Consider the following 55,716-nt stretch of genomic DNA (forward strand, 5'->3'; position numbering starts at 1 on the left):
GATCGACTTCGACAGCCGCGGCATGGCCTCGCGCGACGCCGCGCGCAACGTGGTCAAGCAGTTGTTCGACTCGGGCATGCTCGGCGCCGGCGAGCGGGTGATCTTCACCAGCGGCGACACGATGGAGCAGCACGGCGCGACCAACACCCTGCGTTTGTTGCAGGTGGGCGACGGCGGCAGCGCCGAGGGGTTGGGCGAGTTGTAACCTCCGCTGCGGCAACGTGGCCGAATCGAAAAGCCCCGGCATTCGCCGGGGCTTTTTTATGCGTTGCGACGGTAGCCCCCTGTAGGAGCGGCGCGAGCCGCGACCGCGCGAATGAAACGCCTGCGGACCTTGCGGCGTAGTTGCGTTGTCGCGGTCGCGACTCGCGTCGCTCCTATAGGGAGATCGCGCGACGCTCAGACGCCGACGTAGCCGCCCTGGTAGACCTTCTTCCACTGCCCGCTCTTGCGCGACCAGATCTGATAGTCGACGCCTTCGTACTGCCCGACCTGGAAGATCAGTTCCGGCACGCTGTCGCCGTCGAGGTCGAGGCGTTCGAAGTAGCGCGGCGATTCCAGCGCGTCGCCGGCCGAGGAGGCGCTCTGGCTGCCGGCCACGCGGTAGCCGCCCTTGCCGTCGCTTTCCAGGATCGCCGAGGCGGCGACGCTGGTGTCGCTCTGGTCCGGGCCGGCCGGCGGCAGGCTCCAGATCACCGTGGCCACGGTCACCGCGCCGGCGCTGCCGGCGTCGAAGGCGTGCAGCTCCATGCCGGTGTCGCGCTGGTGGTCGGGCGTGGCCTTGAGCGCGCGCTCGATCTGCGCGCGGTCGACCTTCTGCTGGCGCAGGCCGGCGCGCAGCGCGTCCTCGGCGGCCTTGCGCGCGGCGGCGGGGATCGCGGCGACGGCGGCCGGTTTGGCCGCGGTGGCGGCGAAGTTGGTCGCCAGGCCGCGGCTGTCTTCGCTGTGCGCGGTCGCCGGCGCGATCCGCACCTTCGCCTCGCCGGTGACGTCCGACAGCGCTTCGTCGAGCACCTGGGCGACGCCGTCGGCGCCGCCGCGGCGGAAGAAGTGCAGGCCGCGCAGCGGCGGGAAATAGCGCGCGCCGTCGCCGGCGTCCTGGTAGCGGCCGTCGTCGCCGATGCGCGCCAGCGGCGCGACGTAGCCGCGTTCGACCACGAACAGCAGCTTCGGCTCGCCGCCCAGGCGTTCGGGCTTGGGATCGAGCAGGCGATCGCGCGTGGCGGCGGCCTTGCGCGCGCCCTCGGCGTCGCCGGCGGCGGTCAGCGCGTCGATCAGCAGTTGGTGCCCGCGCGCCTGGTACGGCGCCAGCGCGACGATGCGCTCGGCCACGGTCTTGCGCTGGTCCGGCGCGGCTGCGGCGTAATCGGCGTTGAGCGTGGCCAGGGTCGGCGCCTTGGCTTGCAGCAGGTCGGCGCGGATCCAGCCGACCGAGGGCTGCGGCAGTTCGGAGGTGGCGCGCACCCAGCCGTCGCGCTCGCATTCGATCTTCACCGCCGCGGCGATCGGAATGCGTGCGATCAGCCCGCCGTCGGCGCGCGGCACCGGGCGCATGAAGGCGCCAGTGACGGCGACATAGCGGGTGCCGGATTTCGGCGCGGCCTTGCACGCGGCCAGCGCGGCGTCGTATTCGGCATTGCCGTCGGCGTGGGCCAGGCCCGCGGCCGCCAGCAGCAGCGTCGCCGCCAGCGCGATGCGGCGCGGCGCGGCGGAAGAAGGCGCGGCGGAAAAAGGCGCGGATGAGGAGAAATGCAGTCGTGGCACGGTCGCTGTCCTTTGCGGTGATTACCGGCGGGCAGGCTAGTGCCTGACGATGGCGCGCGCAATCGCGGCGTCGGACCGCGCGGCGCGCGCGGCTTGGCTACACTGGGACCTCGCACGACGACATCGGGGGGATGTCATGTCCGCATGGATCAAGCAGGCGCGCCGCGCCGTGGCAGGCGCGCTGGTGTTCGCGGCATCGCTGAACGCGCTGGCCGGGTTCCAGCCTCCTGCCTTGCCGCCGGAGTCCAAAGACGCCGATATCGCGGTCGAAATCGCCGCGCAGCCGGTGGTCGCCAAGCAGGTTTTCTATGGCGACATGGCCCAGATGGGCAACGCATCGACCTACTACTACCAGGCCGGCGGCGGTTCGCTGCTGGCGGGCCTGCTGCTGGGGCCGGCCGCGGTCGCGGTCAACGCGCACAACGTCAAGGAACGGACCCAGCGCGAAGCGGCCGGCGCCAGCGGCGCCGACGCGCTCGACCCGCGCGGCTTCTTCGTCGAACCCTTCGCCCGTTACAACGCCGGGCTCGGCGCGGTCGCTGCGGCCAAGGCGCAGGTGACGCCGTACCTGATCTATTCGAGGCCGAAGAACAGCGAGGTGGTGTACCGGCTGCTCGGCTTCGACATCGCCTACGCCGGCTGGAGCGGGCGCTACACCTATCACTACGCGCCGGTCGCGTTCGAGAGTTTGCAGGCGCCGCCGTCGCCCGAGCAGGCGCAGGCCTTCGCCGCCGAAACCGAGCGCGCCGGCGCGCTGCTGCTGGCGTTGTTCAACGCCGAGGCGCGCCGCCAGGTCGGGCCGGTCGAGCAGGCCCAGGTCGTGTCGATGCGGCTGACGCCGCTGGCCAAGGGCGCGAAGATGCCGATGGGCTTGCGCGGCGAGATCCAGGGCCATCCGGTGGTGCTCGGCGAAGGCGCGCCGGGCGACGGCAAACGGCGGCTGATGTTCACCGTCGGCGCGCACGTCTTCGCCGACCAGGGCTTCGAGATCGCCAAGCGCATGGGCGAAGTGCCGCAGCGCTGAGCCGTCGGCGCGGCCCGCGCCGTGGCTGTATCGCAGCCCGTCCGACGACATCGATGTCCGCGCGCGGCCGGCGCCGACCGCCGCCGCGCTTGTAACCGGTTACGTCCGGGCCTGGGTCGCAATCCCGGCTAAGTGGCTGATTGAACAGGCCGCAGCCAGCGGCAAGGTTCACGGTCAGCGGCTATAATCGCCGGCTTCCCACCGCTGCCGCAGGATCTCCATGAGCATCGAACAGCTTGCCGAAACCGCCCAGGCCATGGTCGCCGCGGGCAAGGGCATCATCGCGATCGACGAGTCGACGACCACCATCGCCAAGCGCTTCGCCGGGGTGGGCATCGAGAACACCGAGGAGAATCGCCGCGCCTACCGCGAGCTGCTGCTGGCCACGCCGAAGCTCAACGAATACATCTCCGGCGCGATCCTGTTCGACGAAACCCTGCGCCAGTCGACCAAGGCCGGCGTGCCGTTCGCCAAGCACATGGCCGACCACGGCATCATCCCGGGCATCAAGGTCGACAAGGGCCCGCAGCCGCTGGCCGGCTTCCCGGGCGAAGTGGTCACCGAAGGCCTCGACGGCCTGCGCGCGCGCCTGGAGGAGTACTACAAGCTCGGCGCCCGCTTCGCCAAGTGGCGCGCGGTCATCAACATCAGCGACGACATCCCGTCGGGCACCTGCATCGAAGCCAACAGCCACGCGCTGGCGCGCTACGCCGCGCTGTGCCAGGAGCAGGGCCTGGTGCCGATGGTCGAGCCGGAAGTCATCATGGACGGCAGCCACGACATCGACACCTGCTTTGAGGTCACCGAAGTGACCCTGCGCTCGCTGTTCGGCGCGCTGTACGAGCACAGCGTTTTGCTCGAGGGCACCATCCTGAAGGCCTCGATGGTCGTGCCGGGCACCACCGCGGCCGAGCAGGCCAGCGTCGAGGACGTCGCCGCGGCGACCCTGCAGTGCCTGAAGTCGACCGTGCCGGCGACCCTGCCGGGCATCGTGTTCCTGTCCGGCGGCCAGTCCGACGAGGCCGCCACCGCGCACCTCAACGCGATGAACCAGATGGGCCCGAACCCGTGGCCGCTGTCGTTCTCGTACGGCCGCGCGATGCAGTCGGCGGCGCTGAAGCTGTGGTCGCAGGACCTGGTCAACAACTACGCCAAGGCGCAGCAGACCGTGTACGAGCGCGCCAAGGCCAACGGCCTGGCCGCGCTGGGCCAGTGGAAGTCGGCGGCGTAAGCTGCGGCTGCACGGACCTGAAGAACGCCGGCCTCGCGCCGGCGTTTTTCTTTGTCTGGCGGCCGGTGCCGCGGCGCAGCCTGTCGGAGCGCCGGCGCGGAGTTTGGCGTTAACGTTTCTCCAGGCCGGGCCGGCGCTGTCGGCCCTGGCCGGCCGGCCGCGCGCCGGCATCGCGAACATCAGCTGAGTTGTCCGTTTCCCACCCGCTTCCGGACCCGCTTATGGAAACCCAGTGGCTCGCTTTCTCCGTCGCCGCGCTGATGCTCACGCTGATGCCCGGCCCCGACACGTTTCTGGTCATCGGCAATTCGCTCGCCGGCGGTGCGCGGCGCGGGTTGGCCGCGGCGGCCGGCACCACCAGCGGCGGCCTGTTCCATGTCGCCTTGTTCGCGTTCGGCGTGACCCAGTTGCTGATGTATTCCGAGCGCGCGTTCTGGACGGTGAAGATGCTCGGCGCGTTGTATCTGGCCTATCTCGGGGTCAAGGCGCTGCGCTCGGCGTTGGCGCCGCGCGCGCAGGCGCCCGCGTTCGCGGCGGCGGCGGTCGAGCCCGCGTCCGGGCTGTGGCGCGCGTTCGCGCAGGGCGCGCTGACCAATGCGCTCAATCCCAAGATCGCGATGTTCTATCTGGCCTTCCTGCCGCAGTTCCTGGCGCCGGGCCCGCACATGGCGCGCGATTCGATGCTGATGATCGGCCTGCACTACGCGATCGGCGCGGTGTGGCTGACGATCCTGGCGGTGGCGTCGGCGCGGATGGCCGGGACGATGCGCAGCACCCGGGTCGCGCGCGCGCTGGACGGCGCGATCGGCACGATGATGCTCGGCTTCAGCGCACGGCTGGCGTGGTCGTCGCGCTGAGCGTGGCGCCGGCGACCGCGCGCGGCTAGTCTGGAGCGGTCGCCGCGAGCGCAGGAGTGCCGCCATGCCGTCCGAGTTGTTCGTCCCGCCGCCCGCCGATGCGCTGATCCGCGGCGGACACAAGATCCAGGCGATCAAGGCGGTGATCGACGCCAATCCCGGCGCGTCGCTGCGAGCGGCCAAGGACGCGGTCGAGGCCTACGAACGACGGCTGCTCCCGGGCGAATCGGCGGCTGCGCACGATCAGGAACGCCGGCAACCGGACACCGGCGGGCTGCCGGAGGCCGCGCGCCAGGCGCTGATGGCCGGCGACCGCATCGCCGCGATCAAGATCGTGCGCGCCGCCTATGGTTTGGACCTGCGTTCGGCGCTGCAACGGGTCGACGATCATGCCCGGGGACGTCCGCGCGCGACCGCCGGCGGCGGGCTCGCAAAGGGGCGCGCGAAGCCGCCGGGCGGCGACAGCGTCCGCGGCGGCGACGACAATGTGCGGATCGTGCTGATCGCCTTCGCGATCGCCGTGGTGGTGGTCGCCGTCGGCTACTGGGTGCTGTGATGAGCCTGAATTTCCATATCTATTTCGGACACGGCGCCGCCGATCTGGCGCGGGCCGAACGCGCGCTGGACGAGGCCGGGCTGGACGTGGAGCGAAGCGGCGACCGTTTGCGCATCGGCGGCGGCGAGCGCCCCGAGTTCGGGTTGGTCGTGTGGAGCGGCCCGTCGGTGGCCGCGGAAGCGCGGGAGATCGCCGCGCGTCATGCGCCGGACAGCGCCGAAGCCAGCGCGTTGTTGCAGTGCGCGGCGCGTTTCGAGGTGTGGTTCGAGGATGCCGAGGAAGTCTTCGACGAGATCAATACCTTGATCGAAATCCAGACCGCGCTGCAGGACGAAACCGCAGGCGTGGTGTTCATGCCCTGGAACGGGAACGTCTCCCTGCCCGAAACGAACTGAGCGGCGCACGCACCGCTCATGCCGGCAAGCCGGAGGGTTCGGTTCGTCCGGGTCGTTCAATCCAACGACGCCAGCCACTCCTCATCGCTGCCCTCGTTGACGCCCTCGAACAGGAACGTGCTGAGGTAACGCTCGCCGGTATCCGGCAGCATCGCCAGGATCGTCGCGCCCGGCTCGGCCGACTGCGCCACTTGCAGCGCCGCCGCCATCGTCGCGCCGGCGGAAATGCCGACGAAGAGGCCTTCCTCGGCCGCCAGCCGGCGCGCGGTGTCGCGCGCGAGCACGTCGTCGACCGGCACGATCGCGTGCGCGGCCTCGCGGTCGAGCACGGCGGGGACGAAGTCCGGGGTCCAGCCCTGGATCTTGTGCGGCGCCCAGTCCTTGCCGGACAGCAAGGCCGCGCCGGCCGGTTCGCTGGCGGTGACACGCACTTCGGGCCGCGCCACGCGCAGCATCTGCGCCACGCCGGTCAGGGTACCGCCGGTGCCCCAGCCGGTCACGAAGTGGTCGAGCCGGCGGCCGGCGAAGTCCTGCAGGATCTCGGCGGCGGTGGTGTTGCGGTGGTAGGCCGGATTGGCCGGGTTTTCGAACTGGCGGGCCAGGAACCAGCCGTGTTTCTCGGCCAGCTCGGCGGCGCGCCGGACCATGCCGCTGCCGCGCTCGGCGGCCGGGGTCAGGATCACCTTGGCGCCGTAGGCGCGCATCAGCTTGCGCCGCTCGATCGAGAAGGTCTCGCTCATCGTCGCCACGAACTTGTAGCCGCGCGCCGCGCAGACCATCGCCAAGGCGACGCCGGTGTTGCCCGAGGTCGCCTCGACCACGGTATCGCCGGGCTTGAGCAGGCCGCGCGCCTCGGCGTCGAGGATGATCGCCAGCGCCAGCCGGTCCTTGACCGAACCGCCGGGGTTGAAGGCTTCGACCTTGGCGAACAGGCTGACGTGGCCCGGCGCCAGCCGGTGCAGGCGCACCACCGGGGTGCGGCCGATGGTCTGCAGGATGCTGTCGTAGATCATGGGACGGCTCCGTGGGGGAAAGTCTGGAGTATGCCCCCGGCTTGGCGGCGCGGCCGTGTCGCCGCGACGAGGCGCGCCCAGGGGCGCCGGGCTTTGCCGAATCGGGGTGACGACGGTCAACCAATGGCCCACGCGAACGTTCATACCCGACCGCTAGAATCCGCGCTCGCCAAGGGGCGCGGCGTCGCCGTCCCCCCGGACGGTTCGTGCGGCCCCCTGGGGAGAGGGGCGTCGCTTCGCCAGCCGATCCGCGCCATCGCCCTTCGGGGCCGCCCTGTTCAGAGATCCGCATGCGCCCACGTTCTGCCCTTCGTAACGGCTGTCTCCTCGCGCTCGCCCTGGTGTTGGGCGCGTGCGGCAAGGGCGGCAAGCCCCAGAACAGCGCCGGCGGGCCCGGCGGGCAGGCCGACCGGCCGACCCCGGTGACGACCGAACAGGTGCGCCTGCGCGCCTGGAACGACACCGTGCAGGCGCTCGGCAACGTCAAGGCGCGCGAGTCGATCACGGTCACCGCCAAGGTCAGCGAGATCGTCCAGAGCGTGCATTTCGAAAGCGGCGACCACGTCGCCGCCGGGCAGTCGCTGGTCACCCTCAGCGGCAAGGCCCAGCACGCCGCGCTGGCCCAGGCCGAGGCCACCGCCAAGGAAGCCGAGCAGCTCTACCAGCGCCAGACCGAACTGGCCGCGCAGCAACTGATCGCGCGCTCGGCCCTGGACACCCAGCGCGCCACCCGCGACGCCACCCGCGCCCGGGTCGAGCAGATGAAGGCCGACATCGGCGACCGCCAGGTGCGCGCGCCGTTCGCCGGCGTGCTCGGCATCCGCCAGATCAGCCCCGGCTCGCTGGTGACCCCGGGCACGGCGATCGCCACGCTCGACGACACCGAGCGCGTCTACATCGATTTCCCGGTGCCCGAGACCCTGCTCGCGCGCGTGGCCAAGGGCCAGCGCGTGGAAGGCACCAGCGCGGCCTACGCCGGCCAGCGTTTCGAAGGCGCGGTCGCCACCGTCGACGCGCGCATCGACCCGGCCACGCGCGCGGTCACCGTGCGCGCCGACTTCGCCAACCCGGGCCATCTGCTGCGCCCGGGCATGCTGGTGCAGGTGACCTTGTCGCAGCCGCCAAGGCAGGCGCTGCTGGTGCCGGAAATCTCGGTGGTGCAGGTCGGCAACGATTCCTACGTGTACCGGCTCAAGCCCGACGCCACGGTCGAACGCGCCGACGTGCAGATCGGCGCGCGCCGCGAAGGGCTCGCGGAGATCGTCGACGGCTTGAAGATCGGCGACACCATCGTCGTCGACGGCACCGGCAAGCTGCGCGCCGGCAGCAAGGTGCAGGCGGCCGGCGCGCAGACGCGCGAAGCCGGCGCGCCGGCCGGCGCCGCGCGGGACGGCCGCAATGGTTGAGGCGGCGCGGATCCTGCGCTGGCTGCGCGCGAAGCTGCCTGCATCCAAGTCGGCTGAACCCGACCAGGCCCGCGCCGAACGCGACGGCCGCGCGCCGGTCTACGTGCCGGCCAAGCGCGGCAACCCGCCGCGCCGCGGCGGCGGCGACGGGAGCGCGCGCGGATGAAGCTGTCCGACCTGTCCATCCGCCGGCCGGTGTTCGCCACGGTCATGAGCCTGCTGCTGATCGTGCTCGGCATCATGGCGTTCTCGCGCCTGACCCTGCGCGAGCTGCCGGCGATCGACCCGCCGATCGTCTCGGTCGACGTGACCTACCCCGGCGCGTCCGCGGCGGTGGTGGAAACCCGCATCACCCAGGTGCTGGAAGACGCGCTGGCCGGCATCGAAGGCATCGAGACCATCGAATCGCGCAGCGTCAACGGCCGCGCCTCGGTCAGCATCGAATTCACCTTGCAGCGCGACATCGAAGCCGCCGCCAACGACGTGCGCGACGCGGTCAGCCGGGTCATGGACCGCATGCCCGACGAGGCCGATCCGCCGGAAGTCGAGAAGGTCGAGAGCGACGCCGACCCCGTCCTGTGGCTCAACATGAGCTCGAAGAAGATGGACACGCTGCAGCTGTCGGACTACGCCGACCGCTACGTCGTGGATCGCCTGTCGTCGGTCGACGGCGTCGCCCAGGTCCGCATCGGCGGCCAGCAGCGCTACGCCATGCGCATCTGGCTCGACCAGGACGCGCTGGCCGCGCGCGACATCACCGTCAACGAAGTCGAGAACGCGCTGCGCTCGGAGAACGTCGAGCTGCCGGCCGGGCGGATCGAATCGCAGTCGCGCGACTTCACCCTGCGCGTCGCGCGCAGCTACCAGAAGCCGGCCGACTTCGCCCAGATCCCGCTGAAGAAGGGCGCCGACGGCTATGTGGTGCGGCTCGGCGACGTGGCCAAGATCGAGCTGCAATCGGCCGAGCGCCGCGCCTACTACCGCAGCAACGGCGAACCGAACATCGGCCTGGGCATCGTCAAGACCTCGACCGCCAACAGCCTCGACGTCGCCCGCGCGGTGCGCGCGGAGGCCGACAAGATCCGTCCGACCCTGCCCGAAGGCACCGACATCTTCGTCGCCTTCGACACCACGATCTTCATCGAATCGGCGGTCGAGCGGGTCTATCACACCCTGGTCGAGGCCATCGTCCTGGTGCTGATCGTGATCTGGCTGTTCCTCGGCAGCTTCCGCGCCGCGCTGATTCCGGCGGTGACGGTGCCGGTGTGCCTGATCGCCGCGTTCATCCCGCTGTACGCGTTCGGCTTCTCGATCAACCTGCTGACCCTGCTGGCGCTGGTGCTGTGCATCGGCCTGGTGGTCGACGACGCGATCGTGGTCATGGAGAACATCCAGCGCCGCGCCGACCTCGGCGAGCCGGCGCTGGTCGCGGCCGCGCGCGGCACCAAGCAGGTCGCGTTCGCGGTCATCGCCACCACCGCGGTGCTGGTCGCGGTGTTCCTGCCGGTCGGGTTCATGGAAGGCAACACCGGGCGCTTGTTCCGCGAATTGTCGGTGGCGCTGGCCGGCGCGGTCGCGCTGTCGGCGTTCGTCGCGCTGACCCTGACGCCGATGATGTCGTCGAAGTTCGTGCGGCCGCACACGCAAGAAAAATCCAACCCGGTCAACCGCTGGGTCAACGCGCGCCTGGACGGCTTGAGCGCGGGCTACAAGCGCCTGCTCGACCGCACGGTCGAACGGCCGTGGCTGTTCGGCGCGATGATGCTGGCCGCGCTGGCGCTGAGCTTCGGCCTGTTCAAGCTGGTGCCGTCGGAACTGGCGCCGCAGGAAGACCGCGGCTCGTTCCAGATCTCGATCCTCGGCCCGGAAGGCGCCGGCTTCGACTACACGGTCAAGCAGGTGCAGGAAGTCGAGAAGATCGTCGCCGCGCACACCGGGCCGGACCAGACCATCCAGCGCTACAACCCGCGCGTGCCCGGCGGCTTCGGCGCCAGCGAGGAGATGCACACCGGCCGCATCGCGGTGTTCCTGCAGGATTGGGACCAGCGCGAGAAAAGCACCGCCCAGGTCGCCGACAGCCTGCGCGGCGAACTCGGCCGGATCGCCAGCGTGCGCGCGATGCCGCAGGTCGGCGGCGGCCTGGTGCGCACCCGCGGCCAGCCGATCCAGATCGTGCTCGGCGGCCCCGAATACGCCGAGCTGGCGCAGTGGCGCGACCGCATCCTGGCCCGGATCGAGCAGAACAAAGGCCTGTTCTCGGCCGACTCGGACTACAAGGAAACCCGGCCGCAGATGCGGGTCGAGATCGACCGCCAGCGCGCCGCCGACCTCGGCGTCAGCGTCACCGACATCGGCCACGCGCTGGAAACCCTGATGGGCTCGCGCCGCGTCACCACCTTCGTGCAGAACGGCGAGGAATACGACGTGATGGTCCAGGCCGACCGCGGCCTGCGCGCCTCGCCGGCGGATCTGGCCGCGATCCAGGTGCGCGCGCGCGACGGCGCGCTGGTGCCGCTGTCGAATCTGGTCACGCTCAAGGAACTGGCCGAGGCCGGCAGCCTCAACCGCTTCAACCGCCTGCGTTCGATCACCGTCAGCGCCGGCCTCGCGCCGGGCTACACGATGGGCGAGGCGGTGGCCTGGCTCAATCAAGTCGTGGCCGAGGAACTGCCCGACCATGCCCAGATCGACTGGAAGGGCGAATCGCGCGAATACCAGAAAGCCGGCGGCGCGGTGCTGATGACCTTCACCCTGGCGCTGCTGGTGGTGTACCTGGTGCTGGCGGCGCAGTTCGAAAGCTTCATCCACCCGTTCGTGATCATGCTGACCGTGCCGCTCGGCGTGCTCGGCGCCTTGCTCGGGCTGTGGATGACCGGCGGTACGCTGAATCTGTTCAGTCAGATCGGCATCGTCATGCTGGTCGGGCTGGCGGCGAAGAACGGCATCCTGATCGTCGAGTTCGCCAATCAGTTGCGCGACGAAGGCCGCAGCATCCATCAGGCCATCGTCGAGTCCTCGGCGGTGCGCCTGCGCCCGATCCTGATGACCTCGATCGCGACCGTGGTCGGCGCGGTGCCGCTGGTGCTGGCCGGCGGCCCGGGTTCGGCCAGCCGCGCGACCATCGGCATCGTGGTGATCTTCGGCGTGTCGTTCTCGACCTTGCTGTCGCTGTTCATCGTGCCGGCGTTCTATGTGCTGCTCGCGCGTTTCACCAAGTCGCCCGAAGCGGTGGCGCACGAGCTGGAGCGGCTGGAAACCGAGACGCCGCAAGCCGGCGGCCACGCGTAACAAGATGGCCTTCCTGTAGGAGCGGCGCGAGCCGCGACTGCGACAACGCAACTACGCCGCAGGTTTCATCGCAGTTGCGTTGTCGCAGTCGCGGCTCGCGCCGCTCCTACAGGGGGCCACCCACGCTTCACGCGTCTTTGTACAAGCGCAGGAACTTGAACATCTTCGGCCACTCCTCGCGCGGCCTGAACGCGATGGCGACTTCGCGCCCGTCCAGCGCCGATTCGGTCAGCACCACGTGGTCCTCGACCTGCTTGGCGTTCTCGAATTCCTTGGCGTTGGCCTTGCACACGGCCTTGAAGAACGGGCCGTCGAGCCAGCGCTGCGTGTCCGGGGCGTCGCGGAACTTCAGGTAAGCGGCGAGCGAGGCGTGGGCGACGGCGACCATGGCGAAGCCCAGGGGGATGTCGTCGCGGACCAGGATGTACATCTTCATAAAGCGGGCGTTCCATGCGTTGAGGGCGGGAGAGGGGCGGTTCGCGGCCCGAACGGTCGGGCGCCGCGCAGCGTCCGCGGCCGCGACGGCGGGGCGCGCGCTCGTCGTACGCAGGGCGGCGGCGGCGCGGAACCCGCGCGCCGTCGCGGCCGGCCCGGACGGCGGCGCCGGGGCCTGCACCGCAAGCCGACCGATCCGGCGTTTGCAGCGCGGCGGCGGCGAAATTAGGCTACCCGCATGAACGCCGACCCCGCCACCCCCGTGTTGCCGCAAGGCGCGGGCTTCGCGCTGCGCCCGTGGCGCGGCGACGACCTCGACAGCCTGGTCGAATACGCCGACAACGCCGAGGTGTCGCGCGGGCTCAGCGATCGCTTCCCGTACCCGTACACGCGCCAGGACGGCGAGCGTTTCCTGCAGGGCCAGGTGGTCGATTTCGCCCATCCGGTGTTCGCGATCGAAGTCGGCGGCCGCGCGGTCGGCGGCATCGGCGCGCATCCGGGGCGCGGCGAACGCGTCCACGGCGCCGAGTTCGGTTACTGGCTCGGCCGCCCGCTGTGGGGCGCCGGCCTGATGACCCGGGTGGTCGCCGCGTTCGCGCCGTGGGCGATGCGGCAGTTGGCGTTGTACCGGTTGCACGCGACGGTGCTGGACGAGAATCCGGCGTCGGCGCGGGTGTTGTTGAAGAACGGTTTCGAAGAAGAGGGCGTGCAGCGCTGCGCCGTGTACAAGCACGGCCGCGTCCACGACCTGCGTGTGTTCGCGAAGGTGAGAAGGAGCCTGCAAGATGCGACGTGACGATCCTCCGCGCGGTCCGCGCAAGCCGCAGGGCGGCGCCGGCGGTCCGGGCGGCCCCTACGGTTCCGGCGGCCGCGGCCATGCCGGCGGCGCGGGCGGTCCTTATGGTGCCGGCGGCCGCAGCGGTTCGGGCGAACCGCGTGGGCCCGGCGGCTCGGGCGGTTCGGGCGATCCCGCCGGCCGCGGCGAAGGCCCGGGCCCGTGGCGCGAACGCGGCGGTTCGCATCACCCGCACTCGCGCGACGAGCGCCGGGTCCAGCGTTCGCGCCACGACGAGGACGCGCACGAGCAGCGCTTTCGCGACGGCCGCCACGAGCGTCACGAGCGCGGCCACCGCCGCGCCGACGAAGACGACGACCAGGGCGACCGAGGTCCGGGCGCGCCGCATCCGCAGCGCGCCCGTCGCGACGCCGAGCTTCGCCTGTACGGATTGAACGCGGTGCGCGCGGTGTTCGCGCGGCGGCCGCAGGCGCTGCGCAAGCTGTACCTGGACGCGCCGCGGATTCCGCAACTGCAGCCGATGCTGGCCTGGTGCGTCGCCAACCGGGTCGGTTACCGCGTGGTCGAGACGTCCGACCTGGACAAGCTCGCCGCCAGCGGCCACCACGAAGGCGTGGTGGCCGAGGTGCTGCGCGACGAGCCCGCGCCGCTGTCGACCTGGCTGCGCGACCTGCCGCCCGGCCCGCAGCTGGCGCTGTGGCTCGACGGCGTCGGCAACCCGCACAACCTCGGCGCGATCCTGCGCTCGGCCGCGCACTTCGGCGTGGCCGCGGTGCTGTTGCCGAAGGACTCGACCCTGGCCTTGTCCGGCGCCGCCGCGCGCGTCGCCGAAGGCGGCGCCGAAGCGGTGCCGATGGTGCGGCTGGGCCGCAGCGACAACGCCATCGCGCAATTGCGCGGCGCCGGCTTCGAACTGGCCGCGACGGTCGTCGCCGGCGGCGAAGACGTATTCGCCGCACCGTTGCCGCCGCGCCTGATCTACGTGCTCGGCGCCGAAGGCGAGGGCATGGACCGCGAACTGGCGGGGGCCTGCGACCGGCGTTTGTCGATTCCGGGCACCGGGCAAGTCGAGAGCCTCAACGTCGCGGCGGCGACGGCGGTGCTGTTGGCGGCGTGGCGCGCGCGGCGTTGAGTGCGGGCCTACCGTCGGTTGCGCGAATGCGGGAACTCCAGGGCTTTATCGAGGCATGGCTCTGAAGTCTCTGGATCCCCGCTTTCGCGGGGATGACGGCTGGAACAGACGCAACGTAACCCACCTGATGTCATGCCCGCGAACGCGGGAATCCAGGGCTCTACCCAGGCATGACTCTGAAGTCTCTGGATCCCCGCCTTCGCGGGGATGAAGGCTCGAACAGACGCGACGTAACCCACCTGATGTCATTCCCGCGAACGCGGGAATCCAAGGCTTTACCCAGGCATGACTCTGAAGTCTCTGAACCCCTGCCTTCGCGGGGATGACGGCTCGAACAGACGCGACGTAACCCACCTGATGTCATTCCCGCGAACGCGGGAATCCAGGGCTTTACCCAGGCATGACTCTGAAGTCTCTGGATCCCCGCCTTCGCGGGGATGACGGCTCGAACAGACGCGACGCAACTCACCTGATGTCATTCCCGCGAACGCGGGAATCCAGGGCTTTACCCAGGCATGGCTCTGAAAGCTCTGGATCCCCGCCTTCGCGGGGATGACGGCTTGTGGAGCGGAACTCGCGTCCTATCCATTCCCTGTTCCCGCTTTCGCGATTCACACGATGTGCTTGATCGCCTCAAGCAACCCCGCGTACTCGTCGGCCTGATCCGGCTGCTTCAGCATCGCGTCCAGACACACCGCCAACGCCGCCGCCTGCAGCGTCTGCAAGTTCTGCCGATGCTGCGCATCGGACACGTTGCGCAGACCGGCGGCGAACGCGTCGGTGGCGGCGCGGTGGCCGTAAGCGAACTCGCCGGCCGCGGCCAGCACGGCTTCGTTGGATTGTTTGACCGCCGATTCGATCTGCTGGTTGATGCCGCCGTACTGGTACGGCTCGCCGCCGTGGCCGGCGAGCGCGGCGCGCAGCCGTTCCAGCAGTTCCTCCGGCTCCAGCGGCGCGGCGTCGGCGCCGTTGCGCGGCGGCGCGGCGTTCGGGCGATCGCCGGGATTGCCGTTCGGCGCGGCGCCGGCATCGTCGTTGTCGGTGTTTTCGCTCATGGTGGCCTCCGAGGCGTGCGGGCCGTCGCCGGCCGTGGACAGATGGACGTGGTGCGGGTCTTTCGGCGGAGGCGCTTTGGACAACTGGTCCTTGAGCCGGCCGACGCCGGCGGCGACGACCGCGTCGGCGCGCAGCGCCGCTTCGTTCTGCTGGGTCAGCGCCTGTTCGCCGAGGGCGAGGGTGGCCTCGCGCAGCGCGCTCCACAGCGTCAGCAGCGCGCGCTCCGGCGAAGGCGGTGCCGTGTCCGCGCCATCGCCGCTGGGGCTGCGTTCGGCGTCGGCGTGATGGGCGTCGGTCATCGTCGGTGCGGATCCGGAGTGCGGCCGGCGGGCGCGCTGTTTTCGAAATAACGCAAACCAGCGCGCGGACAGGGCAGGCGCGGCGCGACAAAGCGTGAGGACGTTTCCGGTTTGAGCGCGCGGCGCCGATGCGCGGCGTTCACGGATGCGCGGGTGGAGCGTTGCGCGAAGCGGTTTCGGCGCGGCGCGGGCCGACTGCGGTCGTGCCCGCGAACGCGGGCTGCGCGTTTATTTCGGCGAAGCCGAACATTCAGGGCGTCGTCGAGGCAGGGCGCTGAAGCCTCTGGATCCCCGCGTTCGCGGGGATGACGGTCTGGGAGGGTCGAGGTGCAACCCTTCTGTCGTCGTTCCCGCGAACGCGGGAACCCAGGGCTTCATCGAGGCAGAACGCTGAAGTCTCTGGATCCCCGCGTTCGCGGGGATGACGGTCTGGGAGGGGCGAGGTGCAACCCTCCTGTCGTCGTTCCCGCGAACGCGGGAATCCAGGGCTTTATCGAGGCAGGGCGCTGAAGTCTCTGGATCCCCGCGTTCGCGGGGATGACGGTCTGGGAGAGGCGCGGTGCAACCCTCCTATCGTCGTTCCCGCGAACGCGGGAACCCAGGGCTTCATCGAGGCAGAGCGCCGAAGTCTGCGGATCCCCGCAGCCGCCGTCTCACTCCTCCGGCGGCGTCACCTGCTTCGGCGTGCTGCCGAAGTCGCCGTCGGCCGAAGCGGCCAGATAGGCGAACACCGCGTACGCCGCGACGTTCTGCGCCAAGGCCTTCGGGTCGATCTTGTCGAGGGTGTCGTCGGGCGTGTGGTGGTAGTCGAAATAGTCGGTGCCGTCCTGCGCCAGCCGCGCCCAGGCCAGGCCCTTGGCCGCGAACGGGCCGATGTCCGGGCCCGGGCCGCCCTTGCCGGGCGTGTGCTCGATGCCCAGCGGCGCCAGCGCGTCGGCGATCTGCTTGTCGGCGGCCTGCGCGTAATCCGGCGCCGAGCTGGAGTAGGCGTAGATGCGGCCGGCACCGAAGTCGCTCTCCGCGCCGATCTGGTGCTTGCGCACATCGGCCGCGTGCTTGTCGGCGTAAGCGCGGCCGCCGTACAGGCCCTGTTCCTCGTTGGCGAACGCGATCACCCGCACCGTGCGCGCGGGGCGCAGCTTGCTCTGGCCGATCAGCTTGGCCGCGGCCATGGTCAGGCCGACGCCGGCGCCGTCGTCGATCGCGCCGGTGCCCTGGTCCCACGAATCCAGATGGCCGCCGATGACCACCACTTCCTCGGGCTTGCTCTTGCCGCGGATCTCGCCGATGACGTTGTACGAGGTGGCCTGTCCGTCCCAGCCGCAGTCCAGCGCCACGCGCACGCGGGTGGCGCCGCGCGCGGTCAGGCGCGAGAGCTGCTCGGCGTCGGGCGCCGACAGCGCCGCCGACGGCACCGGCTTGAGGCCCTCGTCGAAGCGGGTGATGCCGGTGTGCGGCATGCGGTGCGAGTCGGTGCCGGCCGAACGCATCAGGAAACCGGCGGCGCCGGCGCGGATCGCCGCCGACGGGCCGCGGCTGCGCACGCGTCCGCCCGGGCCGTAGCCGGCGCCGTCTTTGGCGCGCGGCATGGCGTAGTCGATGAAGGCGATCTTGCCGGCCAGCGAACCGGCCGGCGCGGCCTCCAGCGCGGCCAGATCGGCGAAGCGCACGACCTCGCCCTCGACCGTGCCGCCGGGGCTGCCGCCGAGCGCGGTCAGGCGCAGCGGCTGGGCGCTGGCGCCGAGCACTTCGGCGTGTTCGCTGCGGCGTTCCCACTTCGGAAACGTCACCGGCTCGGTCCAGACCTTGTCGAAACCCAGCTCGCGGAACTTGGCCTGCGCCCACGCCACCGCGCGCGCATCGGCTTCGCTGCCGGCCAGGCGCGGGCCGACTTCGGTGGTCAGCGATTCGGTGATCTTGAAGCCCAGGTCGCTGGCCAATGCGCGTTCGCGCAACTCGCCGGCGGCGTCGATGGCGGCTTGCGGGATGCGCGTTTCGCGCTGTGCGGCCGCGGCGTCGCCGGCCAGGATCGAACCCGTGAACATCACGGCAGCCATCGCTGCCCACAGCGGTGCGCGCATCCCCACTCTCCTCGTGCTGGCCGGCCGCGCGGAAGGTCGCGCGGCTAGGCGAAACGAGGAGCTTAACAACCCGGAACCGGCGCGCTACCTGAGGAAAGTCACCCCCGGGTCGCGGGATATTTGTCGCTGGGTGTAGCGTGGTTTGCTTCGCGCCGATGCGCGCCTGCGATCGGATGGCGGGCGCGGCGAAGCGGAGGCGTGCAGGTTTGCCGGATCTGTCGGTTCAGTGGCTGCGCAGTCGGCCGATTGTCGTGGTCGCGGCTCGCGCCGCTCCTACAGTCGGCCCAGGTGGCATTCGCGGATGCTCACTGCGGGAGCGGCGCGAGCCGCGACCACGACAATCCATCGCCGGCGCCGGTTGGCATCCGCACGATCAACCCGCGTCGGCGAGCTCCGCCGGCCACACCAGCCCGAACCGCTCGAACACCACCGCGATGCCGTCGTCGAACCCGAACCCTTCGCGCTGCGCCTGCGCCTGGAAATACTCGCGATGCCCGCGCAGCCAATCCTCGCGGCTGCGGTCGCCTTCGCCCTCGTCCCAGGCGAACGCCGCGTCGACTTCGCGCATCGGCTTGATCTCGATCTGCAGCGTGCGCCAGATGCAGCACGGCCGGTCTTCGCCGTCGACGACCACGACATGATCGCCCGGCCGCGGCAGGCCGTCGTCCGGGTAGTCGCGCGCCAGCGAAGCGGTGGCGCGCTTGGTCCCGGCCAGCACCAGCGCCGCCAGTTCGGCGGCGTCGCCGGCTCGGAAACGAAGAAGGCCGCCACGAGGTGGCGGCCTTCGAAGGATACCCGCGGCGCGCTTACTTCTTCAGCGAATCGCGGATCTCGCGCAGCAGCAGCACGTCTTCCGGCGTCGCCGCCGGCGCCGCGTCGGCCGGCTTGCGCACCTTGTTGTAGGCCTTGAGGAAGATGAAGATCACGAACGCGATCAGGATGAAGTCGATCGCGGTCTGCAGGAACATGCCGTACTTGATCGCCACTTCCGCCGCCACTTCCTTGCCCGCCGCGTCCAGCTGCGAGGGCTTGAGCACGTACTTCCAGTCGCTGACGCTGACTCCGCCGGTGACGTAGCCGATGGCCGGCATCACGATGCCGTCGACCAGGGCAGTGACGATCTTGCCGAACGCCGCGCCGATGACCACACCGACGGCCAGATCGACCACGTTGCCGCGCGCAATGAACTCTTTGAACTCGCTAACCATGCCCATCGCATGCTCTCCCTGGTTTACGACTGTAAGGACGGTGAACGGCGCCGGCTCTGCTTCAAGGCCGGGCGCCGGGGCCGGACTATAGCCGGGGCGGGGTGATGTGTCCGTGCAGTTCGGCCACGCCTTCCAGCGTCGCCCGGTAGCGGTCGCCCGGTTGCAGCGCGGCGACGCCGGCCGGAGTGCCCATGTAGATCAGGTCGCCGGCGCGCAGCGCGTAGAGCTGCGAGAGCTCGTGCAGGATTTCGGCGACGTTCCAGACCAGGTCGTCGAGCGTGCCTTGCTGGCGCAGTTCGCCGTTGACTTCCAGGCTGAGCGTGCGCGCGCCGAGCTCGCCGACGTCGGCGGCCGGCACGATTGCGCTGATCGGCGCGGCGTGGTCGAACGACTTGCCGGTGTCCCACGGCAGGCCCTTCGCCTTGGCCTGGGCCTGCAGGTCGCGGCGGGTCAGGTCGAGGCCGACCGCGTAGCCGTACACCAGCGCCTGCGCGTCGCCGACCGGCAGCACGCCCGCGGGCGCGTCGCGGCCCAGCGCGACCACCAGCTCGACCTCGTGGTGCAGGTCGCTGGTGCCCGGCGGGTACGGCACGGCTGCGCCGGTTTCCAGCGAATCGGTCGGTTTGAGGAAGAAGGTCGGACGGCCGCGGTCGGCGGCCGAGGTCGGCACCGCCGCGCCCATCTCGCGGGCGTGGTCGGCGAAGTTGCGGCCGACGCAATAGACGCGATGGACCGGGAAGGCGGCATCGGCGGCCAGGCCCTGGCCGCGGACGGGGATGCGGATGGCCGGCGCGGCCGCGACGACGTCGCTCATGCGCTCAGCGCGCCGCGTCGGCGTTGCGGTCGCGCGGCAGCGCGCGCGGCGCGACCACGCGGAACTCGCCTTCGACCACGTCGGCGCGGCCCTTGGCCCGCGCCGTCATCGGTTTGCCACGGCGGCGCCATAGCCTGTACGCCAAGCCGACCGCGATCATCGCCGCGCCGACGAACACGCTGAAGAACACCAGCAGCGCGAGCAGGCCCAGCCCGATCACGCCGAGCACGAAACGCAGGAGGCGGTGACGCGGCTTGCGCGGCTCGAAAGCGCTGCGCATGCGCGACTGGAACGCAGTCCATTGCGAACGTTGATCGGCGAATCGGAAGGTTTGGGCGAACATTTTCGGTCGTCGTGAGACAATGCGGCCTGGGCCGGACAGGTGAGTATCGTTCCAGGCATGAACGATAGTGTGAGAACTTCGTTAAACGCGCCCGGCGGCAACGGCCCCGGCGGTGAACCTTTGATCGCATTCGAGCGCCTGGCCGACGGCGGTTTCGCCGAGGTCGAGGCGACCATCGACGGCGACGCCGAGTCCGTGCTGCTGTACCGCGACGGCGACGCCGTGCGCGCCTGGCTCAACATCTGCCCGCACGCCGGTCGCAGACTGGATTGGGCCCCCGGGCAATTTCTCAAGAGCAAGGACGGGCTGCTGGTGTGCGCGGCGCATGGGGCCAGCTTCGAGCTGGGCGGCGGCGAGTGCGTGGCCGGGCCGTGTCGCGGCGAGGCGTTGCGGGCGGTGGCGGTCGATGTGCGCGACGGCGGAGTCTGGCTGGCGTAAACCGCCTGGGCTCCCTGTAGGAGCAGCGCGAGCCGCGACTGCGGGAATGGGGCGCCTGCGGACGCAGGAAGTCCGGCCGCCGTCTCCGATTTGTTGAGTGGCCGCGCGCTTGGCCGCATCGGGCTTGCGCGGGTGTTTCGTTGTCGCGGTCGCGGCTCGCGCCGCTCCTACAGGTGGCCCAGGCCGCTTCGTCGCTGGTTACTTCCCCCAATACAGCACATTGATCATCAACACCGTCACCACGGTATAGATCAACGACAGCGGCCCGCCGATCTTCCACAGCTCCTTGCCGCTGTAGCCGGCCGGCCCGGAAATCATCGAGATCACCGGATTCGACGCGGTCATGAAGTTGTTCGACGCCGACAAGGCCACGATCAGCGCGAACGCGGTCGGATTGCCGCCGGCCGCGAGCGCGAGGTTGACGGCGAGCGGCACCACCACGATCGTCGCGCCGACGTGGCTGATGACCAAAGAAAAGGCAGTCGTCAGAAGCCCGACCAATATCTCCAACAGCCAGACCGGCGTCCCCTGCGGCAATCGCTCGATACTGTGCCCCGCGATCCACGCCGCCGCGCCGCTGGAATCCATCGCCCACCCCAACGGAATCAGGCAGGCCATCAGGAACACGGTCTTCCAGTTGATCGCCGAGTAGGCCTCGTCGATGTTGATGACGCCGGTGATCAGCATGCCGACCACGCCGGTCATCAGCGCGATCGACACCGGCAGGCGCGAGGACAGCGCCAGCAGCATCGCCACGGCGAAGATCGCCAGCGCGATCTTGAGCTTGTGCGGGCGCTGCTCGCCCTTGGGGTAGTCGGTGACCACGACCAAGTCCTTGCTCGCCGCGGCGCTGGCCAGGTCGGTCCAGATGCTGTGGAACACCAGCATGTCGCCGGCGCGCATCGGCACCGCGCGCACGTTGTCGCGCAGCACGGTCTTGTCGCGGTTGATCGCCAGCAGGCTCAGGCCGGATTGCTTGCGCAGGTGCAGGTCGCCGGCGGTCTTGCCGATATAGCCCGAGGTCGCCGGCACCACCGCTTCGGAAATGCCGGCGCGGCTGGGATTGAACAGGTCGGCGAAGTTGCGCAGGCGCGAGGACAGGCGCAGGAAGTGGTTCTGGGCGAAGTCGGCGACCTGCTGCTTGGGCCCCATCGCGCCGAGCACGCTGCCGACCCAGATGCGGGTGTCGGCCGGCGGCGCCAGGCGCGAGTCGTTGTCGCTCTTGAGCGCCAGCAGCAGCGGCGCGCCGCGCAGGGTTTCGGCTTCGCCGAGCGACATGCCGACCAGCGGGCTGTCGGCGGTGACGGTGAGTTCGTAGACGTCGCCGTCGATGCCGTAGGCCTTGGCGAAATAGCTTTGTGTGCGCGCCGGCGTGGCGCCCTTGTCGCTGTCGTCGCGCAGCAGCTTGTCGCCGAAGAAATGGAAATACGCCAGCGACGCGGCCAGCAAAGCGATGCCGATCGGCAGCGGCGCGAACATCTTCAGCGGCTCGATGGTCGCCGCGCCTGAGGGCAGGTTGCTGTTGGCGTTGAGCAGCAAGTCGTTGAGCAGGATCAGCGGCGAGTTGCCGACCATGGTCAGCGCGCCGCCCATGACGATGGCCGCGGCGATCGGCAGCAGCAGCCGCGGCAGCGACAGGCCGGTGCGCGAGGACAGGCGCGCGGCGACCGGCATGTACAGCGCCATCACCGACGGGTTCTGCATGAACGAGGAATTGAGCCCGGCGACCGCGGTGGTCAGCAGCAGCAGGCGCTGCTCGACCCCGTGCGCGCGCCGCAGCAGCCAGCCGGCCAGGCGGTTCAGCGCGCCGGTGCGGTCGAGGCCGGCGCCGAGGATCATGGTCGCGATGATGCTGATGACCGCGTTGCCGGAGAAGCCGTTGAACAGTTCGTCCGGCTCGACCAGGCCCGACAGGCCCAGCAGCACCAGCACCACCAGCGCGACCACGTCGGCGCGCACGCGCTCGAACAGGAACATCGCCATCGTGAACACCACCAGCCCGAGCACCAGCATCATGTCGGTGGTGAGCGCGAGGGAGGTGTCCATCAGGAGCGGGAGTGGGGATTGGGGATTCGGGATTCGCGACTGCGGCCGACGCGACCGGGCGCGCGGCGTTCGGTTCCGGTGATGCTCAGCGGTAGCGCTTCGGCCCGCATTCGAATCTCCAATCCCGAATCCCTAATCCCGGCTTCTGTCGTACAGCAGGTCCCAGACGCCGTGGCCGAGCTTCTGGCCGCGGGTCTCGAAGTGCGTCTGCGGGCGCCATTCCGGTCGCGGCACGCTGCCGCGCGGACCTGCGCGGTTGGCGAGCCCCCTGGTCGCGTCCAGGACGTCCCACATCTGTTCGGCATAGTCCTGCCAATCGGTGGCCAGGTGCAAGCGTCCGTCCGGCGCGAGCTTGCGCACCAGCAGCTCGGCGAACGCCGGCTGGACCAGGCGGCGCTTGTTGTGGCGCTTCTTGTGCCACGGGTCCGGGAAGTAGATGCGGACCTCGTCGAGGCTGCCGTCGGCGACTTCGTGGTTCAGCACTTCGACCGCGTCGTGGTGGTAGAGCTTCACGTGATCGCTGCCGTCCTCGGCCAGAGCGTTCAGCAGCCGGCCCACGCCGGGGGCGTGGACTTCGATGCCGATCAGATCGCGGTCGCGGTAGTGCTGCGCGGCGTAGCGCAGCGCCTCGCCGTTGCCGAAGCCGATTTCCAGCACGCGCTTGGCCTGGCGGCCGAAGATCGCATCGAAGTCGCGCGGCGCGCCCTGGTAATCGATGCCGAAGCGCGGCCACAGCTCGTCGAACGCGCGCTGCTGGGCCGGGGTGAAGCGGCCCTGGCGCAGCACGAAGCTGCGCACCTGGCGGCGGCCTTCCTCGATCGTGAACGGTTTCGGCGGCGCCTTGTGGCCGTCGCTGGAGAACGGGTCGGTCATCAGCCGATCAATCCGTCCACCGGGCTCGACGCGCTGGCGTAGCGCTTGCGCGGGATGCGCCCGGCCTTGAACGCGGCGCGGCCGGCTTCGACCGCGAGCTTCATCGCGTGCGCCATCAGGATCGGATCGCGCGCGCCGGCGATGGCGGTGTTCATCAGCACGCCGTGGCAGCCCAGCTCCATCGCGATGGCCGCGTCCGAGGCGGTGCCGACGCCGGCGTCGACGATGATCGGCACCTTGGCGTTCTCGACGATTTCCAGCAGGTTGTACTTGTTCTGCACGCCCAGGCCCGAGCCGATCGGCGCGGCCAGCGGCATCACCGCGACGCAGCCGATTTCCTCCAGGCGCTTGGCCAGGATCGGGTCGTCGGAGGTGTAGACCATGACGTCGAAGCCGTCCTTGACCAGGGTTTCGGCCGCGGCCAGGGTCTGGACCACGTCGGGGAACAGGGTGCGCTGGTCGCCGAGCACCTCGAGCTTCACCAGTTTGTGGCCGTCGAGCAGTTCGCGCGCCAGCCGGCAGGTGCGCACCGCGTCGTCGGCGGTGTAGCAGCCGGCGGTGTTCGGCAGCAGGGTGTAGCGGTCCGGCGGCAGCACGTCGAGCAGGTTCGGCTCGCCGGGGTTCTGGCCGATGTTGGTGCGGCGGATCGCGACGGTGACGATTTCGGCCGCGGCGGCCTCGGTGGCCAGGCGGGTTTCGGTCAGGTCCTTGAACTTGCCGGTGCCGGTGAGCAGGCGCGAACGGTAGGTCTTGCCGGCGATGACCAGCGGATCGGAGAAGGCGGTGTCAGTCATCGCGCAATTATGGCCGATGGGGGGCGGGCCGTGGGAGGCGGAGGGCGCGGGCCTCAGGCCGCAAGGCTGACGGGAACAGGTTTTCGCCCCGCTGGCAGAGGTTTCTGCCCCATCTGCCGCTGTGGGAGGGGCTTCAGCCCCGACGCTCTTGCGCCGGATCGACGCGGAGCCAGAGCAAAGCGTCGGGGGCTGAAGTCCTCCCACAACCGCTGAGGCGTGCCCGGAAGCGGCCGGCGGCGCCCGACTTGACCGGATCTGGCGGCAATAGCGCGTCGCGTGTCACGAATCTTTAAGCAGCGGCGTTCAGCATTCTTCGCGGCTGCCGGGCGCCACGCACGGCTTCGGACGGAACCGACGGCAGCGCTCCCTTCCCTCCGAATCCAGCCGCCCCGCCATGACCACTCATTCCCGACCGCTCGCCCGGGCGATCCGCATCGCCCTGGCCGCCAGCTTCGTTTCTCTCGGTTTTTCGACCGTCGCCCAGGCTCAGCAGGCGGCTCCGGCTTCGGCCGCGGGCGCCGGGGCGGGCGAGTTCTCCGCAGCGTCTGCCTTGGCGTCGGCCGGCGAGGCGAAGTCCTCGGCGGTTGACCTCGACAAAGTCGTCGTCACCGGCCGCTCCGGCATCCGCCAGCGCAGCAAGGCCGAGACCAGCTACTCGATCACCGCGATCGAAGAAGACCGCCTGCGCATGCAGGCGCCGACCTCGGTGACCGAAGCGATGAAGTCGGTGCCCGGCTTCTGGGTCGAGGCCAGCGGCGGCGAAGCCAGCGGCAACATCCGCGCGCGCGGCATTCCGGTCGACGGCTTCGGCTCGGTGACCCTGCTCGAAGACGGCATTCCGGTGCAGCACGATCCGGCGCTGGGCTATCTCAACGGCGATCAGGCCTTCCGCCTCGACGAAACCATCGAACGCGTCGAAGTGGTGCGCGGCGGTCCTTCCTCGGTGTTCTATTCCAACGCCCCGGCCGGCGCGATCAACTTCATCCCGCGCACGGTCGGCGACCACGCCGAAGGCGTGGCCAAACTGACCGTCGGCGACTACGGCCTGACCCGCTACGACCTGTTTTTCGGCACGCCGATCGGCGGCGGCTGGAAGCTCGGCCTCGGCGGCTTCTGGCGCACCGACGACGGCCTGCGCGATCCGGGCTATCCGGCCAACGACGGCGGCCAGTACCGCATCAACCTGTCGCGCGCGTTCGAACGCGGCAATTTCAGCTTCGACTACAAGCGCGTGGACGACAAGGTCGCGCTGTACCTCGGCATCCCGATGCGCAGCTACGCCGACGGCAAGATCCGCGGCGTGCCCGGCTTCGACGCCAACGACGGCACCCTGGCCGGCCCGGAAACCCGCCGCATCGGCATGATCCAGGGCGACGGCAGCCTGTACGACTTCGACAACTCGCTCGGCACCCAGGTCAAGCGCGACCAGTACACGGTCAAGTTCGACTACGAGCTCGGCGCCGGCTTCAAGCTGGCCCAGTCGCTGCGTTACAGCGAAACCCGGACCCAGCGCAACGGCGTGTTCCCGCTGACCCTGCAAAGCGGCGCCAAGTTCTTCAACGACGCGGCGGTCAAGAAGCTGATCGCCTCGGTGCCCGGCGCGGCCGGCGCGCAGCTGCGCTACGTCGACGCGCCGAACCAGGTGTTCGACCCGGCCAACCAGAACGGCAACGGCCTGATGACCATCGCCGGCCTGCGCGGCGTCACCATGCCGGTCAACGAACTCATCAGCGACACCCGGCTGATGCGCCGCTTCGAATTCGGCGGGCAGAGCCACGATGTCACGCTCGGGTACTACTACGCGCAGTTCGACCAGGACTTCGACCGCTATTCGTCGAACGTGCTGACCGATGTGCGCGACAACGCGCGCTTGCTGGACCTGGTCGCGGTCGACGCCGCCGGCCGGCCGTTGAAGACGCTGACCGACAAGGGTGTGTACCGCTACGGCTACGAGTGGGAGAACGCCAGCGGCCGCTCGACCACGCAAGCCGTGTACCTGTCGGACGAATGGCAGGTCAACGACCGGCTGCGCATCGACGCCGGCGTGCGTTGGGAGCAGGTCAAGGTCAAGGGTTGGACCGAAGTGCGCAAGCAGGTCAACCTCGGCACGCCGGCGACTTCGCAGATCCTCACCGGCTCGGGCGTGTTCGTCGACTACGACCAGAAGTTCGACAAGATCGGCTGGACCGTCGGCGCCAACTGGCAGTTCGACCCGCTTCAGGGCGTGTTCGCGCGCTGGACGCCGGCGTTTCGCCTGCCGAGCCTGTCGAGCTACATCACCAAGTATTCCAACTGCGATCTGGCCAAGCTCGCCGCCTGCGTCAACGACCCGAACGGCCGTCCGGTGACCCAGACGATGGACCTCGGCGAGATCGGCTACAAGTTCAGCAACGAGCAGTTCGACCTGTTCGCGACCTTGTTCTACACCAAATACGACAACGTCGGCTTCAGCAACTACGTGTTCAACCTCGGCAACGGCGCCTCGACCGTGCAGCAGGGCTACGCCGACACCAAGACCACCGGGCTGGAGCTGGAAGGCTTCTGGACCCCGGTAAGCTGGTTCGACCTGCAGATGACCGCGACGATCCAGGACCCCAAGTACAAGGGCCTGCGCTACACCGAACTGGTCAACGGCGCGCCGGTGCTGCGCGACTTCGTCGACAACCAGCTGATCCGCGTGCCCAAGACCAGCTTCCGGGTGGTGCCGGGCCTGAACCTGCTCGACGACAAGCTGCGCCTGCAGGTGTCGTACGAACACGAGGGCGAGCGCTACGTCGACACCGCCAACTCGGTGCGGCTGCCGTCGTACCACGTCGTCAACGCCAGCGCGCGCTACGAGTTCGCGCCGGGGCTGAGCCTGTTCCTGTACGCCGACAACCTGACCAATTCGCTCGGCCTGACCGAAGGCAACCCGCGCGCCGGCGAGCTGCAAAGCGCCGATGCCGGCGCCAACACCTTCATCGCCCGGCCGTTGCTCGGGCGCGGCTATCGCGCGGCGCTGATGTACAAGTTCTGATGGTTGCGGCGCGCAGCGCGTTGCCGGCGTATCGTGCCGGGTTTCGAAGCGGAGAGCGGTGAGATGAAGTCCTGGATGTTGCCGATGCTGTCGTTGGGACTGTGCTGCGCGCTGGCGGGCGCGGCGCGCGCGCACGACGAACCGGCCGCGCCGCGGCCCGTGGACCCGGCCTGCAAGCTCGGCGCGCCCGACGCCGCGCAGGCCGGGCCGGATTGCGCCGAGGCCTGGATCGACCGCAACCTGAGCCTCGCCGACGTCCAGGCCATCGGCACCCACAACAGCTACAAGCGCGCGATTCCGGCCGAGGAACTGGCCGCGCACCGCGCCCGCGACGCCGTCGGCGCGGATTCGCTCGACTACGCCCACGCGCCGCTGCACGAACAGCTCGAACTCGGCATGCGCCAGCTCGAGCTCGACGTGTACTACGACCCCAAGGGCGGCCGTTACGCGCATCCGCCCGGCGCCTTGCGCCAAGGCTACGGCGAAGCCGGGCCGTGGCCGCCGGGCGTGGCCGCGCAGATGGCGCGGCCGGGGTTCAAGGTCATGCATCTGGCCGATATCGACTTCCGCAGCCAGTGCATGCTGTTCGTCGAGTGCCTGCAGCAGATCCGCGCATGGTCGCGCCAGCATCCGCAGCACGCGCCGATCCTGATCCTGATCAACGCCAAGGACGGCCGCGGCGGCCCCGGCGCGGTCGCGCCGCTGGCGTTCGACGGCAAGGCCTTCGATGCGCTCGACGCCGAAGTGCGCTCGGTGTTCCCGGCCGACGAGTTGATTACCCCCGACGATGTGCGCGGCAAGGCCGCGAGCTTGCGCGAAGCGGTGGTGGCCGGCGGCTGGCCGCGGATCGGGGCGTCGCGCGGCAAAATCCTGTTCGCGCTCGACGAGGAGCCGCGCAAGGTCGCGCTGTACCGCGGCGCGCGGCGTTCGCTGCAGGGCCGGGCGATGTTCGTCAACGGCGACGAAACCTCGCCGGACGCGGCGTACCTGACGATCAACGATCCGATCGCCGACGGCGAGCGCATCCGCAAGGCGGTGCAGGCCGGCTTCCTGGTGCGCACCCGCGCCGATGCCGACACCGTGGAATCGCGCCGCAACGATCCGCGCCGGCGCGAGGCGGCTTTCGCCAGCGGCGCGCAGTTCATCTCGACGGATTATCCGAAGCCCGACCTGCGGTTCAGCCGCTACCGGGTGACGTTCCCGCGCAGCGAAGTGGTGCGGTGCAATCCGGTGCGGGCGCAGAGCCGTTGCGATCGGCGCGCGGTCGAGGCGCCGGAGAAGCACGACTGAGGGCGGGTTTCACCGAGTTGCCGATGCTTGCCAACGAGTTGCCGATGAGTACCGACCTGCCGATTCACCCGCGTCGTCTCAGCCGTCATTCCCGCGAAGGCGGGAGTCCAGGGCTTCATCGCGGCATGACTCTGAAGTCTCTGGATTCCCGCGTTCGCGGGAATGACGGTGGACAGTGGCGCGGGTCGGGTGGGGGAGGGCGCGGTCTTTTGCTGCGAGCGACTACACGCTTCGCAGCGATCGCACTGCTGGCCGCGTTGATCGCGGCGCCCGCATTCGCACGGCCGGACAGCGCATCCAGTGCTTCTGCACGCATACATCCCGAGCCTCACGCCGCCACCGACATAGTCCTGCGAGGCCGCATCACCGGCGCCGACAATCAAACCTACCGCGAACTCCCGTTCCAGGTCCCCGCCGCCACCGCCCGCATCGAAGTCGAGTTCGACTACGACCGCACCGACAAGACCACCATCGACCTCGGCCTGATCGGCCCCGGCGAATTCCTCGGCCGCGACGGTTTCCGCGGCTGGAGCGGCGGCAACAAGCGCCGCTTCACCGTCGCCGCGGCCGACGCCACCGCCTCGTATTCGCCCGGCGCGCTGGCGCCCGGCGAGTGGAAGCTGCTGCTCGGCATCCCCAACATCCGCGCCGGCCGCAGCGCCGCCTACACCGCGCGCATCCGCCTGGTCCCCGCCGCGCAGCCCGATGCGATACCGCAGGAACAGCGCGCGCCGCTGCGCGCCGAACCCGGCTGGTACCGCGGCGACCTGCACATGCACAGCGCCCACAGCGACGGCAACTGCGCGACCCAGAGCGGCGCGCGCGCGCCGTGTCCGCTGTACCTGACCGCGCGCGCCGCGGCGAACGCCGGCCTGGACTTCGTCGCGGTCACCGAACACAACACCGTCTCGCATCTGCCGGCGCTGCGCGAACTGCAACCGCATTTCGACCGCCTGTTGCTGATCCCCGGCATGGAGATCACCACCTTCCAGGGCCACGCCAACGTCTTCGGCGTGCGCGCGCCGGTCGACTTCCGCGTCGGCAGCGCCGCGGTGCCGGACTGGAACGCGGTGCTCGGCGAAATGCAGCGGCGCGGCCTGTTGGTGTCGATCAACCATCCGATCCGCCCGTCCGACGAGCGCTGCATGGGCTGCGGCTGGACGCCGGCGCCGGCCGCCGATCTGAACCGGGTCGGCATGGTCGAAGCGATCAACGGCGGCGACGCCGACACGCCGGGCTCGGGCATCGCGTTCTGGCAGCGTCAGCTCGACGCCGGCCATCGCCTGACCGGCGTCGGCGGCAGCGATAACCACGACGCGCCGACCGCGGCCGAAGAACCGTTCGGCCCCAGCCGGATCGGCCGGCCGACCACGGTGGTGCATGCGCGCGAACTGTCGGAAGCGGGGATTCTGCAGGGGCTGCGCGAGGGCAACGTCTTCGTCGACGCGTTCGGCAGCCGCGACCGGTTGCTGGAAGTGCGCGCAGCGCACGGCGGCCGCGAGGCGGCGATGGGCGGCGAATTGGCGGTCGCTGCGGGCGAACGCGCGCGGGTGTCCGCGCAGGTGCGCAACCTCGCGGGCGGACGGGTGGAGACGATCGTCGACGGCGTGCGCAGCGATCTGATCGCGCAGCCGCAGGTCAGCGCGGCGCAGCAGTCGTTCGAATTCCAGTGGCCCAGCGACGGCCGCCGGCATTGGTTGCGCATCGACGTGCGCGATGCGCAGGGGCGGTTGGCACTGATGGGGAATCCGGTTTACTTCAACTGGCGTTGAGGGTGTTGCGTCTGCGCGGCGCGGGAATGGATGCGTCGTAAGCGTGGTGTCGCGGTCGCGGCTCGCGCCGCTCCTACATGGAGCCGATGTAGGAGCGGCGCGAGCCGCGACCGCGACACCGCAACTACCTCGAACGCGTCATCGCAGCCGCACACCCGCGCAGACCGCGGGCCTCAACCCCCACCCAACGCATGCACGATCTCGACCTTGTCGCCATCGGCCAGCGCCGTCTGCGCATGCCGCCCGCGCGGCACGATCTCGCCGTTGATCTCCACCGCCACCCGCCGTTCGCCGAGGCCTTCGGCCGCGAGCAGTTGGTCGACGGTGACCGGCGCGGCCAGGGCGCGCGCTTCGCCATTGAGCAAAATATTCATGCCGGCATTGTCGCCGCTGCGCCGCGCCGCGGCCAGCGCGGGGCCAACGCCGCCCGCGCCGCCGCCCACGTCCGCGAACGCCTTGCCGGGCGCGCGTTTGCGCCGCCGCGACGGCCGCACCGCGAACCTCGCCGCCGCCGCCCGCGCCCGAAAACGCCAAGCCCGGCAACAAACGCCGCAGCCCGCGGCGTGACCTCCGGCCCCGGTACGCCCGCCGCCTTGGGCGCATAATCCCGCGCCGGGGAGCCCGGCGCGCATCCGCGGCTTTGCCGCGCTGCGCCTTGCCAGGCTCGCCGCCCGCGTGTTTCGATTCGCGCCATCCGCCAGCGTATGTCCGTCGCAGGCAGACCTTTCGGCGTTCGCGCCCGACCCCGGGCCGCGGGCGCCGCCACCGCTCGTCCTCAGCAAGGAAGTCCATTGATGAAAACCGCTCGTACCGCGCTGGCCGCCGCCCTGGCGCTGGCCGCCGCTCCGGCCTTCGCCGGCGGCCCTTATTCGCAGACCGTGTTCATCGGCGACAGCCTCACCGACTCGGGCCACTTCCGCCCGGCGCTGATCCAGGCGGTGGGCCCGAACGGCGCGCTGATCGGCCGCTTCACCACCAACCCGGGCCTGGTCTGGTCGGAATGGCTGGCCGACTACTACGGCACCAACGCCAACAGCGACAACCAGGGCGGCACCAACTACGCCGTCGGCGGCGCGCGCACCGGCACCAACACCAGCGGCGCGCTCGGCCCGATCGACTCGCTGGCGACCCAGACCACCAAGTACCTCGCCGCCAACGGCGGCCGCGCCGATCCCAACGCGCTGTACACCGTGTGGGGCGGCGCCAACGACCTGTTCGCGGTCGCCGGCGGCGCGCCGGCGCAGGCCACCATCGGCAATGCGGTCACCGCCCAGATCGGCGTGATCGGCGCGCTGCGCAACGCCGGCGCCGAATACATCCTGGTGCCGAACATTCCCGACCTCGGCTCGACCCCGCAGTTCCGCGCCGGCGGCCCGGCGCAGATGGCGGCCGGCAGCCAGCTCGCCACCACCTACAACAACGCGCTCTACAACGGCATCGCCGCGGCCGGCCTGCGGGTGATTCCGCTGGACACCTACAACCTGATCCGCGAAGTGGTCAACAACCCGGCGCCGTTCGGCATCAGCAACGTCACCGGCACCGGCTGCAACCCGCAGATCACCGCGTCCTCGGTGACCTGCAGCCCGCTGACCTACGCCTCGCCGGACGCGCCGAATTCCTACGCCTTCGCCGACGGCGTGCACCCGTCGAGCCGTTCGCACCAGATCCTCGCCGACTACGCGATCTCGGTGCTCGAAGCCCCGCGCTTCATCGCCCTGCTGCCGAACTCGGCCTCGATGACCGGCCGCGCCCGCGCCGAGCAGGTCGCCGGCCACGCCGAACGCGGCGACGGCGAGGGCATGCGCTGGTGGAGCAGCGTGCGCGGCGACTTCCAGCGCTATGGCCACGGCGATGTCTACGACGGCGCCGGCCCGGCCCTGACCGGCGGCGTCGACTGGACGAGCGGCAACCTGGTGTTCGGCGCCTTCCTCGGCTACGGCCAGCAGAAGCAGGACTTCGGCCTGCGCAACGGCAGCTTCGACCAGAAGGACACCAGCATCGGCGGCTTCATCGGCTGGTACGGCGAACGCGCCTGGGTCAACGGCCAGCTGAGCTACACCAAGCTGGACTTCGACATCGACCGCAAGGTCAACCTCGGCCCGGCCACGCGCACCCACAGCGGCTCGGCCGACGGCAAGAACGTCACCGCCGCGCTCAACGCCGGCTACGAGTTCGGCGAAGCCCTGCGCCACGGCCCGGTGATCGGCGTGGTCGCCCAGCGCATCGACGTCGACGGCTTCAAGGAAAGCGATCCGACCCTGTCGACCTCGCTGGCCTACCCGGACCAGAGCTTCGACTCGCTGATCGGCAGCATCGGTTACCAGGTCAACTACACCTACAGCGAAAGCTTCCGCCCGTACGCGCGCCTGACCATGGACCGCGAGTTCGAAGACGCGCCGAAGAACGCGCAGGCGCGCCTGCAGACCGTCGGCAACCTCGGCTGGTACTCGGTCAAGAACCGCGAGTTCGACCAGGACTACGGCACCTTCCTGTTCGGCGCGCGGACCAAGCTGTTCGGCCTGGACGCCAACCTCGGCGCCAGCGTCACCTTCAACCAGGACGGCGGCAACAACACCACGGTGTTCGCGCAGGTCGGCGGCGGGTTCTGAAGCCGGCGCGGCGGCCTTTGCGGCCGTCGGCGTTCGATCGTGAAGCAAGCGATACGGAAACCGGGCTGTGAGGCCCGGTTTCTTTTTGCGCCGGTGTTTGCGGCGACCGGAATCGACAGCGTCGGGCCTGAAGGCCCTCTCGCACAAGCGTCAAGGCCGGATGCTCGTGGGGGAGGGCCTTCAGACCCGGCGTCTTCCGATCAGAACGGGACCGCCCATGCCGCACCGATTTGCCTCCCGCGCCGCCGCGTCATAGACTTCGACCCGACGCGGGTGTAGTTCAATGGTAGAACTGCAGCTTCCCAAGCTGCTAGCGTGGGTTCGATTCCCATCACCCGCTCCATCTTTTCCCGACGGCGCGCAAGGCGCCGGGCAAGAACGGGCTTCCTGCGAACGCCATCGCCGCTCAGAACGCTTCCGTCGAAGGGTTCGGGCCTATCCGCGCGTCGGACCGATGCGGACGCGAACCAAGCAAGCGGCAGCGTCGGCGCGGCGTGGGCTCAACGCAGGCGCTGCAACTCCTCGGCGGACAACTCCAACAGCGCGCCAAGCTCGACCGGATCGAGCACCCCGGCGAACGCCCGCACCTGCGCCTTGGCCACGCCCGCCGACGGATCGGTCGGATGCGCGACGACACCCGCCAGCAAATGCCACAGCCGCCGCTTGTCCAGGCTTTGCTGCGCCTGCCAAAGCGCTTCCCGGCGCGAATCCGGAAAGCGCTGTCCGAGCCGATAGTCGATCAGCAAATCGAGCTCGCCGCGCCGCGTGCGGCGTTCCTCGTCTTCGCTCGGCATCGGCGCCGCGCCGTCGTGCAGCGCGACGATGCGGCGCTCGTATTCGTCCCGGGTCAGTTTCGGCCCGAAATCAGGTAGCCGCCGGTCCTGCGAGGTCGAGGTCATACGCCACCGCCACGATGTCGGGGTCCGCCAACACGATGCGCTCTTCCGGGGAAAGGTCAAGCAAGTAGCGGTAATTCTCCTCGCTCAAGGTTTCGGCGAGATCGTCCTGCAACTGCAAGGTCAGTGCGTCGAAGGCCGCGACGAAGGCCAGTGCGTCGCGCGTGGCGGCGAAGGCCCGCTCGGCGTCGATGCGGTTCTGTTCGAAATCGCTGCGCGCGGCGAACAGCCCCTCGCGTTCGGCGCGTTGCAACGACAACTGCGTGATGCGTTCCTTGTGCTGCACGAACAAGGCGAAATGCTCCATCTGGAATCCGTAGGCGTCGGCTTCGTCGTCGAGCGCGCGCTGGAAGCGGTCCTGGTACAGCGCCCGGACTTGCGCCATGTAGTCGTCGTCTTCGCAATCCGGCGGCGCTTGCTCGCCCTCGGCTTCTTCCTCGTCGCCAGGTTCCTGGTAATCCTCGCGCGGCCCTTGCAGGCATTCGTCCAGATCGCCGGTCACGCCGGGGTGTTGGTCGAACGGCGCCGAGCACCTGCCCAGCGGACCGCGCGGGCGGCCGTAGACGCCGAAAGCCAGGCTCGACAGCGAGTAACCGCGCGCGCCGGCGACGGTGATCGCGGCCGGAAACAACACCCGGTTGGCGGCCTGATGGCAGACGCCGTTGACCAGGTAACAGGTAATGCCCCCGCGTTCTTTGTAGCCGGCGATGGCGTCGGCGCGCCGGGTGCTGCCTTCCCCTTCGCGCAGCATGCGCCCGCCGGTCTTGCCGCCCCAGCAACCCCACGCCCTGCCGCCGCTGCCGCATTCCACGTAGGTGTGGTCGGCGAGGTTGAAGAACAGTTGGGTCGGATAGGCGCGCGCCCTGAGAATTCCCATACATCACCCCCTGTGATCGATGGATCGCGCTGGACGCGCGTCGGTTCGCCGGCTCGATGGGGAGCCGGTCATCCATGACAACGCAGTTCGGGGTCATGGCCTGCCATGGATCGCGGTGGATATTTTCGTTTTGGGCGTCTCGTGGCACTCCGAATCCATTCAAGACTTGGCGGTCCGAGGTTCGGGCTTAGCGCAGACGGAGAAAAACCCGGCATCTGCCGTCGCCTCGATCGCAGCCCGGGATCGCTGGTGGCTCGGCCTGTCGTGCGGCGTCGTCGGTAGCGGATGCGATCCATCGCGGCGCCATCGCAGCAGGACGCGACGACAACAAAGCGGGACGCAGCGGATAACTCGCCTGCGCGATTCTCGATGAGGCTGGCCCCGGACCGATTCCAGATCGGCGCAGCGCGCCCTGGGCATCGGCCATCCACTTCGCTTTCGAGGAACCGGCCATGAAAACCAAGCTCGTAAAAACCTCCTTGTTCGCGCTCGGCCTGGCGTTGACCCAGGCTGCGACTCCGGCCTTCGCGGCTTACTCGTGCTGGGGCAAGCTGGATGAGCTCGGCATGGGCAATGGCGACAAGCCTGGGGTGTTCATCCGGCTCAACACCACCGGGCTGGTATGGGTGGTGTGCTCGATGAATGAGGACGCGAACTGCCGAGCCTTGTATTCCCTGCTGCTGTCCGCGCAGTCCAGCCCGAACCGGCCCAACATCGGCCTGTTCTTCGCCGACGACGGCAAGACCTGCGCGACCAAGGGCGACTGGGTCTTCGCCAAGCCTTACTACACGGTCGTCACCGACGACTACTGAGCCGATTCCGCGCCGCCTCGGCGCGCGGGGAGCCGCACGCCGCCAGGCCGCTCACAGCGATTTTCGCTACAGGAGGCCGAAATGGCCAATTCATCATCCAGCCGCCCATCGCGCGTGCTCGCCATCGCGCTTGCGGTCGCTTGCGCGCTGGCTTCGCCAGCGTATGCGGCGCCGGTTGCGCCCGGCAGTGCGGACGAAGATCTGCCTATCCAACAGTTCATCGTGCAGTTCAATCCTGACAGTCCGGAATTCGAGGACGGGCAGGCCTTGCAGCTCACCCTGGATCGTATCTCCGCCGGTCTGAGCGGGCCGGGCCTCAAGCCGTTGCGGCTCACTCACGAGCGCAGGCTGGCGACGCTGGTCGATCTCATCTCCGTCGATCGGCCGATCACCGCGGACATCGCCCAGTTGCTGATGCGCGCGGTGCTCGCCGACGGCAGCGTGATCCGGGTGGAGTCCAACGTGTGGTTGCGAGGCTACATGCAGCCGAACGATCCCGACTATTCGCGCCAATGGCATTACTTCGATCCGGCCGGCGGCGCCAACTTGCCGCCAGCCTGGAACGCCGCGGCCGGAGAAGGGCAGACGATTTCGGTCATCGACAGCGGTTACCTCAACAACGCCGACGCCGACGGCAACATCGTCGGCGGCTACGATTTCGTCAGCCAAGCGACCGGCCCCGGCGCATCCGACGACGGCGACGGTCGCGATCCGAATCCCTACGCCTCCTCCGGCAACCAGCACGGAACCCATGTGGCGGGCACGATCGCGGCGATCACCAACAACGGCTTCGGCGGCGCCGGTGCAGCGTATAAATCCAAGTTGCTGCATGCACGCGTGACCGGCAACAACGGCCTCGGCCTGCTGACGGATGTCATCGACGCGCTGGTATGGTCGGCCGGCGGCGAAGTGAACGGTGTGCCGCGCAATCAAAACCCCGCCGACGTCATCAACATGAGCATAGGCGGCAGCGGAAGCTGCAGCGCGTTCTTTCAGCAGGCGATCGACTTCGCGGGGTCGCGCGGCGCGGTGGTGGTGGTCGCAGCGGGCAACAACAACGCCGATGCCGGCGGATTCCAGCCGTCGAGCTGCGACAAGGTCATTGCGGTCGCGGCCAATACGATCGAGGGCAAGCGCGCTTCGTATTCAAACTACGGAGCGGCGGTCGACATCACCGCTCCGGGCGGCGACAGCGCGCGCGGCGTGTATTCCACGGTGAATGGCGGCTATGGCTACAAGTCCGGCACTTCGATGGCCGCGCCGCACGTGTCCGGCGCGGCCGCGCTGATGCGTGGCGTGTTCCGCTGGTCGCCGGACAGCATCGAGCGGGTCCTCAAGGAGACCGCGCGACCGGGACCCAGCGGTTGCTCGGCCGGTTGCGGCGCGGGAATCCTCGATGCAGGCAAGGCCGTGGCCAGGGCCGCAGAGGCCAAGGCCAGCTTGGTCAATCTGGCGCCGATCCTCAATGAGCTATGGGCGGAAGACTGACCCTGTCGCCGGCGCGTCGGCGGTCGGTCGTCGCGTCGGCGACCTGAGGCCGGCCGGAGCGGATCCAACTGCGGAAATCGTTTGCGGCGTCCTGGCAGTCTACGCCGTCCGCATGCGGGCGGTCGCCGCTCGCGAACGCGCCGGCGCTGTCGCGTGTCGCCGCGCAGTGCCAGCGACGCGCCTCGTCGCGCGGCGGGTGCCCGAACCGATGGCGATAGCTATGGCTGAACTGCGAGGCGCTGGAGAAGCCGTAGCGCCAGGCCATGTCGCCCAGGCTGGGCCGGGCCAACGCCGGGCAGGTACGCAACTCGTGTTGAGCCGCCTGCAAGCGCAATTCCTGGAGAAAACGGCGCACGCCGCCGTCGGCGGCGAAGATCCGGTACAGGACCGAACGCGATACGCCGACTGCGCGGGCGATCTGCGTCGGTCCCAACTCAGCGGTCTGCAGGTGCGCGCGGATGTAGTCTTCGATGCGCCGGCGTTGTCGATGCAGCGGCGCCTCGCCGCCGGCGACGTCCGTCGCGCCGACGGCGTATGCGGACAACAAGGCGGTTAGCGAATGCGACAGCCAACTCGCGCCAGACGCCGGCCAGCGGTCCTGATGGCGCGCGATCGCGCGCAGATAACCGGGCAGCAAGGGATACCGATCCGCATCCAGGCGCATGCCATGCATCGACCGGGCCTGCGCCGGCAGGCGTTCGCGCGGAACCATCAGCATCGCGGCGCGCCCGTGCGGCCAGATCCAGTGCGAAGGCTGGGTCATGTCGACGACCACGATCTGTCCATTCCGGGCTCGCACGTGGCCGCGATGGGTGGTCAGTTCGATGCTGCCGCCGAGGCAGAGATGGAAATAATAGTGATCGAATTGCTCGTGGTTGAGCAGCGGCGAATCGCGTCGCGCCTGCACGAACTGACCGGGTCGGATGCGCGCGACGCAACGCCCGACCAAAACGCCGTCGAGATTGCTGCCGTCGAAATCGCAGCGCAGGCCGATGTCGCGATCGGAAGAATTCAAGTCGAACAGCAACTGCTGCCGGCGCCAGGCGTCGAAGGCCTGTTCGCCGCGATAGGCGGCGGTAGAAAAGCGGTAACGGCGCACGCGCTCCATGCCTGCTCCTTGCATGCCGATGCTTTGCGTTTTCCTTGACCGCGAGCCGGCCGATCGGTCCGCAAGCGGTAATGCTTCGTCTACATTGCGCAGCATTCGATGGGGCGACAGGTTTTTTCTCCGCGCGTCGCAACGATTATCGCGACGCGTGCCGCAGATTCGAATGCCAATTTGCCAGTGGGTGCTTTTTTTGTGCGGATGCTGCACTGATTCTTTCGCATCGCTCCGGCTATGCGGCGCGATGCGGTGCCCGCTCAGTCCGTGCGAGCGATTCGGCGGCCGAATACAGCCCGCAGGCAGTCGCTGGGGGCGCCTGCCGCAGGGCCGGGCCGATTCGACGCTCGGTTGGTGCGACGGCTCAGGAACGGCAGGCGCTCATGGCGCAACCGCATCGCGTGGGAACCTCGAACGGACCGGATCGAGCATCCGTGCTTGCGCCCGGTGTTGCGGCATATTTCCTTGCCGACGACTTGCGGTCCGCGGCCTGCCGAGTGCGGGCGCTTGGGCGATGTTGACGCCTCGATTCAAGGCCCCATCGGGCCTCCGCTTACTCCTCGCGCACCCGATACACCGCCTGATCCTTGCCCGCGCGCTTGGCCTCGTACAACGCCATATCCGCGATCCGCAGCAACGGCGCATAGCTCTCGCGATGCGCCGGCGCGGCGGTGGCGACGCCGACGCTGACGGTGACGATGCCCGACGGCGCGGCCGGGTTCGGCAGGGCCAGCGCGCGCACCGCGGAGCACAGTTGCTCGGCGATCAACAGCGCGCCGCTGGCCGGCGTGGACGGCAGCACCACGGTGAATTCTTCGCCGCCGTAGCGCGCGGCGAGGTCGGCGGGGCGCTGCAAGGTCTGGCGCATGACGCCGGCGACTTCCTTGAGCACTTCGTCGCCGGCCAGATGGCCGTAGTAGTCGTTGTAGAGCTTGAAGTTGTCGACGTCGAGCATCAGCACCGAGAACTCGGTGCCTTCGCGCAACGCGCGGCGCCATTCGGCGTCGAGATAGGAGTCGAGGTAACGGCGGTTGTTGAGCCCGGTGAGACCATCGACGTCGCTGAGCCGGCGCAGGGTCTCGTTGAGTTCGAGCAGGCGCTTCTGGTGCTCGCTGAGCACCCGGTAGGCTTCGTCGCGCTCGATCTGGTTGAGGTAGGCGCGCGCATGGTGGCGCACGCGCGCGATCAACTCGATCGAGTCGGGCAGCTTGACCAGATAGTCGGTCGCGCCGGTGGCGAAGGCCTGGCTCTTGACCACCGCGTCTTCCTTGCTCGACAGCACGATCACCGGCACGTGCTTCAGCACCGGATGGATGCGGTAGTGATGGACCAGGGTCATGCCGTCGACGCCGGGCATGACCAGGTCCTGCATGATCACGTTCGGGCGCAGCGCCTCGGCGGTGGCGACCGCTTCGTTGGCCTGGGCGCAGTAGTGGAAGTCGATGTCGGCCTCGCTGGCCAGCGCGCGGCGCACGGCCTCGCCGATGATCGGCTGGTCGTCGACCAACAGCACCACCAGCCGTTGCTGGCGCGAGTGGGGATGCGGCTCGTTGAAGCCGGAAAAAGTCGGGTCGCTCATGGGATGGCGTTCGGGTTCGGGACGAAGAGGTCGCGCAAGCGCGCGGCGATGCGGTCCAGCGGCAGGATCTCGACCGCGGCGTCGAGTTCGGCGGCGGCCTTGGGCATGCCGTAGACCGCGCTGGAGGCGCGGTCCTGGGCGATGGTGTGGTGGCCTTGCTGGCGCAGCCCGCGCAGTCCGGCGGCGCCGTCGCGGCCCATGCCGGTCAGCAACACGCCGACGATGGGCCCGCGCCAGTGCTCGCCGACGCTTTTGTAGAACACGTCCACCGACGGCCGATACGGCAGCTCGGCGGGTTCGTGCACGTAGTCCAGGCGGCCGTCGGCGCGCAGCGCCAGATGGTCGTTGGTCGCCGCCAGCAGCACCTGCCCGCATTGCAGGGTGTCGCCGACGTTGGCGGTGCGCACCGGCAGGCGCGAGTAGCGGCCGAGCCAGTCGGCCATGCCGGGCGCGAATTTTTCGTCGATGTGCTGGATCACCGCGACCGCGCCGGAAAAGTCCGCCGGCAATCCTTCCAGCACCCGCGCCACCGCCGACGGGCCGCCGGCGGACGCGCCGATCGCCAGCAGCTTGCGTTCGGACGCCTGCACCGGCGCGCGCGGCGTGGAGGCGCGCACCGGCGCGGCGGACAGGCGGCCGATCAGGTCGATCTTGGCCAGCAGCTTGTCGGCGCCGCGGTCGTGGTCGCCGGCCAGCGCCGGCAGGTCGGTGGCGTCGAGCGCGCCGTGGCCCATCGCTTCGAACACCATCGCCGCGTTGGCGCCGACGCTGACGGTCACCACCAGGATCGGGCAAGGGCTCTCGGCCATGATCCGGCGGGTGGCTTCCACGCCGTTCATGCCGGGCATCACCAGGTCCATCAGCACCAGGTCCGGGGTGTCGCGCGCGCAGCACGCCACCGCCTCGGCGCCGCTGGCCGCGGACCAGGCCACGCGGTGGTCCGGACGCCGCGCCAGCACGCGCCGCAGCGCTTCGGTGGCGATGCTCAGATCGTTGACGATGCCTATTCTCACGCGGCGGTTCCGGGGTCGTTGTGCGATTGCGGCGTCGCTTGCAAGCGGCTCATGCCAGCGGTCCTCCGATCAGATCGGCGACCGCCTGCATCAGCGCTTCCTCGTCGAAGCCGGCCTTGCTCAGATAGAAGTCGGCGCCGGCGTCGAGGCCGCGGCGGCGGTCTTCCTCGCGGTCCTTGTAGGACACGATCATCACCGGCAGCTCGCGCAGGTGCGGATCCTTCTTGATCAGTTCGACCAGTTCGATGCCGTCCATGCGCGGCATGTCGACGTCGGTGACGACCAGATCGAAGCGGCTCAGCCGCACCGCGTTCCAGCCGTCCATGCCGTCGACCGCGACTTCCACCGCGTAGCCGGCGGTTTCGATCAGCTTGCGTTGCAGTTCGCGCACGGTCAGCGAATCGTCGACCACCAGCACGCGCCTGCGTTCGACCGCGGCGGCGCCGTCCTGGTGGCGGACCTGGGCCAGATGGCCGGTCGCGACCAGCCGTTCGATCGAACGCAGCAGGTCGTCGGTGTCGACGATCAGCACCGGCGCGCCGTCGTCGAGCAAGGCGCCGGCGGCGATGTCCTTGACCTTGCCCAGGCGCGGGTCGAGCGGCTGCACCACCAGTTCGATCACATTGCCGAAGCGGTCCACCGCCAGGCCGTACAGGTGCTCGCCGTGGGCGCCGCCGATCACCACCACCGGCAGCTGCGCGCCGGCGGTCGCGCCGTCGCCGCCTTCCAGCACCTGGCGCGCCGACACCAGGCCGATCTCGCGGCCGGCGAGTTCGAAATACTGCCGGCCTTCCAGCGAACGCACCTGCTCGCGCGAGACCAGCGCGGTGGCGACGATGCGCGCCAGCGGAAACGCGTAGGCCTCGCCGCCGATGTCCACCGCCAGCGCGCGCAGCACCGAGGTGGTCAGCGGCAGCTGCAACTGGAAGCGGGTGCCCTGGTCGGGCTGCGAAAACACCCGCACGTTGCCGTGCAGCTGCTTGGCCATGTTCTGCACCGCATCCAGGCCGACCCCGCGGCCGGAGATGTCGGTGACGGTGTCGCGCAGGCTGAAGCCGGGCAGGAACAGGAATTCCAGCAACTCGTCCTGGTCGAAGCGCTGCGCGGTGTCTTCGTCGGCGAGCCCGCGCGCGATCACCGCGCGGCGGATGCGTTCGGCGTCGATGCCCTGGCCGTCGTCGCCGATCTTGATTTCCAGGCGGCCGGAGACGTGGTGCGCTTCGAGCCGGACGACGCCTTCGGCCGGCTTGCCGCGCGCCAAGCGCTGCTCCGGCGTTTCGAGGCCGTGATCGACCGCGTTGCGCAGCAGATGCCCCAACGGCGCTTCCAGCCGCGCCAGCACGTCGCGGTCGACCGGCGTGCGGCTGCCGACGATTTCCAGCCGCGCCTGCTTGCCGAGTTCGTGGGCGAGGTCGCGGACCATGCGCTTGAAGCCGCGGGTGCCGTCGGCGAACGGGCGCATGTGGCTTGCCAGCGCTTCGTCGTACAGGCCGTGGGCGACGCCGGCCAGGCGCCGGTCGAACGCATCGAGCGCGGCGACGCGTTCGCCGAGCAGGCGCTGGCCTTCGGCCAGGTCGGCTTGCGCGCGCGCCAACAGCTCGGCCGAAGCCGGATCGGAGGCGAGCGCGGACGTGCGTTCGGACAGACGGTCCAGCGCCAGCGCGCTGCGCCGTTGCAGTTCCTTGACCCGCGCCAGCGAGCGGATGTAAGGATCGAGCCAGCGCGATTCCACCAAGGCTTCGCTGGCCAGCCCGAGCATGCGGTGCAGGTTGCGCGCGGCGATCCGCAGCACGCGTTCCTCGCCTTCCTCGGCGGGCGCGTCGTGCGGCGCCGGATCGGCGTCGGCGGCGGCCGGCGGCGCGGCGTCGTCCGCTGCCGGCGCGGCCAGCGCGGCGGCGAGCGCGGCGCGGAATTCCAGCACCGGCGCGGATTCTTCGTCGGCCCAGGCGCCGGCCGCTTCGGCCGGGGTGTCGGCGATGCGGCCGAGCAGGTCGACGCCGCGCAGCAGCGCGTCGACGATCCCGCGGTGCAGGCGCAAGCGGCCGTGCTGCGCCTCGACCAGACAGTCTTCCATCGAATGCGCCACCGCCACCGCCGCGCCGAGGCCGACGATGCGCGCCGCGCCCTTCAGCGAATGCGCCGCGCGCATGCATTCCTCGAGCGTCGCCGCTGCGGTCGGGTTGCGTTCGAGCGCGAGCAGGTTCTCGGTCAGCGTCTGGCGCTGGCCGTCCGCTTCCATGCGGAACAGGTCGTGCAGCGAAAGGTCGCGCAGGGAATCGTTGCTCATGAGATCTGCCGGTTCAGCGCGTGCACCAGCAAGCCGGCGTCGAGCAGGCCGATGCGGCGTTCGCCCCACGGCAGCACGCCGGTGGCGAAGCGGGCCAGGGCGTGGGCGACGGTCGAGGGCACCGCGCGCACGTCTTCGGCGTCGTAGCGATGGCTGCCGTGGACTTCGTCGGCCTCGAACGCCAGCGCGCCTTCGGGCGCGGCCAGCACCACCAGCCGGCGCGCGACGGTGCCGGTGCGCGCGGCGACCGGCGCGCCGGTCTGCAACAGCGCCGGCAGCGCCACGCACACGGTCAGCCGGCCGCGCACGTTGACCACGCCGCGCAGCGCGGCGTCGCGCCGGTGCGGCAGGCGGTGCACCGGGCGCAGCTCCAGCACTTCGTCGATCAGCGCGGCAGGCAGGCCCAGCCATTCCTCGCCGAGGCGGAACACGAACGCGCCGGCGCTGGCGCGCAGTTGCCGCGGCGCGCCCGCGGCCAGGCGCGCGGCCGCTTCGGCCAGTTCCTCTTGCGCCGGCGTGCGTTCCAGCAGCCGCGCGACCGCGGAGCCGGCGTTGCCGGGTTCGTTCGCGCTCATCTCAGGCGCTCCTGCCGCGGTGGCGCGACGCGCGCTGGCGCATCAGCCGCGCGCCGGCGGCGTCGCCCTTGGCGTCGAGCAGCAAGGCCAGATGCATCAGGCTCTCCGTGTGGTCGGGTTGCAGGTACAGCGCCTTGCGGAACGCGTCCTCGGCGCGCGCGTCCTCGCCGGTGGCGCCGTGGATCAACCCGCTGAGGTACAGCGCTTCGGCGCTGGGGCCGTGCGCGCGCAGATGCGCCTGGCAGATCTCGGCGGCCTGTTCGAAGGCGCCGTGGTCGGCGAGGCGGCGCGCTTGTTCCAAGGTCGCGGCGATCGTCGCGGTGGCTGCGGCGGCCGCGACCGGCGTCGGCGCGGGCCGCACCGCGGGCCGCGCGATCGGCCGCGCCGGCGGCGCGCGCAACGGCGCCAGCGCCGGCGCGCGCCAGGGTTCGGGCACGGCGAGCGCCGGCGGCGCGCTGCGCTGGCGGCGGAACGCGGCGGCCATCGGCATCTGCGCCGAGGCGTAGCCCAGCGACAGCAGCAGCCCGGTCTCGGCCGCGCCGACGAACAGCAGGCCGTCTTCGGCCAACGCGCGCGCCAGCACGCCGACCGTGCGCACCTGGGTGTCGGGGTCGAAATAGATCAGCAGATTGCGGCAGAACACCGCGTCGTAGGTCGCCTGCGCCGGCAGGAAATCGAGGTCGAGCACGTTGGCGCGATGCAGGCGCACGCACTGCCGCACCTGCGCCGACAACTGCCAGCGGCCGTGGCCGAGCGCGCGGAAGTGGCGGTCGCGATAGGCCAGCTCGCGGCCGCGGAACGAATTGGCGCCGTACACCGCATGCGTGGCCTTGGCCAGCGCGCGTTCGCTGATGTCGTAGGCGTCGATGCGCAGCCGCTCGGGCGTCCAGCCGGCGTCGAGCAAGGCCATCGCCAGGGTGTAGGGTTCTTCGCCGGTCGAACACGGCAGGCTCAGCAGCCGCAGCGTGCGCGAGCCGTCGGCGCGCAGCGGCGCGAACGCGCGCGCCAGCGCGTCGAACGCTTCGACGCCGCGGAAGAACCAGGTTTCCGGCACCACCACCGCTTCGATCAGCTCTTGCTGCTCCAGCGGTTGGGCCAGCAGCCGGCGCCAGTACGCGCCGGCATCGCCCAGGCCGGTCGCGCGCAGGCGTCCGGCCACCGCGCGCGCGACCACGCCGGGGCCGACCGAGGACGCGTCGAGCCCCATCGTGGTCTTGAGCCAGCGTTCGAACGCACTGGCGTCCATCAGGCCTGCGCCGCCTGCTGGAACAGCAGGTCGTGGACGTCTTCGGGCAACAGCTCGCGCACGCCGATGCGTTGCAGCAGACCGTGCGCGTCGCGCGCGACCGGGCCGAGGTAGCGCGCCGCCGGCTGCTCCACGCCGCTGGCGGCGAAATCTTCGGCTTGCAGGCGCACGGTATCGACCACGCGTTCGGCCAGCAGGCCGAGCCGGCGCGCGTTGCCGGCGCGGTCGGCGTAATCGGCCAGGACGATGCGCGTGCTCATCGCTTCGCGCGCCGGCCGCGCCAGCGCCAGCCGGCACAGGTCGATCACCGGCACCACTTCGCCGCGATAGTCGAACACCCCGGCCACCGCGTCGTGCGCCTGCGGCAGGCGCCGCAGCTGCACCCGCGGCAGCACCGCCGCGACCGTCGCCGCTTCGATCGCGTAGCGCTCGGCGTCGAGTTGGAAGACCAGGAACAGCATGCGCGTCTCGGACTCCGCCGCGCTCAGGACAGCAGCTTGAACTTGACCACGCCGTCGCGCAGCCCGGCGCTGACGTGGTGCAGTTCGTCGATGGCCTGGTTGGACTGGCGCAGCGCTTCCACCGTCTGCTGCGCGGCCTCGCTGAGCTGGCTCAGCGCCAGATTGATCTGCTCGGCGCCGGCCGACTGCGCCTGCACGCCTTCGTTGACCGCCTCGAAGCGCGGCACCATCGCCTGCACGTTGTCGATCACCTGCGACAGCTGGCCGCCGACCTGCTGCACGTCGTGGGTTCCGCGCCGCACTTCCTCGGAGAACTTGTCCATGCCCATCACGCCGGCCGAGACCGCCGACTGGATCTCGCGCACCATCTGCTCGATGTCGAGCGTGGCGACCGCGGTCTGGTCGGCGAGGCGGCGGATCTCGGTGGCGACCACCGAGAAGCCGCGGCCGTATTCGCCGGCCTTTTCCGCTTCGATCGCCGCGTTGAGCGAAAGCAGGTTGGTCTGGTCGGCGACCTTGGTGATGGTGGTGACGACCTGGCTGATGTTGTTGGCCTTGTCGGCCAGCACCGCGAGCTTGGCGCTGATCGCGGCGGTGGCGTCGATCATGCGCCGCATCGAATCCTCCATCTCCGCCAGCCCGGCCTGGCCGCTGCCGGCCAGCGCCGAGGTCTGCTCGGCCGCGGCCGAGACGGTGTCCATCGTGCGCACCAGTTCCTTGGAGGTGGCGGCGATCTCGCGCGAGGTCGCGCCGATCTCGGTGGTGGTCGCGGCGATCTGCGCGGCCGAGGCCTGCTGCTCGCGCAAGGTCGCGGTGATTTCGTTGATCGAGGAATTGACCTGGATGCCGGACGACTGGACCTGCCCGACCAACTGCGACAGATCGTCGGTCATGCGGTCGTAGCCCTGGGCGAGGGTGCCGAACTCGTCGCTGCGCGCCAGCGCCAGGCGCTGGCTGAAATCGCCCTTGGCCATCGTGTCGACCGCGCGGGTCAGCTTGAGCATCGGCTGGGTGATCGCGCGCAGCAGGAAGAAGCCGACCAGCGCCGACAGCACCATCGCGGTCAGGAACGACAGCGCGATGCCGGTCTTGGCCGCGGCGATCGCGGTGTCGATGCGCTTGAGCGAATCGGTCGCGTAACCGTGGTTGTTGCCGAGCATCGTCGACAAGGTGGCGTTGTTGCGCTCGAACACCGGCGCGGCGCGCTCGCGCCAGGCCGCGCCGAGGCCGGGCGCGCGGTCGTGCGCCATCCGCAGCAGCTCGGTCTGCAGCGCGAACGCGGCCTGCGCCTGGCGCATCATCTCGCCGAACTGGGCGCGGTCGTCGGCGCGGTGGATGGTGCGGTCGTAGGCGGCCGCGGCGGCTTCGAACTCGCCGCGGCGCTTGACCACCAGCGCTTCCAGGCGGTCGATGTCGTCGTTGGCGGCGGCCATGGTCGTGGCGCGCACGTTGGCGTGGTAGGTCATCCACGTCGATTCCATCTTCGCCGCGGCGTACATGCCCGGAATCGAGTCGTCGCGCAGCGCGGCTTCTTCGGCTTCGATGTGCAGCAAGCGCTGCCAGGCGATGCCGCCCATCAGGGCGAGCACGCCGAAGGTCACGGCGAGGCTCAGCAGAATCCGCTGGCGAATGGTGATGTTGATCATGATCGGTTCCGTGCGGAGGCCGTCGGGGTCGCTGGCGTGGGTCGGCGCGATGTCGCGGCGCGGCGGGGGGAGGGTGGGAGCGCCGCCGCGGACGGCGCCCGCGCCGGGCATCGTGGGCGCCTGGGGCGGTGCCGGCTCCCCGGTACCGGTCGCGTCGGCTTCGCTACCGCCACGTTCGATCCACGTCCAGAGAGTGGTTATAGGTGTAGTTGCAGCATATGGAAAAGGTTGAAAACTCACAATTGTTGCTAAAGCAATGCGCGCCGCAAGGCGGATCGGGCGGCCCGGCCCGGGGCTGTCGGGCGAAGCCGGGCGGCCATCGCGCGGCCAGCCGGTGCCGGTGCACGGCCGTGGTCGCGCGAAAGCGTGATATGAACGCTTGCGGCTGCGGTGGTTTGCCGCACCCGCCGGGACGGCCGCCGCGAGCCCGCCGCCTTGCCGGCTTCGGTATACAAAAACGCGCACACTACGCCGCACCCAGGAGCCGCCCATGCCCCAGACCGTCATCCCGCAACTGCGCATCCTGCGCGCCGACCGCAGCCTGCCGTTCTACGTCGACGGGTTGGGCTTCGCCGTCGACTGGGAACATCGGTTCGAACCGGGCTTCCCGCTGTTCGTGCAGATCACCCGCGAAGGCCAGACCCTGTTCCTGACCGAGCACGTCGACGATTGCGAAGTCGGCGGCGCGGTCTACCTGATGGTGCCCGACGTGGACGAATGCCACCGCCGCTTCCTCGCCAACGGCGTGACCGCGGACGAACCGCCGCAGGACACGCCGTGGGACACCCGCGAGATGCTGATCAAGGACCCGGACGGCAACCGCCTGCGCTTCGCCGCCGATCGCGGCTGAAGGCTTCAGCCGGCGGCGTCGGCCGGCGGCGGGTGGTCGACCATCGAGCGGATTTCGCCGCGCCGCCACTGCTCCAGCCGCTGCGCGTAGCGCGGCGCGATCCGCTCGTAGTTGTCCCAGCGGTCCTCGGTCATGGCTTCGCCGGGCTTGCGCCAGTCGTTGGCTTCGCCGAACACGTCCTGCACGTCGGGCAGCGCGGCGGCGCTTTCCGGCTTCATCAGGCGCTTGCTGTAGGCGTGGCAGAACGCGGCGTGTTCGGGCCGCACGTCGTTCTCCCAGAACAGCCCATCGAGCGGGCCGGCCAGGAACGCCAGCGGCGTGGTCCGACGCTCGCGCAGGGCGGCGATCGCATCCGCGCCGAGGCGGTCGTCGCGCAGCACGCCGTTGAGCGCGCACCACGCGGCGAAGAACGCGTCTTCGACGCAATGCGCGGGATCGGTGCCGGGATAGAGCGTGGCGTAGTCGGATTCCTCGGCCACGGCCAGCAGCAGATGCAGCGGCCGGTCGTCGTCCTCGTCGAGCGTGGCCTTGGCCCGCAGGCCGTCGCGCGGCGGCGGCAGGGCGTAGCGGATTTCCTCCAGGCCGCCTTCGACCCGGCGACGGAAGCGCGCCGACAGCGCGGCGTCGTCCATCGACCAGTCGAAGCCCGGCGGCAAGGCGCCGGCGTAGTTCGGATACACGAAGGCGTGCGAGACCCAGGTGACCCAGGTGCGCCCGTCCTTGCGCGGCGGAAAATGCGCGCGGCTGGTCAGGTTCATGCTCGCGCCGACTTCGATGCCGAGCTTGCGGCTGCCGAGGTGGACGCTGTTGCCCGGCGTCGCGGTCTTGAACGGTTTTTTGCCCAGCGCCTGGGCGAGGGCGACGGCGGCGGGGTCGTCGATGCGCTTGCCGAGCGCGTCGAGCAGCAGGTCGGTGAGGTCCGTGGCGGTCATGAGGGCCGATCCTTGAGCGGGCGATCATCATATCGGCGCAGGCGGCGCTCGCGACGACGGCGGCGCATTGATCGGCGCCGCGCGGCGATGCATCCTCGGGCGCGAATCGCACCGATTCGATTCGAAGCCGCCGCGCACGCGCGGCCCGCGCCAGCGCAACGCGCACCCGCCACGGACCGCCATGAACCTCAACGTCGTCGAACTCAAAGCCTTCGTCCCCGCGCGCGATTTCGAGCGCTCCAAGGCGTTCTATCTGGCCCTGGGCTTCGAGGTGCCGTGGTCGTCGAACGATCTGGCCTATGTCCGCTACGGGCCGGTGGCGTTCTTGCTGCAGCGTTTCTACGTGCCCGAGCACGCCGGCAACTTCGTTATGCACCTGTTGGTCGAGAACGCCGACGACTGGCATGCGCAGGTCGTGGCCGCCGACGCCGCCGGCGCTTTCGGCGCGCGCATCGACGCGCCGCAGGACCGGCCGTGGGCGATCCGCGATTTCACCGTGACCGATCCGTCCGGCGTGCTGTGGCGCATCGGCCACAACCTGCCGCGCGCGGCGGACGGCTGAGCGGCGGCGCGTCGCGGTCGCGCCATCGCCGGCCTGAAGCCGCGGCAGTCCGTTTGAACGCCAACCAACCGCGCGGCTGGCGACTACTCGTCCGGACGCCGCGCTTGTGCGCAAACTCTGCGCCGTTCGCCTCACTCAAGGACGGCAACGGATGCAGGAGCAATGGACGCCGGCGTCGTCGGGACGCGGACGACGCGATGCGCCGCGCACGAGCGGCTTCGATTCGGCGCTGGCCTGGGCGGTGGTGGTGGCCGCGCACGCCGCGCTGTTGTGGCTGGCGAGCAAAGCCTTGATGCCGCAGCGTCCGCCCGCGGCCGGCGACCAGTTGACCTTGGTCTGGCTGCCGCCGCCGCCCGCGGCCGAACCTCCCGCCGCGGTCGCCGCGTCTTCGCCGCGCGCGCACTCCGCCGCGCCGCCGCGTTCGCCTCCGCCTCGCGCGGTTGCCGCCGCCGAACCCGACAGCGGCCTGACCGCGGTCGAAATCGCGCCCGTAGCCGCGGTGCCCGCCGTGGCCGCCGAAACGTCCGCCGAACCCGCCGTTGCGCCTTCGCGCACGCCGTGGGACCCACCGCCGCCGTCGCCCAAACCCTTCGCCAGCCGTCCGCCGCCGTTGCCGGGACAGGGCGCGCAACGCTTCCGCATGCGCCCGCCGCGTTCGATCGCCGCCGCGGTCGAAGGCGTCGGCCGCCTGTTCGGCGGCGGCGGGCCCAGCGACTGCGACGAGACGCGCAAGAACATCCGCGACCTCGCCGTGCTCGGCGCCGAAGCGGTCGCGCAGGAAGTGGAGGAGGAGCGGCGCAACTGCCGCTGACGCGCGCCGCCGGCGCGCGCGTGCCGGCGTGCTCGCGCGCCGCCTGAACCAGTCAGCCTGGCGCGCGCCGATGTAAAAAAATCATTCGCGCGAACGCCGCATCGACGCTTGCACGGCGGCCGGGTTAGACTGCGCGCCCGGTCGCAAGGCGGACCGTCGCGCAACGTTGAAGCAGCTTCGATCACGAAGTCCGCCGCACGCTCCGCGCCCGCCGCGCCGGCCACGCTACGGCGGCCGCGAGGCCGCTGTTTTTCGTTGCACCGTTCGCCCCGTCGCTTCAGTCGCCCCCGATCCCTTTACAGCATTCGCCACAACGGAGGTGCGATGTCTTCCCCGATCCTCCATAGCACGCTCCCGCCGCGCGCGGCCGCGCAAGCGCCGATCGTCCTGGGCTGGCGCGAACTGGTGACGCTGCCGTCGCTCGGCATCGCCGCGATGCGCGCCAAGATCGACACCGGCGCGCGCAGTTCGGCGCTGCACGTGGACGCGCAATGGCGCCTGGTCGAAGCCGGCGCGCCGTGGGTCGGCTTCCGCCTGCGTCCGGGCGCGCTCGGCGCCGGCGAAATCGAGGCGCTCGCGCCGGTGTTCGACGAGCGCGAAGTCACCGACTCCGGCGGCCATCGCACCCGCCGCGTGTTCATCCGCACCGTGCTGAGTCTGGCCGGCAGCGAATGCGAAATTGACATAAACCTGGCGGATCGTCGCGGCATGCGCTTCCCGATGCTGCTGGGCCGCACCGCGCTCGCCCGCGCATTCACCGTCGACCCCGCGCGCTCGTTCCTGCATGGGCGCGCGCGGCGGCGTCCGCCGCGCGCCTGACTTGCGCGGCCGGCGCTTGAAGCCGTACGCACACGCCCCATCTCCGCCTCATCCCGTCCGTCCTTCCCACCTTCCAGCCGATCCCGCCATGAAGCTCGCGATCCTGTCGCGCAACACCAAGCTCTATTCGACGCGCCGGCTGGTCGAAGCCGCCCGCCACCGCGGCCACAGCGTGCGCGTGCTCGACCCGCTGCGCTGCTACATGCGCATCGCCTCCGACGGCTTCCAGATGCACTACAAGGGCCGCGAGATCGCCGACTACCACGCGGTGATCCCGCGCATCGGCGCCTCGGTCACCCGCTACGGCTCGGCGGTGCTGCGCCAGTTCGAGCTGATGGACAGCTACACCCCGAACACCTCCGACGCGATCCTGCGCGCGCGCGACAAGCTGCGCAGCCACCAGCTGCTGGCCGCGCAAGGCATCGGCCTACCGGCGACGGTGTTCGGCGACAATCCCGACGACACCGCCGACCTGCTGTCGATGCTCGGCCCGCCGCCGCACGTCATCAAGCTCAACGAAGGCACCCAGGGCGCCGGGGTCATGCTGACCGAGAAGCTGTCGGCGTCGAAGGGCGTGATCGAGGCGCTGCGCGGGCTGTACGCGAATTTCCTGGTGCAGGAGTTCGTCGCCGAGGCCAAGGGCGCGGACCTGCGCTGCTTCGTGGTCGGCGGCAAGGTGGTCGCGGCGATGAAGCGGCAGGCGCCGAAGGGCGACTTCCGCTCCAACCTGCACCGCGGCGGCACCGCCAAGGGCGTGCGCGCCAGCGCCGCCGAGCAGGAGGTCGCGGTGCGCGCGGCCCAGGTCCTGGGCCTGGGCGTGGCCGGCGTCGACCTGATCCGCTCGGCCCGCGGGCCGCTGGTCCTGGAGGTCAACGCCTCGCCGGGCCTGGAGGGCATCGAGGAGGCCAGCGGGGTCGACGTGGCGGTCGAAATCGTCGACTACGTGGCCGGCCGGGTGCGGGAAAAACCGGCGCGTCGGCTGGTCGCGAGACGCTGAACGGGCCCTGCGGACCGGGGCCGGCTTGCCCGATCCCCGGCAAATGGCAAGCCGCGCAGGTCATCTGTCGGCGACCCGCCGAACGGCAGGTCCCCGGCGCGGAAGGGCCGGGCCGGGACGACTCCAATTTCAGGTTGCTGTTAACTTATCTTTAACACGACTTTTAACGACGGTTTAATCGAAATCCGCGTAGCGTTGGCGCACCGAAGCACTGTCGATCCCCCAATCACGCTCCTCGTCAGACGTCATCTGGGCGAACGCAGGTTACGGTAATCGGGGCAACACCTTTTGGCCCAGGCGCGGTGGCCCCGCGTCTGGGCCTTTGTTTTTCCGGGTTTCCGGCGCAACCGCGGGCGCGTGACTTCTGGCCCATTCGCCGCCGGCCCGCGATGCCGCCTGCTTGCGGGCGGGGGCGTTTCCCGTTCATTTTACAAACGCTCTGGCAGAATCCTCCGCCTGCCGTCGCCGCTTCGCGTGCGACGCCTCAGGAACCCAGGCATGCGGCCGATGGTCGTACCGCCAACCCCACTGGGACGAGCCCATGCGCATCCTCGTAATCGAAGACAACCAAGACATCGCCGCCAACCTCGGCGATTTTCTCGAAGACCGCGGCCACACCGTCGATTTCGCCGCCGACGGCATCACCGGCCTGCACCTGGCGGTGGTGCACGACTTCGACGCCATCGTGCTCGACCTCAATCTGCCGGGCATCGACGGCCTGGAGGTCTGCCGCAAGCTGCGCAACGAAGCGCGCAAGCAGACGCCGGTGCTGATGCTCACCGCGCGCGACAGCCTCGACAACAAGCTCGCCGGCTTCGATTCCGGCGCCGACGATTACCTGATCAAGCCGTTCGCCCTGCAGGAAGTCGAAGTGCGCCTCAACGCGCTGTCGCGGCGCGGCCGCGGCGTGCAGACGCGGGTGCTCAACGCGGCCGATCTGGAATACAACCTCGACACGCTGGAAGTGCGCCGCCAGGGCAAGCTGCTGCAGCTCAACCCGACCGCGCTGAAGATCCTGCAGGCATTGATGGAAGCCTCGCCGGCGGTGGTGACCCGGCAGGAGCTGGAGACCCGGGTGTGGGGCGAGGAGCTGCCGGATTCCGACAGCCTGCGCGTGCACATCCACGGCCTGCGCGCGGTGGTCGACAAGCCGTTCGACACGCCGCTGATCCAGACCCGCCACGGTATCGGCTACCGCATCGCGGCCCCCGAAAACGGCTGACGCGTGGCCTCGTCCGACCCTTCCGCAGCGCGGCTGAAAAAACGCAAGCGCTTTCGGCGGCGCTTGCGCAGCCGCATCATCCTGTCGTTCGTGCTGCTCGGGTTCGGGCTGACCACGATGTTCGCCTTCGCCACCAACTGGACCCGCACGCGGGTCGAAAACCAGTTGGTGGAGGACGCGATCAACCGCAACATCGAAAAAGCCGCGCAGCAATTCGAGCTGGATCCGAAGAACCCGCAGTTCGGCTTCGACCAGGTGCGCGCGTTCGTGTACACGCCGGACAAGTTCGAATCGGTGCGGATCAACCGGCCGGAGTGGTACGAGCTCAAGGACGGCATCGTCGGCATGAACGGCATCGGCGAGGACGGCCGGCCGTTCGCCTATAAATTGGCGGTGCGCAAGACGCCGCAGGCCTGGTTCTTCCTGGCCTACGACATGACCTCCTCGGCGCGCAGCGAGGCCCAGTTCAACCGCGCGCTGTATCTGTCGGTGCTGGTGTTCACCCTGTTCTCGCTGCTGGTGGGGCTGTGGGCGGCGTCGCGGGTGATGAGCCCGGTGTCGGAACTGGCGCTGCGGATCAAGCGCTCCGGCCGCACCGCCCAGTCCGAGGCGCTGGCCGCGCATTTTCCCGACGACGAAGTCGGCCAGCTGGCCGAGGCGCTCGACGATTACGCCACCCGCCTGACCAACGTGGTCCAGCGCGACCGCGAGTTCAACGCCGACGTCAGCCACGAGCTGCGCACGCCGCTGGCGGTGATCAAGGGCGCGGTCGAGCTGTTGCTGTCGCGGCCGGACATCGAGGACAAGACTCGCAACCGATTGTTGCGGATCCAGCGCGCCGAGCAGCAGTGCACCGACCTGATCAGCGCGCTGCTGCTGCTCTCGCGCAACGAGCGCGGGCACGGCTCGACCGACATCGGGCGCTTGTCGGACCAGCTGCTCGACGCGCACCGCGCGCAGTTGGGCAGCAAGAACCTGGCGCTGAGCGTGGAAGGCGAGCGCGGGCTCAACGTGGACGCGCCGGAAGCGGCGGTGGCGGTGGCGCTCGGCAATCTGATCGGCAACGCGGTCAAGTACACCACCGAGGGCGGCGTGGTCGTGCGGCTGCTGGCGAACTCGGTCGAGGTGATCGATTCCGGCCCCGGCCTCAGCGCGGAGGACGCGGCCAAGCTGTTCGAACGCGGCTACCGCGGCACCCATGCCGGGCATTCGCAAGGCGGCGGCATCGGCCTGTCGATCGTGCGGCGGCTGTGCGATCTGTACGGCTGGGACGTGCGGGTCAAGCCCGGCGAAGTGCGCGGGGTGGTGGCGACGCTGACGTTCCAGCGCAGTCCGGCCGCGGCCGGCTGAGGCCGGCTGAGGCCGTCGCGGCCGCGCCGCGCGTCGCGGCTCAGAACGGGCGCAGCCCGGCGGTCAGCGCGGCCAGCGGCACCGCGCCGGGCGCGTCGGGGTCGAGCGCGGCGAAACCGCCGCGGCGCAGGATCACCTCGCGCAGGTAATCCAGGAAACAGGCCCCGCGCGCTTCGTCGAGCAGCACGAAGTCGAAGCCGGCCTGCGGCACGGCGACCGAATAGGCCGGGCCGCCGCTGATGTTGTCCTTGTGATAGACGTCGGGCGACAGCGGCAAGTGCAGCAGGCCATCGGCCTCGGGCTCGCAGTCGTCGAGCTGGCTCAGCACGTCTTCGGCCGGGCACACCACCAGCGGATCGAGCAGGCCGGGGAAATCCGGGTGCGTGCCGGTGAACGCGACGCCGCCGACCGCGCTCCAGAAACAGTCCAGCGTCAGCGGCAGCGCGCCGGCGCGCGCACGGATGCGTTCGCGCGCCGCGACGCCGCTGGCGACCAGCGGCGCGGACACGCCGCCGCCGTCGTTCGGGTCGCACCACAGCGACCAGGCATAACCGTGCGCGGCCAGCCGCGCGGCGATCAGGCCGCAGTTCTGCGCGACCTGGGCCATGGCCAGTTCGGCCACGGCCCGGGCCTGCGCGAGCGCCGCGCCGCGCAGCGGCGTCAAGCGGGTCAACTCGGCGGTGACCTCGCGATGCTCGCCGTTGCGGTAGCGCGCGAGGTAGTCCACCGCTCGCGCCGCGCGCTTACTTCACCGCTTCCAGCCAGCCGTACTTGTCCGCGGTCTTGCCGTTGAACAAGCCGAAGAACAGTTCCTGGATGCGCTCGGTCACCGGGCCGCGGCGGCCGCTGCCGACCTGGCGGCCGTCGACCGAACGGATCGGGGTGATCTCGGCGGCGGTGCCGCACATGAACAACTCGTCGCACAGGTACAGGTACTCGCGCGGCAGGTCGCGTTCGACCACTTCGATGCCGACGTCGCGGGCCAGGGTGATGATGGTGTTGCGGGTCAGGCCGTTGAGCAGGGCCGCGCTGACCGGGGTGGTGTGCAGCGCGCCGTTGAACACCAGGAACAGGTTTTCGCCGGCGCCTTCCGACAGCAGGCCGGTCGAGGCCAGGGCGATGCCTTCGCCGAAGCCCAGGCGGCGCGCTTCGCGCGCGACCAATTGGCCGGACAGATAATTGCCGCCGGCCTTGGCGCCGGCCGGAATGGTGTTGGGGGCGAAGCGCTGCCAGCTCGACACGCAGGCGTCGATGCCTTCTTCGAGCACGGCCGGGCCGAGGTACTGGCCCATCTTCCAGGTCGCCACCGCCATGTCGGTCGGGGTGTCGGCCGACAGGCCGAAGCCGCCGAGGCCGCGGTAGGCGACCGGGCGCAGGTAGTCGGTGGTGTGGCCGTTGGCCTTGATGACTTCGTGGCAGGCGTCGTTGATCTGCGCCAGCGAATACGGCATGGCCATGTCGTAGATCTTGGCCGAGGCGAACAGACGCTGGTTGTGGTCGTTCAAGCGGAAGATGATCGGGCCGTTCGGCGTGTCGTAGGTGCGGATGCCTTCGAACACGGACGAGCCGTAATGCAGCGCGTGCGACATCACGTGAGTGGTCGCGTCGGCCCAACGCTTGATCGAACCGTTGTGCCAGATCCATTCGGGGTATTG

The 55,716-nt window shown here is 70.0% G+C and carries 50 protein-coding genes, 1 tRNA gene and 2 pseudogenes (2 of these 53 running past the window's edge); 26 read left to right on the forward strand and 27 right to left on the reverse strand.

What is annotated here, in order from left to right:
• A protein-coding gene (gene pyk / locus JHW38_RS21485) for a pyruvate kinase (protein ID WP_207523332.1) crosses the window boundary here: on the forward strand, positions 1–205 show its final stretch. 1,262 nt of this gene lie to the left of the window's left edge; the window shows 205 of its 1,467 coding nt (coding positions 1,263–1,467); its start codon lies off the left edge, out of view; the stop codon is at positions 203–205.
• A 194-nt stretch (positions 206–399) separates the two neighbouring features.
• On the opposite strand, the gene JHW38_RS21490 is transcribed toward pyk, so the two are convergent.
• Positions 400–1,764 (reverse strand): hypothetical protein, encoded by a 1,365-nt coding sequence (locus tag JHW38_RS21490; RefSeq protein ID WP_207523333.1) that lies wholly within the window; start codon positions 1,762–1,764, stop codon positions 400–402.
• A gap of 136 nt (positions 1,765–1,900) precedes the next feature.
• On the opposite strand from JHW38_RS21490, the gene JHW38_RS21495 reads away from it, so the two are divergent.
• The 5 genes from JHW38_RS21495 (at position 1,901) to JHW38_RS21515 (ending at position 5,827) form a co-directional block, all read left to right on the forward strand.
• Positions 1,901–2,788: a hypothetical protein gene (locus tag JHW38_RS21495; RefSeq protein ID WP_207523334.1), complete on the forward strand. Its 888-nt coding sequence runs from the start codon at positions 1,901–1,903 to the stop codon at positions 2,786–2,788.
• A 220-nt stretch (positions 2,789–3,008) separates the two neighbouring features.
• Positions 3,009–4,019 (forward strand): class I fructose-bisphosphate aldolase, encoded by a 1,011-nt coding sequence (locus JHW38_RS21500; RefSeq protein WP_207523335.1) that lies wholly within the window; start codon positions 3,009–3,011, stop codon positions 4,017–4,019.
• Positions 4,020–4,240: 221 nt separating this feature from the next.
• A complete protein-coding gene (locus JHW38_RS21505; protein ID WP_207523336.1) occupies positions 4,241–4,876 on the forward strand; it encodes a LysE family translocator in 636 nt (211 codons plus the stop codon).
• Between the two features lie 64 nt (positions 4,877–4,940).
• Positions 4,941–5,432 carry a hypothetical protein gene (locus JHW38_RS21510; RefSeq protein WP_207523337.1) on the forward strand — a complete coding sequence of 164 codons (492 nt, stop codon included), beginning with the start codon at positions 4,941–4,943 and terminating at the stop codon, positions 5,430–5,432.
• A complete protein-coding gene (locus tag JHW38_RS21515; RefSeq protein ID WP_207523338.1) occupies positions 5,432–5,827 on the forward strand; it encodes a hypothetical protein in 396 nt (131 codons plus the stop codon). Before JHW38_RS21510 ends, JHW38_RS21515 begins: the two co-directional genes overlap by 1 nt.
• Positions 5,828–5,883: 56 nt before the next feature.
• Here the strand turns inward: JHW38_RS21515 and cysK are convergent, their stop codons facing one another.
• Positions 5,884–6,840 carry a cysteine synthase A gene (gene cysK, locus JHW38_RS21520; protein ID WP_207523339.1) on the reverse strand — a complete coding sequence of 319 codons (957 nt, stop codon included), beginning with the start codon at positions 6,838–6,840 and terminating at the stop codon, positions 5,884–5,886.
• 290 nt (positions 6,841–7,130) lie between these two features.
• Between cysK and JHW38_RS21525 the strand changes: the two genes are divergently transcribed.
• The 3 genes from JHW38_RS21525 to JHW38_RS21535 are packed head-to-tail and all read left to right on the forward strand — an operon-like array spanning position 7,131 to position 11,534.
• Complete coding sequence (locus JHW38_RS21525; protein WP_207523340.1) at positions 7,131–8,246, forward strand: efflux RND transporter periplasmic adaptor subunit; 1,116 nt, start codon at positions 7,131–7,133, stop codon at positions 8,244–8,246.
• Positions 8,239–8,412 (forward strand): hypothetical protein, encoded by a 174-nt coding sequence (locus tag JHW38_RS21530; protein ID WP_207523341.1) that lies wholly within the window; start codon positions 8,239–8,241, stop codon positions 8,410–8,412. The genes JHW38_RS21525 and JHW38_RS21530 overlap by 8 nt, the downstream gene beginning before the upstream one ends.
• Positions 8,409–11,534: an efflux RND transporter permease subunit gene (locus JHW38_RS21535; protein ID WP_207523342.1), complete on the forward strand. Its 3,126-nt coding sequence runs from the start codon at positions 8,409–8,411 to the stop codon at positions 11,532–11,534. Before JHW38_RS21530 ends, JHW38_RS21535 begins: the two co-directional genes overlap by 4 nt.
• Positions 11,535–11,661: 127 nt before the next feature.
• Here JHW38_RS21535 and JHW38_RS21540 read toward each other — a convergent pair whose 3' ends face one another.
• Positions 11,662–11,970, reverse strand: a complete 309-nt coding sequence (locus JHW38_RS21540) for a peptidyl-tRNA hydrolase (RefSeq protein WP_207523343.1) — start codon at positions 11,968–11,970, stop codon at positions 11,662–11,664.
• A 237-nt stretch (positions 11,971–12,207) separates the two neighbouring features.
• Between JHW38_RS21540 and JHW38_RS21545 the strand changes: the two genes are divergently transcribed.
• Together JHW38_RS21545 and JHW38_RS26065 are read left to right on the forward strand one after the other, a co-directional pair.
• Positions 12,208–12,765 carry a GNAT family N-acetyltransferase gene (locus JHW38_RS21545; protein ID WP_207523344.1) on the forward strand — a complete coding sequence of 186 codons (558 nt, stop codon included), beginning with the start codon at positions 12,208–12,210 and terminating at the stop codon, positions 12,763–12,765.
• 406 nt (positions 12,766–13,171) lie between these two features.
• Positions 13,172–13,897 (forward strand): annotated as a pseudogene (locus JHW38_RS26065) (TrmH family RNA methyltransferase); the annotation flags it as partial.
• 611 nt (positions 13,898–14,508) lie between these two features.
• Here the strand turns inward: JHW38_RS26065 and JHW38_RS21555 are convergent.
• The 6 genes from JHW38_RS21555 to JHW38_RS21580 form a co-directional block, all read right to left on the reverse strand.
• Positions 14,509–15,252, reverse strand: a complete 744-nt coding sequence (locus JHW38_RS21555; protein WP_207523345.1) for a hypothetical protein — start codon at positions 15,250–15,252, stop codon at positions 14,509–14,511.
• Between the two features lie 653 nt (positions 15,253–15,905).
• Positions 15,906–17,309: a M28 family peptidase gene (locus tag JHW38_RS21560; RefSeq protein WP_207526457.1), complete on the reverse strand. Its 1,404-nt coding sequence runs from the start codon at positions 17,307–17,309 to the stop codon at positions 15,906–15,908.
• Between the two features lie 397 nt (positions 17,310–17,706).
• The gene (locus JHW38_RS21565; RefSeq protein WP_343225456.1) at positions 17,707–18,126 is read right to left on the reverse strand and encodes an ASCH domain-containing protein; all 420 of its coding nucleotides are present in this window, start codon (positions 18,124–18,126) and stop codon (positions 17,707–17,709) included.
• A 13-nt stretch (positions 18,127–18,139) separates the two neighbouring features.
• Positions 18,140–18,547, reverse strand: coding sequence for a large-conductance mechanosensitive channel protein MscL (gene mscL, locus JHW38_RS21570; RefSeq protein WP_207523347.1), 408 nt, complete (start codon positions 18,545–18,547; stop codon positions 18,140–18,142).
• A gap of 79 nt (positions 18,548–18,626) precedes the next feature.
• On the reverse strand, positions 18,627–19,355 hold the full coding sequence (locus JHW38_RS21575; protein ID WP_207523348.1) for a fumarylacetoacetate hydrolase family protein: 729 nt from the start codon (positions 19,353–19,355) through the stop codon (positions 18,627–18,629).
• 4 nt (positions 19,356–19,359) lie between these two features.
• Positions 19,360–19,698 (reverse strand): hypothetical protein, encoded by a 339-nt coding sequence (locus JHW38_RS21580; RefSeq protein WP_428995266.1) that lies wholly within the window; start codon positions 19,696–19,698, stop codon positions 19,360–19,362.
• A gap of 57 nt (positions 19,699–19,755) precedes the next feature.
• Between JHW38_RS21580 and JHW38_RS21585 the strand changes: the two genes are divergently transcribed.
• Positions 19,756–20,136 (forward strand): Rieske (2Fe-2S) protein, encoded by a 381-nt coding sequence (locus JHW38_RS21585; protein ID WP_207523349.1) that lies wholly within the window; start codon positions 19,756–19,758, stop codon positions 20,134–20,136.
• Positions 20,137–20,334: 198 nt separating this feature from the next.
• On the opposite strand, the gene JHW38_RS21590 is transcribed toward JHW38_RS21585, so the two are convergent.
• From JHW38_RS21590 to JHW38_RS26070, 4 genes and pseudogenes are all read right to left on the reverse strand, one after another.
• On the reverse strand, positions 20,335–22,182 hold the full coding sequence (locus tag JHW38_RS21590; protein ID WP_207523350.1) for an SLC13 family permease: 1,848 nt from the start codon (positions 22,180–22,182) through the stop codon (positions 20,335–20,337).
• A gap of 132 nt (positions 22,183–22,314) precedes the next feature.
• Positions 22,315–23,055 (reverse strand): tRNA (guanosine(46)-N7)-methyltransferase TrmB, encoded by a 741-nt coding sequence (gene trmB / locus JHW38_RS21595; protein WP_207523351.1) that lies wholly within the window; start codon positions 23,053–23,055, stop codon positions 22,315–22,317.
• Positions 23,055–23,849, reverse strand: coding sequence for a thiazole synthase (locus tag JHW38_RS21600; RefSeq protein ID WP_207523352.1), 795 nt, complete (start codon positions 23,847–23,849; stop codon positions 23,055–23,057). The genes trmB and JHW38_RS21600 overlap by 1 nt, the downstream gene beginning before the upstream one ends.
• A gap of 117 nt (positions 23,850–23,966) precedes the next feature.
• Positions 23,967–24,053: pseudogene (locus JHW38_RS26070) on the reverse strand (DUF6053 domain-containing protein); the annotation flags it as partial.
• Between the two features lie 190 nt (positions 24,054–24,243).
• Between JHW38_RS26070 and JHW38_RS21605 the strand changes: the two are divergent.
• The 3 genes from JHW38_RS21605 to JHW38_RS21615 all read left to right on the forward strand — a co-directional run bounded on the left by JHW38_RS21605 (position 24,244) and on the right by JHW38_RS21615 (position 29,927).
• Positions 24,244–26,865: a TonB-dependent receptor gene (locus tag JHW38_RS21605; protein WP_242691025.1), complete on the forward strand. Its 2,622-nt coding sequence runs from the start codon at positions 24,244–24,246 to the stop codon at positions 26,863–26,865.
• 63 nt (positions 26,866–26,928) lie between these two features.
• On the forward strand, positions 26,929–28,155 hold the full coding sequence (locus JHW38_RS21610) for a phosphatidylinositol-specific phospholipase C1-like protein (protein WP_242691027.1): 1,227 nt from the start codon (positions 26,929–26,931) through the stop codon (positions 28,153–28,155).
• Positions 28,156–28,364: 209 nt separating this feature from the next.
• Complete coding sequence (locus tag JHW38_RS21615) at positions 28,365–29,927, forward strand: CehA/McbA family metallohydrolase (protein WP_242691029.1); 1,563 nt, start codon at positions 28,365–28,367, stop codon at positions 29,925–29,927.
• 173 nt (positions 29,928–30,100) lie between these two features.
• Here JHW38_RS21615 and thiS read toward each other — a convergent pair whose 3' ends face one another.
• A complete protein-coding gene (gene thiS, locus JHW38_RS21620; protein WP_207526461.1) occupies positions 30,101–30,301 on the reverse strand; it encodes a sulfur carrier protein ThiS in 201 nt (66 codons plus the stop codon).
• Between the two features lie 441 nt (positions 30,302–30,742).
• Here thiS and JHW38_RS21625 point away from each other — a divergent pair, with 441 nt between their 5' ends.
• Together JHW38_RS21625 and JHW38_RS21630 are read left to right on the forward strand one after the other, a co-directional pair.
• Positions 30,743–32,536 carry an autotransporter outer membrane beta-barrel domain-containing protein gene (locus JHW38_RS21625; protein WP_207526462.1) on the forward strand — a complete coding sequence of 598 codons (1,794 nt, stop codon included), beginning with the start codon at positions 30,743–30,745 and terminating at the stop codon, positions 32,534–32,536.
• Positions 32,537–32,805: 269 nt separating this feature from the next.
• A tRNA-Gly gene (locus JHW38_RS21630) sits at positions 32,806–32,879 on the forward strand.
• 157 nt (positions 32,880–33,036) lie between these two features.
• Here the strand turns inward: JHW38_RS21630 and JHW38_RS21635 are convergent.
• Positions 33,037–33,435 carry a hypothetical protein gene (locus tag JHW38_RS21635; RefSeq protein WP_207523354.1) on the reverse strand — a complete coding sequence of 133 codons (399 nt, stop codon included), beginning with the start codon at positions 33,433–33,435 and terminating at the stop codon, positions 33,037–33,039.
• Complete coding sequence (locus tag JHW38_RS21640; protein ID WP_207523355.1) at positions 33,401–34,309, reverse strand: hypothetical protein; 909 nt, start codon at positions 34,307–34,309, stop codon at positions 33,401–33,403. Before JHW38_RS21640 ends, JHW38_RS21635 begins: the two co-directional genes overlap by 35 nt.
• Before the next feature lie 452 nt (positions 34,310–34,761).
• Here JHW38_RS21640 and JHW38_RS21645 point away from each other — a divergent pair, with 452 nt between their 5' ends.
• Positions 34,762–35,121, forward strand: a complete 360-nt coding sequence (locus tag JHW38_RS21645; RefSeq protein ID WP_207523356.1) for a hypothetical protein — start codon at positions 34,762–34,764, stop codon at positions 35,119–35,121.
• 81 nt (positions 35,122–35,202) lie between these two features.
• Complete coding sequence (locus JHW38_RS21650) at positions 35,203–36,609, forward strand: S8 family serine peptidase (protein WP_207523357.1); 1,407 nt, start codon at positions 35,203–35,205, stop codon at positions 36,607–36,609.
• Here the strand turns inward: JHW38_RS21650 and JHW38_RS21655 are convergent.
• From JHW38_RS21655 to JHW38_RS21690, 8 genes are all read right to left on the reverse strand, one after another.
• On the reverse strand, positions 36,584–37,924 hold the full coding sequence (locus JHW38_RS21655) for a helix-turn-helix domain-containing protein (protein WP_207523358.1): 1,341 nt from the start codon (positions 37,922–37,924) through the stop codon (positions 36,584–36,586). The genes JHW38_RS21650 and JHW38_RS21655 overlap by 26 nt on opposite strands.
• 340 nt (positions 37,925–38,264) lie before the next feature.
• Positions 38,265–39,290, reverse strand: a complete 1,026-nt coding sequence (locus JHW38_RS21660) for a diguanylate cyclase (RefSeq protein WP_207523359.1) — start codon at positions 39,288–39,290, stop codon at positions 38,265–38,267.
• Positions 39,287–40,303 (reverse strand): chemotaxis response regulator protein-glutamate methylesterase, encoded by a 1,017-nt coding sequence (locus tag JHW38_RS21665; protein WP_207523360.1) that lies wholly within the window; start codon positions 40,301–40,303, stop codon positions 39,287–39,289. Before JHW38_RS21665 ends, JHW38_RS21660 begins: the two co-directional genes overlap by 4 nt.
• Before the next feature lie 49 nt (positions 40,304–40,352).
• Complete coding sequence (locus tag JHW38_RS21670) at positions 40,353–42,590, reverse strand: hybrid sensor histidine kinase/response regulator (protein WP_207523361.1); 2,238 nt, start codon at positions 42,588–42,590, stop codon at positions 40,353–40,355.
• Positions 42,587–43,165, reverse strand: a complete 579-nt coding sequence (locus JHW38_RS21675) for a chemotaxis protein CheW (protein ID WP_207523362.1) — start codon at positions 43,163–43,165, stop codon at positions 42,587–42,589. Before JHW38_RS21675 ends, JHW38_RS21670 begins: the two co-directional genes overlap by 4 nt.
• Position 43,166: 1 nt before the next feature.
• Positions 43,167–44,411: a CheR family methyltransferase gene (locus tag JHW38_RS21680; RefSeq protein WP_207523363.1), complete on the reverse strand. Its 1,245-nt coding sequence runs from the start codon at positions 44,409–44,411 to the stop codon at positions 43,167–43,169.
• Positions 44,411–44,872, reverse strand: coding sequence for a chemotaxis protein CheW (locus JHW38_RS21685; RefSeq protein ID WP_207523364.1), 462 nt, complete (start codon positions 44,870–44,872; stop codon positions 44,411–44,413). Before JHW38_RS21685 ends, JHW38_RS21680 begins: the two co-directional genes overlap by 1 nt.
• A 23-nt stretch (positions 44,873–44,895) precedes the next feature.
• Positions 44,896–46,518 (reverse strand): methyl-accepting chemotaxis protein, encoded by a 1,623-nt coding sequence (locus tag JHW38_RS21690; RefSeq protein ID WP_207523365.1) that lies wholly within the window; start codon positions 46,516–46,518, stop codon positions 44,896–44,898.
• Positions 46,519–47,008: 490 nt separating this feature from the next.
• Here JHW38_RS21690 and JHW38_RS21695 point away from each other — a divergent pair, with 490 nt between their 5' ends.
• Positions 47,009–47,368, forward strand: a complete 360-nt coding sequence (locus JHW38_RS21695) for a bleomycin resistance protein (protein WP_207523366.1) — start codon at positions 47,009–47,011, stop codon at positions 47,366–47,368.
• 5 nt (positions 47,369–47,373) lie between these two features.
• Here JHW38_RS21695 and JHW38_RS21700 read toward each other — a convergent pair whose 3' ends face one another.
• Entirely contained in the window at positions 47,374–48,300 is a 927-nt protein-coding gene (locus JHW38_RS21700; RefSeq protein WP_207523367.1) for a hypothetical protein, read from the reverse strand.
• A 181-nt stretch (positions 48,301–48,481) separates the two neighbouring features.
• On the opposite strand from JHW38_RS21700, the gene JHW38_RS21705 reads away from it, so the two are divergent.
• The 6 genes from JHW38_RS21705 to JHW38_RS21730 all read left to right on the forward strand — a co-directional run bounded on the left by JHW38_RS21705 (position 48,482) and on the right by JHW38_RS21730 (position 54,061).
• Positions 48,482–48,862 carry a VOC family protein gene (locus tag JHW38_RS21705; protein WP_207523368.1) on the forward strand — a complete coding sequence of 127 codons (381 nt, stop codon included), beginning with the start codon at positions 48,482–48,484 and terminating at the stop codon, positions 48,860–48,862.
• Positions 48,863–49,013: 151 nt separating this feature from the next.
• A complete protein-coding gene (locus JHW38_RS21710; protein ID WP_207523369.1) occupies positions 49,014–49,673 on the forward strand; it encodes a hypothetical protein in 660 nt (219 codons plus the stop codon).
• A 324-nt stretch (positions 49,674–49,997) separates the two neighbouring features.
• A complete protein-coding gene (locus tag JHW38_RS21715; RefSeq protein WP_207523370.1) occupies positions 49,998–50,492 on the forward strand; it encodes an ATP-dependent zinc protease family protein in 495 nt (164 codons plus the stop codon).
• Positions 50,493–50,580: 88 nt separating this feature from the next.
• A complete protein-coding gene (gene rimK, locus JHW38_RS21720; protein WP_207523371.1) occupies positions 50,581–51,489 on the forward strand; it encodes a 30S ribosomal protein S6--L-glutamate ligase in 909 nt (302 codons plus the stop codon).
• A 541-nt stretch (positions 51,490–52,030) separates the two neighbouring features.
• On the forward strand, positions 52,031–52,711 hold the full coding sequence (locus JHW38_RS21725) for a response regulator transcription factor (RefSeq protein WP_057946468.1): 681 nt from the start codon (positions 52,031–52,033) through the stop codon (positions 52,709–52,711).
• Between the two features lie 3 nt (positions 52,712–52,714).
• Positions 52,715–54,061: a sensor histidine kinase gene (locus JHW38_RS21730; protein ID WP_242691030.1), complete on the forward strand. Its 1,347-nt coding sequence runs from the start codon at positions 52,715–52,717 to the stop codon at positions 54,059–54,061.
• Positions 54,062–54,101: 40 nt separating this feature from the next.
• Here JHW38_RS21730 and JHW38_RS21735 read toward each other — a convergent pair whose 3' ends face one another.
• Together JHW38_RS21735 and JHW38_RS21740 are read right to left on the reverse strand one after the other, a co-directional pair.
• The gene (locus JHW38_RS21735; protein ID WP_207523372.1) at positions 54,102–54,788 is read right to left on the reverse strand and encodes a hypothetical protein; all 687 of its coding nucleotides are present in this window, start codon (positions 54,786–54,788) and stop codon (positions 54,102–54,104) included.
• Positions 54,789–54,804: 16 nt separating this feature from the next.
• Positions 54,805–55,716 carry the 3' portion of a branched-chain amino acid transaminase gene (locus tag JHW38_RS21740; protein WP_207523373.1) on the reverse strand. It continues 3 nt past the right edge of the window, so only the last 912 of its 915 coding nucleotides appear in the window; its start codon lies beyond the right edge, outside the window; the stop codon is at positions 54,805–54,807.

The sequence above is a fragment of the Lysobacter enzymogenes genome (assembly GCF_017355525.1).
GTDB classification, from domain to species: Bacteria; Pseudomonadota; Gammaproteobacteria; order Xanthomonadales; family Xanthomonadaceae; genus Lysobacter; species Lysobacter enzymogenes_C.

What these genes read in the sequence shown, in the direction of transcription:
- JHW38_RS21495 (WP_207523334.1), top strand. Translation starts at nt 1,901, where the DNA reads ATGTCCGCATGGATCAAGCAGGCGCGCCGCGCCGTGGCAGGCGCGCTG.
- JHW38_RS21500 (WP_207523335.1), top strand. Translation starts at nt 3,009, where the DNA reads ATGAGCATCGAACAGCTTGCCGAAACCGCCCAGGCCATGGTCGCCGCG.
- JHW38_RS21505 (WP_207523336.1), top strand. Translation starts at nt 4,241, where the DNA reads ATGGAAACCCAGTGGCTCGCTTTCTCCGTCGCCGCGCTGATGCTCACG.
- JHW38_RS21510 (WP_207523337.1), top strand. Translation starts at nt 4,941, where the DNA reads ATGCCGTCCGAGTTGTTCGTCCCGCCGCCCGCCGATGCGCTGATCCGC.
- JHW38_RS21515 (WP_207523338.1), top strand. Translation starts at nt 5,432, where the DNA reads ATGAGCCTGAATTTCCATATCTATTTCGGACACGGCGCCGCCGATCTG.
- cysK (WP_207523339.1), bottom strand. Translation starts at nt 6,840, where the DNA reads ATGATCTACGACAGCATCCTGCAGACCATCGGCCGCACCCCGGTGGTG.
- JHW38_RS21525 (WP_207523340.1), top strand. Translation starts at nt 7,131, where the DNA reads ATGCGCCCACGTTCTGCCCTTCGTAACGGCTGTCTCCTCGCGCTCGCC.
- JHW38_RS21530 (WP_207523341.1), top strand. Translation starts at nt 8,239, where the DNA reads ATGGTTGAGGCGGCGCGGATCCTGCGCTGGCTGCGCGCGAAGCTGCCT.
- JHW38_RS21535 (WP_207523342.1), top strand. Translation starts at nt 8,409, where the DNA reads ATGAAGCTGTCCGACCTGTCCATCCGCCGGCCGGTGTTCGCCACGGTC.
- JHW38_RS21540 (WP_207523343.1), bottom strand. Translation starts at nt 11,970, where the DNA reads ATGAAGATGTACATCCTGGTCCGCGACGACATCCCCCTGGGCTTCGCC.
- JHW38_RS21545 (WP_207523344.1), top strand. Translation starts at nt 12,208, where the DNA reads ATGAACGCCGACCCCGCCACCCCCGTGTTGCCGCAAGGCGCGGGCTTC.
- JHW38_RS21555 (WP_207523345.1), bottom strand. Translation starts at nt 15,252, where the DNA reads ATGACCGACGCCCATCACGCCGACGCCGAACGCAGCCCCAGCGGCGAT.
- JHW38_RS21560 (WP_207526457.1), bottom strand. Translation starts at nt 17,309, where the DNA reads ATGGCTGCCGTGATGTTCACGGGTTCGATCCTGGCCGGCGACGCCGCG.
- mscL (WP_207523347.1), bottom strand. Translation starts at nt 18,547, where the DNA reads ATGGGCATGGTTAGCGAGTTCAAAGAGTTCATTGCGCGCGGCAACGTG.
- JHW38_RS21575 (WP_207523348.1), bottom strand. Translation starts at nt 19,355, where the DNA reads ATGAGCGACGTCGTCGCGGCCGCGCCGGCCATCCGCATCCCCGTCCGC.
- JHW38_RS21580 (WP_428995266.1), bottom strand. Translation starts at nt 19,698, where the DNA reads ATGTTCGCCCAAACCTTCCGATTCGCCGATCAACGTTCGCAATGGACT.
- JHW38_RS21585 (WP_207523349.1), top strand. Translation starts at nt 19,756, where the DNA reads ATGAACGATAGTGTGAGAACTTCGTTAAACGCGCCCGGCGGCAACGGC.
- JHW38_RS21590 (WP_207523350.1), bottom strand. Translation starts at nt 22,182, where the DNA reads ATGGACACCTCCCTCGCGCTCACCACCGACATGATGCTGGTGCTCGGG.
- trmB (WP_207523351.1), bottom strand. Translation starts at nt 23,055, where the DNA reads ATGACCGACCCGTTCTCCAGCGACGGCCACAAGGCGCCGCCGAAACCG.
- JHW38_RS21600 (WP_207523352.1), bottom strand. Translation starts at nt 23,849, where the DNA reads ATGACTGACACCGCCTTCTCCGATCCGCTGGTCATCGCCGGCAAGACC.
- JHW38_RS21605 (WP_242691025.1), top strand. Translation starts at nt 24,244, where the DNA reads ATGACCACTCATTCCCGACCGCTCGCCCGGGCGATCCGCATCGCCCTG.
- JHW38_RS21610 (WP_242691027.1), top strand. Translation starts at nt 26,929, where the DNA reads ATGAAGTCCTGGATGTTGCCGATGCTGTCGTTGGGACTGTGCTGCGCG.
- thiS (WP_207526461.1), bottom strand. Translation starts at nt 30,301, where the DNA reads ATGAATATTTTGCTCAATGGCGAAGCGCGCGCCCTGGCCGCGCCGGTC.
- JHW38_RS21635 (WP_207523354.1), bottom strand. Translation starts at nt 33,435, where the DNA reads ATGACCTCGACCTCGCAGGACCGGCGGCTACCTGATTTCGGGCCGAAA.
- JHW38_RS21640 (WP_207523355.1), bottom strand. Translation starts at nt 34,309, where the DNA reads ATGGGAATTCTCAGGGCGCGCGCCTATCCGACCCAACTGTTCTTCAAC.
- JHW38_RS21645 (WP_207523356.1), top strand. Translation starts at nt 34,762, where the DNA reads ATGAAAACCAAGCTCGTAAAAACCTCCTTGTTCGCGCTCGGCCTGGCG.
- JHW38_RS21650 (WP_207523357.1), top strand. Translation starts at nt 35,203, where the DNA reads ATGGCCAATTCATCATCCAGCCGCCCATCGCGCGTGCTCGCCATCGCG.
- JHW38_RS21660 (WP_207523359.1), bottom strand. Translation starts at nt 39,290, where the DNA reads ATGAGCGACCCGACTTTTTCCGGCTTCAACGAGCCGCATCCCCACTCG.
- JHW38_RS21670 (WP_207523361.1), bottom strand. Translation starts at nt 42,590, where the DNA reads ATGAGCAACGATTCCCTGCGCGACCTTTCGCTGCACGACCTGTTCCGC.
- JHW38_RS21675 (WP_207523362.1), bottom strand. Translation starts at nt 43,165, where the DNA reads ATGAGCGCGAACGAACCCGGCAACGCCGGCTCCGCGGTCGCGCGGCTG.
- JHW38_RS21680 (WP_207523363.1), bottom strand. Translation starts at nt 44,411, where the DNA reads ATGGACGCCAGTGCGTTCGAACGCTGGCTCAAGACCACGATGGGGCTC.
- JHW38_RS21685 (WP_207523364.1), bottom strand. Translation starts at nt 44,872, where the DNA reads ATGCTGTTCCTGGTCTTCCAACTCGACGCCGAGCGCTACGCGATCGAA.
- JHW38_RS21690 (WP_207523365.1), bottom strand. Translation starts at nt 46,518, where the DNA reads ATGATCAACATCACCATTCGCCAGCGGATTCTGCTGAGCCTCGCCGTG.
- JHW38_RS21695 (WP_207523366.1), top strand. Translation starts at nt 47,009, where the DNA reads ATGCCCCAGACCGTCATCCCGCAACTGCGCATCCTGCGCGCCGACCGC.
- JHW38_RS21700 (WP_207523367.1), bottom strand. Translation starts at nt 48,300, where the DNA reads ATGACCGCCACGGACCTCACCGACCTGCTGCTCGACGCGCTCGGCAAG.
- JHW38_RS21705 (WP_207523368.1), top strand. Translation starts at nt 48,482, where the DNA reads ATGAACCTCAACGTCGTCGAACTCAAAGCCTTCGTCCCCGCGCGCGAT.
- JHW38_RS21710 (WP_207523369.1), top strand. Translation starts at nt 49,014, where the DNA reads ATGCAGGAGCAATGGACGCCGGCGTCGTCGGGACGCGGACGACGCGAT.
- JHW38_RS21715 (WP_207523370.1), top strand. Translation starts at nt 49,998, where the DNA reads ATGTCTTCCCCGATCCTCCATAGCACGCTCCCGCCGCGCGCGGCCGCG.
- rimK (WP_207523371.1), top strand. Translation starts at nt 50,581, where the DNA reads ATGAAGCTCGCGATCCTGTCGCGCAACACCAAGCTCTATTCGACGCGC.
- JHW38_RS21725 (WP_057946468.1), top strand. Translation starts at nt 52,031, where the DNA reads ATGCGCATCCTCGTAATCGAAGACAACCAAGACATCGCCGCCAACCTC.